Consider the following 57,671-nt stretch of genomic DNA (forward strand, 5'->3'; position numbering starts at 1 on the left):
CCGCAGCACCCCCTCCACCGCGGTCCCGAGCCGCCGGCGAGCCTCATGCCGCGGCACCCCGCTCATCAGCAGCTCGTCGTACGGCGTGTCCCAGTGCCGTACCGACGCCGCCACCGCCGAGGTGACGGCGCCCTCGGACAGCGCGCGCCCCGCCGCACTGCGCCCCACCCGGCCGCTGCCCCGCACCGAGGCGTGTCCGGCGATGTCCCGCGCCCGCTCCGGAGGGCACCCCGGGAACAGCCGCCGTATCTCCGCCGCGAACGCCTCCGCGAACCGCGCGTCCTCCCGCTCCCGGCGCCGTGCGTCCCGTGCCCGGCGCCGCCGCCGGGCCTGCGCGTCGGCCAGGCAGCGCCGCTCCGCCCGGGCGAGCCCCGCCTCCTCCACCAGCACGCCCTGCCGCTCGTACCGGCCCTTGCGCCGGTTGAAGCGCACGACCACCGCGGACAGTCCGCTCTCCTCCCGCGACCGGCGGGTCAACGCGGTGTCGCCGCGCGGCAGGAACACCAGGTGCCCTAGGTCGGCACAGTCGAGGCACCGCGGCGTCCCGTCCTCCAGTACGAGCATCCGCAGCGGCCCCGTCCGGCACTCCGCGCAGTGCCGCCGCTTGAGGGGCTGCACGACGAGGGGACCGGTGCGTGACGAGGGCGTGGCCGAGCGTGGCATGCTCAGGTGATCCCCCCTCCTCCCCGGCGAGGAACGCCCCCGCCCACCTCCGACGTCGCCTTTCCGTGCCCGTGTGCGCGCCCGTGCCCGGGTCCAGGCCGGCGCCAGGGCCGCCGGGCCCCGCGCCCGCCCCCTGCCGCATCATGGGCCGTGTGCGACTCGAAGCGATCACCTGGGAGCGGCTCGCCGACCGTCTGGCCGAGCGGCTCCTCGACCTGAAGCCGGCCGACGGCGGCGCCTGGCCGCGGGTGGCCCTCGACGGTGCCCCGGCGGCCCGCCCGGACGAGCTGGCCGAACGGGTGGCCGAGGCGCTGCGTGTACGCGGCCGCCCCGCCCTCACCGTGGGCGCGGAAGGCTTCCTGCGGCCCGCCTCGGTCCGCCTGGAGTATGGGCACCAGGACGTGGACGCCTACTACGACGGCTGGCTCGACACCGGCGCCCTGTGGCGCGAGGTCTTCGGCCCCCTCGAACCCGGCGGCGACGGCCGCGTCCTGCCCGACCTGTGGGACCCGGTCACGGACCGGGCGACCCGCAGCGACTACACCCCACTCCCGCCCGGCGGTGTGCTGTTGCTCCACGGACCCCTCCTGCTGCGGCACTGGTTCCCCTTCGACCTGACCGTCCACGTCCTCCTCTCTCCCGGCGCGCTGCGCCGCCGCACCTCCGAGGCCGACCAGTGGACCCTGCCGGCCTTCGAGCGCTACGACCGCGAGACCGACCCGGCCGCCACGGCCGACGTCCTGATCCGCGCCGACGACCCCCGCCACCCCGCCTGGACCGGCTGACCCACACGCCGGCCCGGCCGACCCGCGCACCCGGCTGCCCCCGCGCCCCGGTATCCCGGCCCCCGGCGCCGCTCAGCCCTCGGGCGCCACCCCAGCCCAGCCCCCGACCCCCAACGCTCTCCAGGTGCGTGGGCTCCACCCCCCGGCGACAATTGACTGCGCCGGGACTAGCGGTGCGTCCCGCGCCGCGCCGGCCGTCCGGCAACGGGAGGTAATCCATGACCACTGCCGGAGACATCATGCACCGCGGCGCCCAGTGGATCCCGGCCCACGAGACGCTGGACCGGGCCGCCCAGCTGATGCGCGACCTGGGCGTCGGAGCCCTGCCCATCAGCGATCAGAACGAACGGCTCTGCGGCATCCTCACCGACCGCGACATCGTCGTCGGCTGTGTGGCCATGGGCCACGACCCGAGCAAGGTCACCGCAGGCGAGATGGCCCAGGGGACCCCACGCTGGATCGAGGCGGACGCCGACATCAGCGATGTCCTCCGCGAGATGACGGACCACCAGATCCGCCGCCTCCCGGTCATCGAGGACAAGCGGCTCGTCGGCATGATCAGCGAGGCCGACCTCGCCCGGAACCTGCCGGAGAGCGACGTCGGTCACTGGGCCGAGAGCGTCTACTCCCGCAGCGGCGAGACGATGACGCACTGACCACCGGCCGACGGGGTCACCTCCCGGACGCCCCTGCCCGGCAGGCCGAGCCGGACGGGGGCGTGTCGGTGCCCGTCCGCCCTCGCCTCGTCCGCGCTCTCCCCGTCCTCCCTCACAACCAGCCGTTGCGACGGAACCCGCGGTACAGCACCACACACGCCACGGATATGACGCTCAGGACGAGCGGGTAGCCGAACGTCCACCGCAGCTCCGGCATGTGCTCGAAGTTCATCCCGTACACCCCGCACACCATGGTCGGCACGGCGACGATCGCGGCCCACGCCGTGATCTTCCGCATGTCCTCGTTCTGGGCGACGGTGACCTGGGCCAGGTGCGCCTGGAGGATCGAGTTCAGCAGTTCGTCGAAGGAGAACAGCTGCTCCTTGGCCCGCAGCAGATGGTCGGAGACGTCCCGGAAGTACGCCTGTATCTCCGGGGCCACCACCCGGATCGGCACGGTGGCCAGTTCCTCCAGGGGGCGGCTGAGCGGCACCACGGCCCGCTTCAGTTCCAGGAGTTCACGCTTGAGCTGGTATATCCGGCCCGGGTCGGCCCGTGCGCCGTCCTCCGCGAAGACGTCCGTCTCGACCTTGTCGATGTCCTCCTGCACGGAGTCGATGACGCTCAGATAGTCGTCCACGACATGGTCCGCGATCGCGTGCAGCACCGCGGCCGGTCCCTGGGTGAGCTGCTCGGCGTTCGCCTCCAGCTCCTCGCGCAACGGGCCGAGCGAGCCGTGCCGTCCGTGCCGCACGGTGATCACGAAGTCATGCCCGACGAACAGCATGATCTCGCCCGTGTCCACGACCTCGCTGGTCGCCGTGAGCTCCTCGTGCTCGACGTAGCAGACCGTCTTGAACACGGCGAACAGCGTGTCGTCGTACCGCTCCAGCTTGGGCCGCTGATGCGCCTCGACCGCGTCCTCGACGGCCAGCGGATGCAGGGCGAACAGCTCCGCGATCCCCGTGAACTCCTCGGCCGTCGGCTCGTGCAGCCCGAGCCAGACGAATCCGCCGCCGCGCTTGCGCACCCGCTTCAGGGCGTCGGCCACGTCGCCGCTGTCCGGGACCCGCCTGCCGTCCTGGTACGTCACGCAGTTCACGACGGAGGAGCCCAGCGGGGATCTGGCCGGGTGACTCAGATCGACGCGCGGACGCCGACGAGTCAGCCGTGCCACCTTGCGCAGACCGCCAACCTTCGAAAGGCCGGTGACCTTGCGCAGATTCCCTGCCATGGACATCTGCAACTCCCTGCGTCGGCTTGCCTGCGCGGGTCCTCTGAACGGCCGGCAGCGGCACAAGCTGCGCCGCACACCGCGTCATGGCCCGTCAGTCTGCCAGGTGGGGGTGAGACGCGGGAAAGCCTGTGGGAGCAGCACATTCCGCTTGGTTCCCGCCTGTGGACGAAGCGCCCGCACCCCCGTCGCCGGAGGCCCGCACCCCCGTCCCTCGTGAGTGGGGAAGCCGAAATTCGGGGCGGCAGCGCCGAGCGTCGCCCTCCTCGGACAAGGGCGGCAACTGGGATGATCGGGGCATGACGCGAACCGACGGATACCTCCTCGACAACCGGCAGGCCGAGGCAGCCGAGCGCTTCGACGCCTTCGCCGCACTCTTCGACCCCACGACGTTCCGGCACCTCGAACGACTCGGCGTCGGCGCCGGCTGGCGCTGCTGGGAGGTGGGCGCCGGAGGCACCTCGGTGGTGTCCTGGCTGGCCAAGAAGGTCGGCCCCACCGGGCGCGTCGTCGCCACCGACATCGACACCTCCCGGCTCACCCCCGCGGCCCGCCCGCCGGTCGAGGTGCTCGTGCACGACGTCGCCGCCGACGAACCCCCGGAGGAGGGCTTCGACCTGGTGCACGCCCGGCTCGTCCTGGTTCATGTGCCGGACCGGGAACGGGCGTTGCGGTCCATGATCGACTCGCTGCGCCCCGGTGGCCGCCTCCTGATCGAGGACGCCGACCCGGCGATGCAGCCCCTGCTCTGCCCCGAGGACCACGGCCCGGAGCAGCAGCTCGCGAACCGGCTGCGCAACGGCTTCCGCACCCTGCTCGCCGAGCGCGGCGCCGACCTCTCCTACGGCCGCCGGCTGCCGCGTCTGCTGCGCGAGGCCGGACTGCTGCGGGTGGAGGCCGACGCGTACTTCCCCCTGGCCTCGCCCGCCTGCGCGGCCCTGGAGTCCGCCACCGTCCGGCAGATCCGGGACCGGCTGGTCACCGAGGGCATCGCCACCGACGAGGACATCGACCGTCACCTCGCCAACGTGGCCGCCGGCGGCATGGATCTGGCCACCGCCCCGATGATCTCGGCATGGGGACGCAAGGCGCCGGAGGAGACCGGCGGCTGACCGGCGCCCGCGGACCTCAACCCGCCGACGGCGGTCTGCCGCCCACCTGTTGTACGGCCATGGCACCGGCCCGGCATCCCGCCCGTGCCGCCTCCTCGGGGCCGGCGCCCGCGAGCAGTGCGACGAGGAAGGCGCCCGTGAAGGCGTCCCCCGCACCGGTCGTGTCCCGCGCCTCCGCCGGTTCCGCCGGAACACGGGCGCACACGGCGCCGTCCCGCGCCACCAGCGCACCGTCCGCGCCCTGCTTGGCGACCACCAACGGCACCCTGCGGCTCAGTTCGGCCGCCGCCCGCGCCGCGTCGGCCGTCCCCGTGAGCAGCCGGGCCTCGTCCCGGCTGGGCAGCAGGAGGTCCACCCCCGCCACCGCCTCCAGGAACCGGTCGGCGCCCAGCCGCACCAGAAATCCGGCCGACGCCGGATCCAGGCTCACCGGTACGCCCCGCGCGCGTGCCGACCGCAGAGCCGCCGCCACCAGCGCCCGGCTCGTATCCGAGAACAGCAGATACCCCGACAGATGCAGGTGACCCACCCCGTCGAGCAGGCCCTCCGACCAGTCCTCGGGTCCCAGTCTCAGGGACGCGCCGCTGTCCGTGAGGAACGTCCGCTCGGCGGCCGCACCGCCGTCGACCAGGCAGATCACCGTTCCGGTCGGCGCCTGCGGGTCCACGACGAGCAGTGGCCGTACGCCGCCGGCCGTCAGCTCCCGCTCGTGCCAGTCCGCCGCGTCCGCTCCGACCCGGCCCAGCAGCCGTACGTCCGCGCAGCCCCGGTACGCCGCCCAGCAGGCCACGTTGGCGCCCGCGCCGCCCGGCACCGTCCGGATGGCCGCCGCCGTGTCCGTGCCGGAGGCGAGCGGCCCGTGATGGCGGGCGATGACGTCCGTCACCACATCCCCGACGACCAGCAGGGCGCCGGGGGAGGACCCCGGGACGCTCACACCCCGGTCCAGGCCGCCGCGATCCGCCCCGCCAGTCGTACGTTGCCGCGCACCGCCGCCAGGTTGGCGCTCAGGGAGGCGCCGTCGGTGTGCCGTACCAGGTAGTCCAGGAGGAACGGGGTGACGGCCTGGCCGGTCACGCCGCGCTCCTCGCACGCGTGCAGCGCGTCGGCGAGCACACGCGCGTGCAGCTCCGGATCGAGCTGCTCCTCCTCCGGTACCGGGTTGGCGACGATCAGCGCCGACGCGGGCCCGTCGAGGCTGTCCTGCGCGCGCATCACCTCGGCCACCTCCCGGGGCGAGCGCAGGGTCCAGTCCACGGGGTGCCCCGAGTCGGACAGATAGAAGCCGGGAAAGCGATCGGTGCCGTAGCCGGCCACCGCGATCCCCAGGGTCTCCAGCCGCTGCAGCGTGGCCGGGACGTCCAGGATCGACTTCACGCCCGCGCACACCACCGTGACGCGGGTCCGCGCCAGCAGCCCCAGGTCGGCCGACTCGTCCTGCGTGACCGTCCACTCCCGGTGCACCCCGCCCAGGCCGCCCGTCGCGAACACCCGGACCCCGGCGAGGGCCGCCAGCTGGGCGGTCGCCGACACCGTCGTCGCCCCGCTCGCCCCGGCCGCCACCGCGAGCGGCAGGTCCCGGTGCCCCAGCTTCCGGATCCCGTCCTCGTTGGCGATCCGCTCCAACTGCTGCTTGTCCAGGCCGACGTGCGGCCGTCCGTCCAGCACGGCGATCGTCGCGGGGACCGCACCCTCCCGCCGTACGACGTCCTCCAGTTCCAGCGCCACCTGGAGGTTGCGCGGACGGGGCAGCCCGTGCGCGATGATCGTGGATTCCAGGGCCACCACCGGACGACGCGCGTCGACCGCGTCCCGTACTTCCTCCGACACCACCAGCACCACGCGACTGCCTCCTGTCCGTCGGTACACCCTCATCCCTGGCGGGCCACACGCCCCGTCAAACCCTTGCGGCCTGTGGAAGAGGACACCAGCCTGGAGCGCATGAAGGACAACACCGCACGTCTCGACCACGTAGTCCTCTGGGTCAGCGACCCGGAGGCGGCGGCCGGCTTCTACGAGAAGGCCGTCGGCATGGAGCCCGTACGGCTCGCCGAGTTCACCGCGGGATCGGTCCCGTTCCCCTCCGTCCGCCTCAACGAGGAGACGATCATCGACCTCATGCCGCTCGCCATGGCCGAGCGGATGAAGATGCTGCCCGGCGCCACCGAGAGCGCCGGCCACCCCGTCAACCACGTCTGCCTCGCCCTGCCCGGCGAGGACTTCGACGCCTTGCGCGCCCGCCTCGATGAGGGCGGCACACCGGTGTCGGACGTCTCGGAGAACTCCTTCGGCGCCCGCGGGAACGCCACCCGGAGCTTCTACTTCCGTGACCCCGACGGCAATGTCTTCGAGGCCCGCCACTACGACTGACCCCGGCTGACCACGACTGACCGGCGGGACCGGCGGACCGCGAAAGGGGGCCACGCGCGCGTGGCCCCCTTCCCACGGGTCAGACGTCAGACCGGCTGTACGCCGTCCAGCGCTCCGTGCGGATTGAGCACGTACTTCCGGCTGGCGCCCTGGTCGAACTCGGCGTAGCCGGTCGGCGCGTCCTCCAGGCCGATCACGGTGGCGTTGACCGCCTTCGCGATGTGGACGCGCTCGTGCAGGATCGCCATCATCAGGCCCCGGTGGTACTTCATGACGGGGCACTGCCCCGTCGTGAGGGTGTGGCTCTTGGCCCAGCCGAGGCCGAGGCGCACCTTCAGCGTGCCGGTCTGCGCGTCCTGGTCGACACCGCCCGGGTCGTCCGTGACGTACAGGCCGGGAATGCCGAGCGCACCACCCGCGCGCGTGATGCCCATCAGGGAGTTGAGGACCGTGGCGGGCGCCTCCCCGGCGTCCTTGCCGTGGCCCCGGGCCTCGAAGCCGACCGCGTCGACCGCGGCGTCCACCTCGGGCTCCCCGAGGATCTGCGCGAGCTGGTCCTCGACGGTGCCCTGCGAGACGTCGACCGTCTCGCACCCGAAGCTGCGCGCCTGCGCGAGGCGTTCGGCGTTCAGGTCACCGACGACGACGACGGCGGCGCCCAGCAGCTGCGCCGCGGCGGCGGCCGCGAGCCCCACCGGGCCCGCCCCGGCGATGTACACCGTCGACCCGACACCGGCACCCGAACTGACCACACCGTGGAAGCCGGTCGGGAAGATATCCGACAGCATGGTCAGGTCGAGCAGCTTCTCGAGCGCCTGCTCCCGGTCGGGGAACTTCAACGCGTTGAAGTCCGCGTAGGGGACCATCACGTACTCGGCCTGCCCGCCGACCCAGCCGCCCATGTCGACATAGCCGTACGCGGCGCCCGGCCGGGCCGGGTTGACGTTCAGACAGATGCCCGTCTTGCGCTCCTTGCAGTTGCGGCAGCGCCCACAGGCGATGTTGAACGGTACGGAGACGATGTCGCCCACGTCGAGGAACTCGACGTCGGGGCCCCGTTCGACGATCTCTCCGGTGATCTCGTGTCCGAGGACCAGCCCCTCCGGCGCGGTCGTCCGCCCGCGCACCATGTGCTGGTCGCTTCCGCAGATGTTGGTCGCGAGGACCTTGAGGATCACCCCGTGCCGGCACACACGGCCGACGTTGGCAGGATGGACTCCTGGACCGTCCTTGAGCTCGAGCGTCGGATAGTCGATGGTCCTGACCTCGACCGCGCCCGGCTTCAGATACGCCACTGCCCTGTTTCCGCTCATGCGTGATCTCCGTCCCTTCGGCTCCCGTCTCTTCCGGGAGCCAGTCGGATACCAGCGGCTGCGCGCACATCCGAGTCTGCTACCGCTCGAGCCGTCCGGCCAGCCGTCACGCGGTCACGGGCCGCCGAACGTCCATGACGGCCTGGAACAGCCCCTGTTCGGCGGCGGGGCGCCGGATCAGTCGCCCGCGGCGGCCTTGCTCCGCCCACCCCGCGTGAACAGGGCCAGCGCCGCCAGCGGCAGCAGCAGGCAGGCGGCGAAGAAGTTCAGCCACACGTAGCTCGCCGTGGCGACGACCAGGCCGGCGGCCGCGCCGCCTATGCCCGCCGAGGCGTTCATGACGAGGTCCGACAGGCCCTGCGCGGCCGCCCGCGCGGCTTGCGGCACGGAGTCCGTGAGGAGCGCCGAACCCGAGACCAGACCGGCCGACCAGCCGAGACCCAGCACGAACAGGCCGGCGGCCGTCTGCCCGTGCCGGCCGCCCGCCGTACCGGCGAGGAGCACCGCGCACGCCAGCAGCCCCACGGCCAGCCCTATCCCGGACAGCCGGCCCAGCCGGTCCGACAGCCGTCCCATCAGCGGGGCGAAGGCGTACATGCCCGCGATGTGCCCGCTGATGACGAGGCCGATCAGCTCGATCCCGGCGCCGTGATGCTCAAGGTCGACCGGGGTCATCGACATGACCGACACCATCGCGGTGTGCGCCACGGCGACCGCCACGATCGCCAGCCGGGCCCGCGGCGAGGCGGCCACGGCCGCCATGCCGGCGCGCAGCGAGCGCCCGGCGGGCGTCTGCTCCTCGGCCGGTGCGAGGGCACGCGCCGTCAGCAGCGGGTCCGGTCGCAGCAGTACGGCCACCACGACCGCGGACAGCAGGAAGATCCCCGCCGCCCACAGGAACGGACCCGCCGCCTCTGGTATCCCCAGGCCGGTGACGCTGCGCCCGGCGGGTGCCGCGATGTTCGGGCCGATCACCGCGCCGATGGTGGTCGCCCACACGACCAGGGAGATGGCGCGGGCCCGCTGCTCGGGCTCGGCCAGGTCGGCGGCCGCGAAGCGGGCCTGGAGGTTCGCCGAGGAGGCGGCGCCGAACAGTGCCAGCCCGAACAGCAGCAGCGGGAAACTCGCGGCCCGGGCCGCGAGCACGCTGACCCCGGCGCCCACGGCACCGATCAGATAGGCCAGGACGAGCCCGGGACGGCGCCCGCGCGCGGTCATCAGCGCGGCCAGCGGCATCGACAGCACCGCCGTCCCCGCGACGGTCGCGGTGGGCGCGAGCCCCGACAGCGACTCGGTGCCGCTGACCTCCTTGGCGAGGACCGCGGCGAGCGCGATGCCGGTGGCCACGCCGAGGCCGCCGAGGATCTGCGTCGCCATCAGCACGGCCGACGTCCGCCGTCGCAGGGCCGCGAGGTCCTGGGGCGTCACCGGCACGGCCGCCCGCTCCACGCTCGTCATGACAGCCGCCCGGAGCCGGCGCGCGTCCAGCCGGACGGCGCAAGGCGACACACCGGACCGGCCGCGTACGGGCGGGTGAAAAATGTCGTCGTCACTGGCGTAGTCTCCCCCCTCCGATGCGCCGGCCCAACCGATTACCTCCGGCCGGACCGCCTCAACGATTTACCTCCGGCCGGACCGTGGCGCACGGCTTACCTCCGGCCGGGCCGCCTCACGCGACTACCTCCGACAGGACCGCGGCACCCACCTCACCTCCGCCCGGACCGTCGCTCACGACGTCGGTCGGACGCCGTGAGCCGGTCAGAACAGCGGCTCCGGCAGGACCCCTTCCAGCGCCAGCAGCTTCCGCTTGGTCTCCAGGCCGCCCCCGAAGCCCCCGATGCCGCCGTCGCTCTCCACGACCCGGTGGCACGGCACGACGACCGGCAGCGGATTGGCGCCCATCGCCATGCCCACCGCCTGGGCCGCGCCCGGCTGCCCGACCCGTCCCGCCAGATCGCCGTACCCGACGACCGCCCCGAACCGCACCGAGGACGCCAGCTCCCGCAGCACCTGCCGGTTGAAGCCCGAGATCAGGGACCAGTCCAGCGGCAGCTCGAAGTCCCGGCGCCTCCCCGCGAAGTACTCCTCCAGCTGACGTATCGGCTCGGCGAGCAGGACGGACCCCGGGTCCTCGACCGGCTCGGCGCCCAGCCGCGACGCGAGCCGCTCCAGCGTCTTCCCGCACACCTGCGGCGTGGCGTGGAACACGACGCTGACCAGGCCGTCCGGTGTGGCGGCCAGCATCAGCGGACCGATGGCGGTGCCGACGACGGCCCACACCACCCGCTGCTCGTCCTGCCCATGGCTGTCCATGTGCTTCACCGTACGGGCCGCCACTGACAACGCCCCCGGAGCACCGCTCAGGCAGCCGGGAAGGCGTCCCGCACCACGTCCGGACTGTTGGTGATGATCCCGTCGACCCCGTACCCGGCGACCTGCCGGGCCGTGTCCGCGTCGTTCACCGTCCAGGTGAACACCTCCAGCGGCCCCCCGTGCGGGCCGTCGAACGCGTGGACGGAGGAGACATAGCCGGGGGAGACCGTGGTGTACGACGGGTTGATCTGGTCGGCGAAGGCCGCGTACCGGGAGAGGTCCGCCACGGACGGCGTCCCCAGGAAGCCGGTCTTCACCGTGGGCAGCAGGTCGTGGACGGCCCGGACGCTGTCGGCGCTGAAGCTCTGCACGATCAGCCGGCCCGCCAGGTGCGAGGCGTCGAGCCAGCCCTCGTCGCCGAGCACCTTCAGGATCTGCTGCTCGATGCCCGGGTACAGGCCGGGGTTCTTGATCTCCAGCAGCAGCTTCTGGCGGTGCGACTCCGTCCGGTCCAGGAACTGCTGGAGCGTCGGTACGCGCGCGCCGGCGAACTCCGGCCCGAACCAGCTGCCCGCGTCCAGCCGGGCGATCTCCGCCGCCGTGAAGTCCTTCACCTTCCACGGGGAGCGGCCGGGGAAGACCTCCTCGGCGTCCGTCGTGCGCTTCAGGTTGTCGTCGTGGATCACGACCAGCTCGCCGTCCTTGGTGCGCTGGACGTCGTTCTCGACCCACTCGACGCCCAGCTCGGCGGCCTTGTCGACGGCGGCCAGGGTGTTCTCGGGCGCATAGGAGGAGGCCCCGCGGTGGGCGATGACCGTCGGCCGCTCGGCCCGGACGCCGGCTCCGGCGGCGGGAGCGGGAAGCAGCAGGGCGGCGGTTCCCAGCAGTGCGGCCGTCGTGGCGGCAACAGCGCGCGCGTGCATACGTACTCCTCGTGTCGAAGATCACGGTCAGCTCAACTCTGACAGCACAGGGTCAACGACGAAGGAGTACGGGACGGCCACAGAACAGCCGGAGTTGCCCCGCCCGCTCACTCGTGCCGCACAACTGGGGCAAGGCCGTGTTTCTTTGCAGGAGAATCGTTCGACCCTTGCGGTGGGGGTTACTCTCTGCCTCAACCCTGGCCCGCTCGGGCGGTCCCGGGAGGGGGCGCACGTTCGAACATTCCGGGATGTAAACAGGCGGAAGGGCAGCCGCGTATGCAGGGGACGGTCGACGGTTTCAGCTACGGGATCGTCACACCGCTGGTGGCCTACCTCATGGCCTGCCTCGGTGGTGCGCTCGGACTGCGGTGCACCACCAGATCGATGCTCGTCGCGCGATCCCGGCGTCCCGCCTGGCTGGCCCTCGGCTCGGTAGCCATCGGGTCCGGCATCTGGACCATGCACTTCATCGCCATGATGGGGTTCACGGTCGACGGGACCCCGATCCACTACGACAAGCCGATGACGTTCGCCAGCCTCGCCCTGGCCATCGTCATGGTCGGTGTCGGCATCTTCATCGTCGGCAGCCGCGGCGCGCGCGGGACGGCCCTGTTCACCGGCGGCACCATCACCGGCCTGGGCATCGCCTCCATGCACTACCTCGGCATGGCGGGCCTGCGCCTCGACGGCAGGCTGGAGTACAACACGCTGACCGTCGCCGCCTCCGTCGTCATAGCGATGCTCGCGGCCACCGCGGCGCTCTGGGCCGCCGGGCAGGTCAGGGGCGTGCTCTGGAGCGTCGGCGCCAGCCTCGTCATGGGCCTCGCCGCCAGCGGGATGCACTACACCGGGATGGCCGCGCTCCGCGTCCACGTGCACGGCACCGGCGCCGGCGGGCCCGGCGACTCACCGGCCTCCCTGCTCGCGCCGATGCTGGTCGGCCCGCTCGCCTTCCTGCTCCTCGCCGGAGCCGTCATGATCTTCGGCCCGAAGACGGTCCTGGGACAGCCCGAGGAGGCCCCCGCCGAGGAGAAGCCCGGCGTACCCGCCCGCGCCGCCGTCCCGCGCCAGATCCGGCGCCCCGCGCAGACGGCCCGCCGCACCGTCCGGCGAGCCCCCCGGACCCCGCAGAACCACTGATCAGACCACGTTGTCAGTGGGGGGTCGTACGGTTGATGCCATGCGGCCCGTTTCCAGCATCGAACGCACGGTGGCGCCTTTCGAGGTCGTCAGTCCCTACCAGCCCAACGGCGACCAGCCCGCGGCCATCGCCGAGCTCGCCCGGCGCATCGAGGCCGGGGAGAAGGACGTCGTCCTGCTCGGCGCGACCGGCACCGGCAAGTCCGCGACCACCGCGTGGATGATCGAGAAGCTCCAGCGTCCCACCCTGGTGATGGCGCCGAACAAGACGCTGGCCGCCCAGCTGGCGAACGAGTTCCGCGAACTCCTGCCGAACAACGCCGTCGAGTACTTCGTCTCGTACTACGACTACTACCAGCCCGAGGCGTACGTCCCGCAGTCGGACACCTACATCGAGAAGGACTCCTCGATCAACGAGGAGGTCGAGCGCCTTCGCCACTCCGCGACCAACTCGCTGCTCACCCGCCGCGACGTCGTCGTGGTCGCCTCGGTGTCCTGCATCTACGGCCTCGGTACACCCCAGGAGTACGTGGACCGCATGGTCCCGCTCCGGGTCGGCGAGGAGATCGACCGGGACGAGCTGCTGCGCCGCTTCGTCGATATCCAGTACACGCGCAACGACCTCGCGTTCACCCGGGGCACCTTCCGGGTCCGCGGCGACACCATCGAGATCTTCCCGGTCTACGAGGAGCTCGCCGTGCGCATCCAGATGTTCGGCGACGAGATCGAGGCCCTGTCCACGCTGCACCCGCTCACCGGCGAGATCATCAGCGACGACGAGCAGCTGTACGTCTTCCCGGCCTCCCACTACGTCGCCGGCCCCGAGCGCATGGAGCGGGCCGTCAACGACATCGAGAAGGAGCTCGGCGAGCGCCTCGCCGAGCTGGAGAAGCAGGGCAAGCTGCTGGAGGCCCAGCGCCTGCGCATGCGCACCACGTACGACCTGGAGATGCTCCGCCAGATCGGCACCTGCTCCGGCGTGGAGAACTACTCGATGCACTTCGACGGCCGTGAGCCCGGCTCCCCGCCGAACACGCTGCTGGACTACTTCCCGGACGACTTCCTGCTCGTCATCGACGAGTCGCATGTCACCGTCCCGCAGATCGGAGCCATGTACGAGGGCGACGCCTCCCGCAAGCGCACCCTCGTCGACCACGGCTTCCGTCTGCCCTCGGCCCTGGACAACCGCCCGCTGAAGTGGGAGGAGTTCCAGGAGCGCATCGGGCAGACCGTCTACCTGTCGGCGACTCCCGGCACCTACGAGCTCTCCCGCTCCGACGGGCATGTCGAGCAGATCATCCGCCCCACCGGCCTCGTCGACCCGCAGGTCGTCGTCAAGCCCACCGAGGGCCAGATCGACGACCTGGTCCACGAGATCCGCGGCCGCGTCGAGAAGGACGAGCGCGTCCTGGTCACGACCCTCACCAAGAAGATGGCCGAGGACCTCACGGACTACTTCCTGGAGCTCGGCATCCAGGTGCGCTATCTGCACAGCGACGTCGACACCCTGCGCCGCGTCGAGCTGCTGCGCGAGCTGCGCGCGGGCGAGTTCGACGTCCTCGTCGGCATCAACCTCCTGCGGGAGGGCCTCGACCTGCCCGAGGTGTCCCTGGTGGCCATCCTCGACGCGGACAAGGAGGGCTTCCTGCGCTCCGGCACGTCCCTCATCCAGACCATCGGCCGCGCGGCGCGCAACGTCTCCGGCGAGGTCCATATGTACGCGGACAAGATCACGCCGGCGATGGAGAAGGCCATCGACGAGACCAACCGCCGCCGCGAGAAGCAGATCGCGTACAACGAGGAGCGCGGCATCGACCCCCAGCCGCTGCGCAAGAAGATCAACGACATCGTCGCGCAGATCGCCCGCGAGGACGTCGACACCGAGCAGCTGCTCGGCACCGGCTACCGGGCCAAGAAGGACGGCCGGGGCACCAAGGCGCCGGTGCCGTCGCTGGGCGGCAAGGCCGCCCAGGCGGCGAAGCCGGCCAAGGGCAAGGCGAAGGCCAAGGAGACGGTGCCGACCGACCAGCCGGCGGCCGAGCTCGCCCAGCAGATCGAGGAACTGACGGAGCGTATGCGCGCCGCCGCCGCGGACCTGCAGTTCGAGATCGCCGCCCGACTGCGCGACGAGGTCTCCGAGATGAAGAAGGAACTGCGTCAGATGAAGGAGGCCGGACTCGCCTGACCGGCCCACGCCCTCGGCCTGTGACCAGGCCCGCGCGTACGCGCAGTGTTGCAAGACCGACACAAAGTGGGGACCGGGGTACGTCACTGTCAGTGCCCCTGCGTAGGGTTCTCGTCATCCGCGGAGCCCGCGGGCAACAGGGGACTGTTCGAGAGGGGAATCAGCACGTGACCGTCAACATGACCAAGGGTCAGGCCATCAGTCTGCAGAAGAACGACGGGGGCAGCCTGACCGCGGTGCGCATGGGTCTCGGCTGGCAGGCGGCTCCCCGGCGCGGCCTGTTCGGTTCGCGTACGCGGGAGATCGACCTCGACGCCTCCGCGGTCCTCTTCGCGGACAAGCAGCCGGTCGACGTCGTCTTCTTCCGTCACCTGGTGAGCGACGACGGCTCGGTCCGTCACACCGGTGACAACCTCGTCGGCGGTGTCGGCCAGGGCGGGGACGACGAGGCCATCCTCGTCGACCTCGCGCGTATCCCGGTCCACATCGACCAGATCGTCTTCACCGTGAACTCCTTCACGGGACAGACCTTCCAGGAGGTGCAGAACGCCTTCTGCCGCCTCGTCGACGAGACCAACGGCCAGGAGCTGGCCCGCTACACGCTCGCGGGCGGCGGCGCCTACACGGCCCAGATCATGGCGAAGGTGCACCGCACGGGCCCGGGCTGGACGATGACCGCGCTCGGCACCCCGTCCAACGGCCGCACCTTCCAGGACCTGATGCCGGCGATCCTGCCGCACCTGTAGGTCCGCGCGGCGAGCGGCACACGACACGACAGACGACACAGGGGGACGAGGGCATGACGGCCGAACTGGTGCGGGGGCAGAACCACCCGCTCTCCCAGTCCCGTCTGGAGATCAGGGTCTCGGCCGGCACGCCGATGGTGGCGGCCGCCACGCTCGGCGACGAGCAGGGCAGGATCCACGGCGTGGAGTGGGTGGCGCATCCCGGCACCCCCACCCTGCCCGGCCTGGAGGTCTCCCGGCAGGCGGCCGCCGACCACCGTCTCGCGGTCGACCTGGACGCCATGCCGGAGGCCGTCCACCGGATCAGTGTGCTGCTCGCCCTGCCGACCGGCGTCGGCGGCCCGACCCGCTTCGGCGCCGTCCCCGCCCCGTTCGTCGCCGTCACGGGCCTCGACGGCACCGAGCTCGTCAGCTACACCGTGGCCGGTCTCGACTCCGAGTCGGCCGTCGTCGCCCTGGAGCTCTACCGCCGCCAGGACGCCTGGAAGGTCCGGGCCATCGGCCAGGGCTACGCGGGCGGCCTCGCCGACCTCTTCACCGACCAGGGCCTCGCCCAGGCCGGTCAACTCGCCGGTGGCATCCACGAGGCGGTCGCCCAGGGAGTCGCCCGCTCGGTTCCGGCGCCCCCGTCCCGCCCGGACGGCGACCGCTCCCGGCAGCCCGCCGCCCCCGCCCTCGGCCCGGACCAGAGCGGCCCCGCGAGCGCGCCCAACTCCGTGCCGCAGCAGCCGACGTCGCCGTACGGCACCCAGTCGCCGGGCGCGTCCGGCCAGCCCGCGCCGCAGTCCCCGTACCAGGGCGGAAGCGGCGCCGGTGACGGCGCCCAGCAGCCCGCGCCCACGTCCGGCGGCGGCATCGACTACAGCCACCCGCACCGGCAGACCTCCGCCCCGCCGCCCCCGCCGCCCACCGCGCCCCCGGCCGAGCCCGGCAGGCCGCCGCAGCCCGTCGCCGGTGACGCCACCGGCTGGTCCATGGAGGAGCGGCTCTACAACCAGGTCTGGGGCATGTTCGAGGACCTGGCCCGCACCACCGCGGCCTACCGCAGCGCGGTCGACTTCGCCGAGTCGCGCATGGAGAAGGAGCTCGACCAGGTCCTGTCGGACCCGCGCAGCAGGATAGGCGGGCAGGGCGACGCGGCCCGCGAGGCCGCGCAGGCCCGGCACACCGAGCTGGTCAACCAGGCCCGTGCCGCCCTCGACCGCGACATAGCCCAGCTCACCGCCGAGTCCGAGGTCGTCGAGCCCGCGCTGCCGCCCGCGTTCGCCCGCTGGGACAACCCGGCCTGGCACGCCTACCGCGTCCCGATGGAGATCCCCATGGCCGTCCGCCTGGGCGACCTCCATCTGCCCGAGAGCGCCGACCTGCGGATCCCCATGCTGATCCGGCTCCCGCTGGAGCGCGGCCTGTGGATCGACAGCGGCCGCGCCGCCTCGCTCGACGGCTCCTTCACCGACGCCCACGACCTGCGCCGCCTCGCGATGGACACGGCCGTGGCACACGCGGCACGCCTCCTCGCCGTCTATCCGGCCGGCGAGTTCACCGTGCATGTCATCGACCCCGCGGGTTCGGGCGCGCAGGCCCTCGCTCCGCTCGTGCAGACGGGCGTGCTCGCGGGTCCGCCCGCGGCGGGCGCGGCCGGTGTCGCGGACGTCCTGGCCCGCCTGACCCAGCGCGTCGACCTGATCCAGATGGCACTGCGCGGCGGAGCGCCCGACGCCCTCCCGCCCGGCTTCGACACCTCCCAGCAACTGCTGATCGTCAACGACTTCCCGCACGGCTTCGACGACCGGGCCGTGACCCAGCTGCGCTACCTCGCCGACGAGGGCCCGGCGGTCGGCGTCCACCTGATGATGGTCGCCGACCGTGAGGACGCCGCGGGCTACGGCCCGCTGCTCGACCCCCTGTGGCGGGCGCTGCTGCGGCTGACCCCGGTGCCGGACGACCACCTGGCCGACCCGTGGGTCGGGCACGCCTGGACCTATGTGCCCCCGCTGGTACCGCCCGGCAGCCAGGTGCTCCAGCAGGTGCTCACCCAGGTCGCCGCCGCCCGCGCCAAGCATTGGTAAAAGGCTCCTGACCTGCTCACTTGGCATCTCTTTTGCCAAGCGCTTTACCTTTCCTTGGTGATTGGGTTACTGTTGATCCCACGGAGGGGAGTACTCCCTGTCTGCTGCGGCGTACCCGTCAATACGGATCAGGCCAGATCCCGGGGCGTCGGCCCATCGTGGGTGGAAGAGACCTCCGGCGCGCGACGACGCTGACATCTGCCGTTACGACTGCCGGAGGCGCAGTGGAAGTTTCAACGACCCTGTGGGTCCTGACCATCGTGGGCCTCGCCGCCCTCATCGCCGTCGACTTCTTCATCGGCCGCAAGCCGCATGACGTGTCGATCAAGGAAGCCGGAATCTGGACCGTCGTCTGGATCGCCCTGGCCGGCCTGTTCGGCCTCGGCCTGCTGATCTTCGGCGGGGGACAGGCGGGCGGCGAGTTCTTCGCCGGCTTCATCACCGAGAAATCGCTGAGCGTCGACAACCTCTTCGTCTTCGTCCTGATCATGGCGAAGTTCGCGGTGCCCTCGCAGTACCAGCAGCGTGTGCTGCTGGTCGGTGTCCTCATAGCCCTGGTGCTGCGGGCCATCTTCATCGCCGCGGGCGCCGCCATCCTCGCCAGCTTCTCGTGGGTGTTCTACCTCTTCGGCGCCTTCCTCATCTGGACGGCCTGGAAGCTCATCCAGGAGGCCCGGGCCGGCCAGGAGGACGAGGAGTTCGAGGAGAACAAGCTGCTCAAGGCCGCCGAGCGCAGGTTCGGTGTCGCCGACCGCTACCACGGCACCAAGCTGTGGATCCGGGAGAACGGCAAGCGGGTCATGACCCCGATGCTGGTCGTGATGCTCGCGATCGGCACGACGGACGTGCTCTTCGCCCTGGACTCCATCCCGGCGATCTTCGGCCTGACGCAGGACCCGTACATCGTCTTCACCGCGAACGCCTTCGCGCTGATGGGTCTGCGGCAGCTGTACTTCCTCATCGGCGGCCTGCTGCGCAAGCTGGTCCACCTGAGCTACGGCCTGTCGATCATCCTCGGCTTCATCGGCGTGAAGCTGGTGCTGCACGCCCTGCACGAGTCGGGGGTCCACGTCCCCGAGATCAGCATCCCGGTCTCGCTCGGCGTGATCTGCTCCGTCCTGATCGTCACCACCCTCACCAGCCTCAGGGCCTCGAAGAAGCAGGCGGAGGCCGAGGCGGTGCGCCAGGACGGCGAGGGCACCCCCAAGGACAGCATCGACGTCTGACCGCCCACCGCGGCAGCACGTCGAGGACCGACAGCGGGAGTGGTGTCCGGCTCAGCGCCGGGCACCACTCCCCGTGCATGGCCGACCGCCCACCGGGCGATCGGCTCCGACCTGGACCGCGACGTACAGGAGATGACCGATTTCGCACCACGACACCCGACACACGCGCCCCCCGGCCGACGAGGGTGCCGCGGCACCGCCCGAGCACTCCTCAGACAATGCGAACCCGAAGAGCCTTTGCGACGATCGCTCCATGATCGATCGGCTGAGACCGCTCGCTGCCCGGTGGACGACCGTCGTGCCGGTGCTCGCGGCCGTGCTGCTGGTCCTCACCTGGGGCCGGGACCTGCCCGGCCCGGTCGTCGCGGTGGTCACTCTGGTCCTCGCCGGAGCCGTCCTCGCCGCCGTCCATCACGCCGAGGTGGTCGCCCACCGGGTGGGTGAACCCTTCGGCTCCCTCGTTCTCGCCGTCGCCGTCACGATCATCGAGGTAGCCCTCATCGTGACCCTCATGCTCGACGGCGGCGACAAGAGCGCCACCCTGGCCCGGGACACCGTCTTCGCGGCCGTGATGATCACCTGCAACGGCATCGTCGGCCTGTGCCTCCTGGTCGCCTCCCTGCGGCACCGTACGGCGGTCTTCAACCCCGAGGGCACCGGCGCCGCCCTGGCGACCGTCGCCACACTCGCCACCCTCAGCCTGGTGCTGCCCACCTTCACCACCAGCAAGCCCGGAGCCGAGTTCTCCACGGTGCAACTGTCGTTCGCCGCGGTCTCCTCGCTGATCCTCTACGGCCTGTTCGTGACGACCCAGACCGTGCGGCACCGCGACTACTTCCTGCCGGTCAGCCGCAAGGGCGAGGTCATCACCTCCGACGCGCACGCCGACGCGCCCTCGAAGCGCGCCGCGCTCACCAGCCTCGGCCTGCTCGGCCTCGCCCTGGTCGGCGTGGTCGGCCTGGCCAAGGGAGTGTCACCCACCATCGAGTCCGGCGTGCAGGCGGCCGGACTGCACCACGCCGTCGTCGGTGTGATCATCGCCCTGCTGGTGCTGCTGCCCGAGACGATCGCCGCCCTGCGCGCCGCCCGCCGAGACCGCGTGCAGACCAGCCTGAACCTGGCCCTCGGCTCGGCGATGGCCAGCATCGGCCTCACCATCCCCGCGGTGGCGCTGGCCTCCCTCTGGCTGTCCGGCCCGCTCGTCCTGGGACTCGGCCCCACCCATATGGTGCTGCTGGCCCTGACGGTGGTGGTGAGCTCGCTGACGGTCGTCCCCGGGCGGGCGACACCGCTCCAGGGCGGCGTCCACCTCGTGCTGTTCGCGGCGTATCTGGAGCTCGCGATCAACCCGTGAGCCCGCGTCGGCGGCACGGCACGTCACCGGGTCCGGTCATCCGGTGGCGGGCTCGGCCGCCGGCGTCACCGCCGCCACCGGGCGGGTCTCGGGCAGCAGCGCGAAACAGCCCAGGCTGAGCAGCGCGATCCCCGTCAGATACACGCCCACACTCCAGGGCACCCTTCCGCCCTGCCCGGCGAGCGCCGTCGCCACGATCGGCGTGAGCGCGCCGCCGAGGACCCCGCCGAGGTTGTAGCCGACGGCGGCACCCGTGCAACGCACGCGGGGCTCGTACAGCTCCGGCAGATACGCGGCGATCACCGCGAACATGGTGATGAACGCGATCAGCGCGCCGGTCAGGCCCAGGAACATCGGCAGGGGCCGGCCCGTCGCGAGCAGCGCGACCATCGGCAGCATCCACAGCGCGGCCGCGGCGCATCCCGCCAGGCACAGCGGCCGCCGCCCGTACCGGTCGCCGAGCAGCGCCATCACCGGGGTGAGCGCGCCCTTCACCACCACCGCGCCCATCACACACGTCAGCATGACGGTACGGCTCACCCCGAGCCGTTCCGTGCCGTAGGCGAGCGACCAGGTCGAGACCGCGTAGAAGATCGCGTACCCGACCGAGAGCGCACCGGCCGTCAGCAGCAGAAGCCGCCAGTGGTCGCGCACCACCTCGACGAGCGGCACGCGCGCGTGGTCGTCGATCTCCAGGAACCGCGGACTCTCCGCGAGCGACGACCGCAGCCACAGGCCCGCCACCGCGAGCACCCCGGCGGCCCAGAACGGCACCCGCCAGCCCCACGCCGCGAACTGCTCCTCGGACAGCCCAGCCGACAGCCCCAGCACCACCCCGTTGGCCAGCAGGAAGCCCAGCGCCGGACCGACCTGCGGGAAACTCGACCACAGCGCCCGCCGATGGGCAGGCGCGTGCTCCACGGTCAGCAGGACGGCCCCGCCCCACTCGCCGCCGAGCCCCAGCCCCTGCAGAAAGCGCAGCACGAGCAGAAGCAGGGGCGCGGCCACGCCGATCGACCCGTACGTCGGCACACAGCCGACCGCGACCGTGGAGGCGCCGGTCAGCAGGAGCGAGGCGACGAGGACCGGCCGCCGCCCGCGCCGGTCCCCGATGTGCCCGAACAGCACCGAGCCCAGCGGCCGCGCCACGAAGCCCACGCCGAACGTGGCGAAGGCGGCCAGCGTCCCCGCCACCGGCGAGAACGTGGGGAAGAACAACGGCCCCAGCACCAGGGCCGCCGCGGTGCCGTAGACGAAGAAGTCGTAGAACTCGATGGCCGTCCCGGCGAGCGACGCGCCCGCGAGCCGCAGCATGGAAGGCGCCCTTACGGTGCGTACATCGCGCATGCCCGGTCAACTACCCAGCGTGACAACTGGTTACGGGGGCGTGCGGGCGCGCGGGGGTCGGTCAGTATGTGACCGTGATGCGCCGGGCGGGACCGTCGACGCGCACCGTGCCGCCGTAAGGGATCACCAGTTGTGGATCGGTGTGACCGAAGTCGACGTCGAAGACGATCATCGTGTCGGGGGCGTACGCCTTCATCGCGCGCTCGACGGCCGCGCGCTGCTCGGCGGCGTACTCGGCGGCCTCCTCCGGGGAGGTGGGGCGCTCGAAGGACCACGTCTTCGCCCGGCCCATGAGCAGCGCGGAGAAGCGCTGGAGCAGCCCGCGCTCGCCCATGTTCCGCAGGGTGCGGAAGACCTCCTCGCCGCTGGGCATCTCCTCGCTCGTCTCCAGCAGCAGGACGCCCCCGTCGTACTCGGTGAGGTCGTGGGCGATCTCGCGGTCCGCCATCAGCAGCCAGCCGAGGATCTCCAGACAGCCGCCCCAGGTGCGGCCCTCCACGACGCGGTCGGCGTTGACCCAGCTCCAGGGGTCGGCGGGCCGCAGCTCCGCCTCCGAGTCGAACGTCGCGGGATCGGCCCAGTCGCGGTTGATGTCGTTCCAGCGTTCGGCGGGGCTCAGGATGTACGCGCCGGAGGTGAAGAGCGCGGCCCGCAGGGAGTCGGCGGTCTGCGGGTTCATGGCGCCGGGGCGGCCGAGCTCGACCATCACGCTGCCCCCGTGGTAGGCGACGATCCCGGTGTTGCGCAGGAACATCAGCAGGTTCGTGTTGTCGCTCATCCCGAAGAACGGCTTCGGGTTGGCCCGGATCAACTCCCGGTCCAGATACGGCAGCACGGTGATCTGGTCGTCGCCGCCGATGGACGCGATGACCGCCTTGACGTCCGGATCGGCGAAGGCGGCGTGGATGTCGTCCGCCCGCTGCTGAGGCGTCGACCCCATCGTTCGGGTCGCCGGATACTCGACCGGTTCGAGCCCGAAGTCCTCACGCAGCCGCTTCAAGCCCAGCTCGAACGGTTGAGGGAAGAGCCCGGGCAGCCCGGCGCCGGGCGAGATGACGGCGACACGGTCACCGGGGGAGGGCTTGGGCGGATAGGAGATCATGGTCATGCCCAGAGAGTAGGCGGCCGGGAAAGCCGACCGCACCGTGATAAACCGGGGTCCGAGCAGCGGTGGTTCCCGCACCGCGCGACCCCGAAACGGACCGGAGGAACCGTGCCCCGCACCCTCGCCGACGCACCCGTCATGATCTTGAACGGCCCCAACCTGAACCTGCTCGGCCAGCGGCAGCCGGAGATCTACGGCTCCGAGACCCTCGCGGACGTGGAGGCACTGTGCGCCAGGACGGCGGCCGCCCACGGCGGCACCGTCGACTTCCGCCAGTCCAACCACGAGGGCGAACTGGTCGACTGGATCCACGAGGCCCGGCTCGGCCACTGCGGCATCGTGATCAACCCGGGCGCCTACTCGCACACCTCCGTGGCGATCCTGGACGCCCTCAACACCTGCGACGGGCTGCCCGTGCTGGAGGTCCACATCTCCAACATCCACCGGCGCGAGTCGTTCCGGCACCACTCCTACGTCTCCCTGCGGGCCGACGGGGTCATCGCGGGGTGCGGTGTGCAGGGCTACGCGTTCGGGGTGGAGCGGGTCGCGGCGCTGGCCGGGTCGGGCCGCGCGGACACCTGACCGGGCGGCTCGCCGGGGCCGCCGGCCGAGGGCGGGGATGGGAAGACCGGCGGCCCGTACCGCTCAGGAGCCGTCATCCTGCGCGGGGCACCACCAGTGGACCGCGCGCCGTCGCACGCCGGGAGCGCACGCGTGGCCCCACCGCGTGCGCGGCGTTCACACGGGGCGCGTACGCCGGGGATCCAAGCCGCTGCCGTACCCCGGCTCGGCCTCACCAGCCGCGGGCGCGCCACTCCGGCAGATGCGGGCGCTCGGCGCCCAGCGTGGTGTCGTCGCCGTGCCCGGGGTAGACCCAGGTCTCGTCGGGCAGCACGTCGAAGATCTTGGTCTCGACGTCGTGGATCAGGCGGGCGAACGCCTCGGGATCCTTACGGGTGTTGCCCACACCGCCCGGGAAGAGGCAGTCGCCGGTGAACACATGCGGATGCCCGTGCGGGTCGTCGTAGACCAGGGCGATCGAACCCGGCGTGTGCCCGACCAGATGGCGCGCGGTGAGCTCCACGCGCCCCACCCGGATGACGTCGCCGTCGTCCAGGAGGACGTCGGTGGGGACCGGGATGCCGTCCGCGTCCTCGCGTCCGGCGTAGGTGCGCGCGCCGGTGGCCTCCACGACGGCGGCGAGGGCCTGCCAGTGGTCGCCGTGCTGGTGGGTGGTGACGACGGACGCGATGCCGTCGTCACCGATCGTGCCCAGCAGGGTGTCCGCGTCGTTGGCGGCGTCGATCAGCAGTTGCTCGTCCGTGGCCCTGCAGCGCAGCAGATAGGCGTTGTTGTCCATCGGGCCGACCGCGATCTTGGTGATCATCAGGTCCTTGAGCTCGTGCACGTCGGCGGGGCCACCGACCGTCACCTGTCCGCTGTACGTCATGGCGGCAGCCTATAGCGGGACGCTGACAAGCGGCCGTCCCGGACGCCGGGAAAGCCCACGGCTTGCTAGAGCGGCGGCAGCGTCGGCAGGGTGCCGCCCTCGACGGTCAGCGCGGAGCCCGTGCGGCGGCCGGCGAGCCAGCCGAGCAGGTTGGGTCCGGTGCCCCGGACGGTGATCGCCGGCTCGTCCGCGTGCCGGCCCGTGCGCCACACGCGCGTGCCGTCCGTCAGCCGGACCGGCTCGACGTCCGCGTTGCCCGCGAAGCGCTCCGTGAGGAAGTCCGTCTCGCGCTCCAGGAACTCGGCGGGCAGGTCCTCCAGCTCGTACCCGACGCCCAGGTCGACGTGGTGCAGCTCCACCTCGATCCAGCGCCGGAAAGGGATGCGGGCGGCGGCGTCCGTCACACCGTTGCGCAGCTCCACCGTGCGCGACCAGTCGGCGGGCGCGGCCGCGGCCTGCTGGAAGCGGTCGGCGCTCTGCCGGACGTCGGTGAGCTGGACGTCCAGCGGGCGGGAGGCGTCCCGCTCGATGTCGGCGTCGCGGGCCGCGGCGGAGGCGTACATGGGACGGCCCTCGAGAACGTTCACCAAAGCGTCCGCGTTACGGGCGAGGTGGGCGAGGACATGACCGCGGCTCCAGCCGGGAAGCCGTGACGGCTCGGTCACAGAGGCGTTGTCCAGCTTGCCGACTGCGGTGAGCAGCCGTTCGGTCGCCTCGCGTACGGACTCCAGGTCACGAGCGTGATCAATCATGGGCCTGACATTAGCTCCACCACACCTTTGGGTGAAGGTGGTGAACAACGCCCTTAAATCGAATGCGCGTGCTATAGGCTCGATCGCGGCGTCGGGCATGCTGGATGGCCCGGGATTGTTGTCCCTCACGGAATCCGACCGGCGTTGTCAGTGGCTCCCCCTAGTCTGGAAATGACGGGGGCCTCGCCCCTGTCACTTCTCTCAAGAAAGGTGCGGACCGGCGTGGCCGACCGTCTCATCGTCCGTGGCGCGCGCGAGCACAACCTGAAGAATGTCTCGCTCGACCTGCCGCGCGACTCGCTCATCGTCTTCACGGGCCTGTCGGGGTCGGGCAAGTCCTCGCTGGCCTTCGACACCATCTTCGCCGAGGGGCAGCGACGCTACGTCGAGTCGCTGTCGTCCTACGCCCGGCAGTTCCTCGGGCAGATGGACAAGCCGGACGTCGACTTCATCGAGGGTCTGTCCCCGGCGGTCTCCATCGACCAGAAGTCGACCTCGCGCAACCCGCGCTCCACGGTCGGCACCATCACCGAGGTCTACGACTACCTGCGTCTGCTCTTCGCGCGCATCGGCAAGCCGCACTGTCCCGAGTGCGGCCGCCCCATCACGCGCCAGTCGCCGCAGGCCATCGTCGACCGGGTCCTGGAGCTGCCGGAGGGCAGCCGCTTCCAGGTCCTGTCGCCGCTCGTCCGCGAGCGCAAGGGCGAGTTCGTCGACCTCTTCTCCGACCTGCAGACCAAGGGCTATTCACGCGCACGCGTGGACGGCGAGACGATCCAGCTGTCCAGCCCGCCCACGCTGAAGAAGCAGGAGAAGCACACCATCGAGGTGGTCGTCGACCGCCTCACGGTGAAGGACTCCGCCAAGCGCCGTCTCACCGACTCCGTCGAGACCGCCCTCGGCCTGTCCGGCGGCATGGTCGTGCTCGACTTCGTCGACCTCCCCGAGGACGACCCCGAGCGCGAGCGCATGTTCTCGGAGCACCTGTACTGCCCGTACGACGACCTCTCCTTCGAGGAGCTGGAGCCCCGCTCCTTCTCCTTCAACTCGCCGTTCGGCGCCTGCCCCGAGTGCACCGGCATCGGCACGCGCATGGAGGTCGACCCCGAGCTGATCGTCCCCGACGAGGACAAGTCCCTCGACGAGGGCGCCATCCACCCCTGGTCGCACGGGCACACCAAGGACTACTTCGGCCGGCTGATCGGCGCCCTCGCGGACGCCCTCGGCTTCCGGACGGACATCCCCTTCGCCGGACTGCCGCAGCGCGCCAAGAAGGCCCTGCTGTACGGCCACAAGACGCAGATCGAGGTGCGGTACCGCAACCGGTACGGCCGCGAGCGGGTCTACACGACGCCGTTCGAAGGCGCCGTCCCCTTCGTCAAGCGCCGGCACAGCGAGGCCGAGAGCGACGCGAGCCGTGAGCGCTTCGAGGGCTATATGCGCGAGGTGCCGTGCCCCTCGTGCCAGGGCACCCGGCTGAAGCCGATCGTCCTCGCCGTCACGGTCATGGGGAAGTCCATCGCCGAGGTCTCCGCCATGTCCATCAGCGACTGCGCGGACTTCCTGGGCGAGCTGAAGCTGAGCGCCCGCGACAAGAAGATCGCCGAGCGCGTGCTGAAGGAGGTCAACGAGCGGCTGCGGTTCCTGGTCGACGTCGGCCTGGACTACCTCTCGCTCAACCGCGCGGCTGGCACCCTGTCCGGCGGCGAGGCCCAGCGCATCCGGCTCGCCACCCAGATCGGCTCCGGACTCGTCGGCGTCCTCTACGTCCTCGACGAGCCGTCCATCGGTCTGCACCAGCGGGACAACCACCGGCTGATCGAGACCCTGGTCCGCCTGCGCGACATGGGCAACACCCTCATCGTCGTCGAGCACGACGAGGACACCATCAAGGTCGCCGACTGGATCGTCGACATCGGCCCCGGCGCCGGTGAGCACGGCGGCAAGGTCGTCCACAGCGGCTCCCTGAAGGAGCTGCTCGCCAACGACGAGTCGCAGACCGGCCAGTACCTGGCGGGCAAGAAGGCCATCCCGCTGCCCGACATCCGGCGCCCGATCGACCCGTCCCGGCAGCTCACGGTCCACGGCGCCCGGGAGAACAACCTCCAGGACATCGACGTCTCCTTCCCGCTCGGCGTCTTCACGGCGGTGACCGGCGTCTCCGGCTCGGGCAAGTCGACCCTGGTCAACGACATCCTGTACACGCACCTGGCCCGCGAGCTGAACGGCGCCCGCAGCGTCCCCGGGCGGCACACGCGCGTGGACGGCGACGACCTGGTCGACAAGGTCGTGCACGTCGACCAGTCGCCCATCGGCCGTACGCCGCGGTCCAACCCGGCGACGTACACCGGTGTCTTCGACCACATCCGCAAGCTGTTCGCCGAGACCACCGAGGCGAAGGTCCGCGGCTACCTGCCCGGCCGCTTCTCCTTCAACGTCAAGGGCGGCCGCTGCGAGAACTGCGCGGGCGACGGCACGATCAAGATCGAGATGAACTTCCTCCCGGACGTCTACGTCCCGTGCGAGGTCTGCCACGGCGCCCGGTACAACCGGGAGACCCTGGAGGTCCACTACAAGGGCAAGTCCATCGCCGAGGTCCTGAACATGCCGATCGAGGAGGCCATGGACTTCTTCGAGGCCGTCCCGGCGATCAACCGGCACCTCAAGACGCTGAACGACGTCGGCCTCGGCTACGTCCGGCTCGGCCAAGCGGCGACCACGCTGTCCGGCGGTGAGGCGCAGCGCGTGAAGCTCGCCAGCGAGCTCCAGAAGCGCTCCACCGGCCGCACGGTCTACGTCCTCGACGAGCCGACCACCGGTCTGCACTTCGAGGACATCAGCAAGCTGCTGAAGGTCCTGTCGGGCCTGGTCGACAAGGGCAACACGGTCATCGTCATCGAGCACAACCTCGACGTGATCAAGACGGCCGACTGGCTCGTCGACATGGGCCCCGAGGGTGGCGCCGGAGGCGGTCTCGTCGTCGCCGAGGGCACGCCCGAGGAGGTCGCCGCGGTCCCCGCCAGCCACACTGGCAAGTTCCTGCGCGAGATCCTCGACGCCGACCGGATCAGCGACGCTGCCTCGGTGAAGGCTCCGCGCAAGACGGCCCGGAAGACCGTCGCGGCCGGCTCGGCGACGCGCAGGACGGCGACGGCCCGGACGGCCGACAAGGCCACCGGCACCGCGAAGAAGACGGCGGCGAAGAAGGCGACGTCCGCGAGCACCGCGAAGAAGACGACGCGGGCACGCAAGTCGTCCTGAGCGGTGGGTCCGCCCCATCGCGGACGGACCAAATCATTCCGGAACGGGCGGCGCCCCGCGGGAACTCCCCGCGGGGCGCCGCCCGTTCCCCCATCAGCGGCCCCACCCGGCGGCCCGCACCGCACTTTGACTCCTCAACAGCGCACCGGACACCGAGGGCGGACGAACCCCCGGTCGTCTAACCGGGAAAGTCCACCACTTCGGAGGCGTACGGCGGTTCCGCCCCCGCCCGGGAACAGGTGATCGCGGCAGCCCGCGCCGCGAACCCCAGCAGCCGCGTCCAGCCCTCCGCGCCCAGTCCCACGAGCGCGTCGGCGGCCAACGCGTCCTGCGCGGCCAGCCCATGCAGCAGGGCCGCGTTCACGGTGTCGCCCGCACCGATCGTGTCCACCACCTCGACGGCCTCACCCGGCACCGAGTGCACCGCCCCGTCCCGCGTATAGGCGGTCAGCCCGTCCCCGCCCCGGGTGACCACGACGGCCGCCGGTCCCGCGGCCAGCCACTCACGCGGCGTCCCACCCAGCCACGCCGCGTCCTCCTCGGACAGCTTGAGCAGCGACACCGAGGGCAGCCAGCTCTCGAACCGGGCCCGGTAGCCGTCCGCGTCCGGTATCAGCCCCGCCCGGATGTTCGGGTCCAACGCGGTGAACACGCCTTGCGCGGCCGCCCGCCGCATCAGCTGCTCATAGGCGCTCGCCCCCGGCTCCAGGACGAGTGAACAGGTCCCGAAGGACACCGCGCGGGTCCGCTCCGGCAGCTCCGCGGGCGCCGAGAAGAGCCGGTCTGCGGTGCCGTCGACATAGAAGGAGTAGGCGGCCGACCCCTTGTCGTCGACGATGGCGACGGCCAGCGTGGTCGGCTCCGGGCCGCGCTGCACGGCCGACACATCCACCCCGGCCTCACGGAGCCCGTCCAGCAAGGCCTCCCCGAAGGCGTCGAGGGATGTCCGGGAACAGAAGGCGGTGGGGGAGCCGAGCCGGCCGAGGGCGACGGCGGTGTTGTACGGGCCCCCGCCGAGCGCCGGCCGCAGCGGGGCGAGGGCGCCCGTGCCCTGCGGCACCAGATCGATCAGGGCCTCACCGGCGACGACGATCACGAGGGGGTTCCTTTCACGGACGTCAGGGGCTGTTCGGCACATCCGCACGAGGTGCGGTGCACGAAGGTGCAGGGCAGACGCAGGACCCGGGCGGGCCCGTCCGGCGCCGCGAGGCGGTCCAGCAGGACCCGGACGGCCTCGGCGCCCATGGCCCTGCTGGGCTGGGCGATCGCGGTGAGCCGGGGAGAGAACAGATCGGCCCAGGCGAAGTCGTCGAAGCAGCACAGCGCGATGTCCTCGGGCACCGACAGGCCGTGCGCGCGCAGGGCGCGCAGGGCTCCGATGGTCATGGCGTTGTTGGCGGTGACCAGCGCCGTGGGCGGCGAGGGGAATGACAGCAGGGCAGCGGTGGCCTGTGCGGCTCCCGCGGACTCGGAGTCGCCGTGTGCGACCAGGCCCTCGTCGTACGCGAGCCCGGCGGCGGCCAGACCGTCCCGGTACCCGGCGAGCCGCTCGTCGGTGGTGCTCAGCCCGGGGAGGCCGGCGATCATGCCGATCCGGCGGTGGCCGAGCCCGGCGAGATGGGTGACGAGCCGGGCCACGGGGCCGGCGCTCTCGGCACAGACCTGGTCGCAGACGAGCGTGCCGTCCGCCGGAAGGTCGACCACCCGGTCCAGCAGGACGGTCGGCACCTTGTGACGGCCCAGGTAGGCGAGGAGCTCGCCCGGGTCGGGCGACGGCGCCACGATCATGCCGTCGACCCGGCGCTCGTGCAGCAGCTGCACCACCTTGCGCTCATGGCGCGGATCGTCGTGCGGGTCGGCGATGAGCAGGCTGTACCCGTGCTCCAGGGCCGCGGCCTCGACGCCCTGGAGGATCTCAGTGAAGTAGGGGTTGCTGATCGCCGACACCGCGAGCCCGATGGAACGGGTGCGCGAGGTCACCAGAGAGCGCGCGAGGGTGTTGGGCGTGTAGCCGAGCTCGTCCACCGCGTCCAGCACCGCCTGGCGGGTGTGGGGCAGCACGGGCCGGGTGCCGTTCAGGACGTGGGAGACGGTCGCCACGGACACACCCGCGCTGCGCGCGACGTCGGCCATGGTCGCCATGGCGGCTCCTCCCGCTCGTGACCGCTGCGATCCCCAGCACGGGCAGGGCACATCGAGGCCGCCCCGGCTGCTTCCGTCCGGGAAGGTACCGCACGGAACCGGACGACGTAAACGCTTGCGCAAGCGTTTACGTCACTCGGCGGCCGGACCCTCCCGTAGCTCCTTCCGATCCTGACGACCGAGCTGGCGGCTCAGGGTGCTTACTCCCAGGCCCACCCGATGCCCACGATGCCCGTCCGCACCCGCTGCTCGACGAGGTGGACGGACCGGTGCTGGGCGCTCAGGGCCAACCGCTGCCGGCCGCCCCGGGGCGCCGCGGCCGAGTGCTGGGAGAAGCGGTGGCAGTGCAGGGGGACGGCGTTCTCGGCGAAGCGGACCTGAAGGGCGTACTGCCCGCCCGCGAGCGGGAAGCCCCGCGCGTACTCGTGGGAGACGTCGGCCGTGCCGTCCTCGACGCCGTACCGGAAGAGGTGCGTCTCGCCCGCCCGCAGCCGGGTACCGAAGAGCAGTTCGGCGACGAGGACGCCGGTCTCCTGGTGCCGGCGGACGCGCCCGGTGCGGCAGTTCTCCAGGGCGTGCACCCTCATGCGCTCCGGCAGACAGCCCGGGTCGCCGTGGTGGACGGCCACGAAGCGGTCCACGCCGTCCGTGTGGGCCCGCACGATGTGGTGGGACTCGCACTCCGCCAGCTCGCGGCGCTCCCCGATCCGGACCCGCTCGTGGTGGGCCAGCGTGTGCAGACCGCCGTCGCGGGGGCTGTCCAGCTCGGACAGCAGGTGCTCCAGGACGCCCGACGCCTCCACCAGGGCCCGGTAGGAGCGGGCCGCCGGGCGCTGGTGGGCGGCCTGCCCGTCGGCCTCGGCGAGCAGCCGGATCAGGGACTCCTCGGGCAGCTGGAGTATCTCCTCCAGGGCGCGCACCGCGCGCAGGGACTCAGGGCGCTGCGGCCGGCGGGCTCCCTGCTGCCAGTAGCTCAGGCTGGTCACGCCCACCTTCACCCCGCGCCGCGAGAGGTGGTGCTGGACACGCTGCAGGGGCAGACCCCGTGCCGCGATCGCGGCACGCAGGGCGACGTGGAAGGGGCCGCCTCGCAGGGCCGTGTCCAGCTCCGCGGTGCTGACGGCGGCGATGTCCGCGTGCTGAGGGGCGTGCGGCATGCAGGGGCCTTTCTGCTGTGGTGTCACAACGGCTGGTCGGACCGTTCACGCGACTCGGGGCCACCCGCGCGGCGAGGGTGGGGCGGGGGTCTTCACATCCGTAAGCCGTCGTTCAGGGCCCCGAGTTCCCCCGCATTGAAGCGTGTCGGCCAGGCCCCGACAACACTTGCGCCGCAACGGCCGCGGCGTCCTGGCCGAGTCCCTGCGCATCGGCTTCCGGACACCCCGTGCCACGGCGCGCCGCCTATGACGGCGACCGGCGCCCCCTCGCGCCCCGATGGCGCAGGCCTCCGGTCCCCGGCTCCGTCGGCCGGTCAGCCACTCCTCACGGAGGGTGACCGAAGGAGGGCCGCCGGGGCGGACCGCCCCGGCGGGAGCGGGCCGCCCGGACGTTTGTCCACAGGCCGCTGACCACGGCGACCGGCGCTGTCAGGTTGTCCACAGGCTCGCCGGACTGTCACTGCGCGCCAGTAGGGTGTGAGACATGGCCGACCCCTCCAGCTACCGCCCCAAGCCGGGACAGATCCCGGACTCGCCCGGGGTGTACAGGTTCCGTGACGAGCACCGCCGGGTGATCTACGTCGGAAAGGCGAAAAGCCTGCGCCAGCGCCTGGCGAACTACTTCCAGGACCTGGCGGGCCTGCACCCGCGCACCCGGTCGATGGTCACCACGGCCGCCTCCGTGGAGTGGACCGTCGTCTCCACCGAGGTCGAGGCGCTGCAGCTGGAGTACTCCTGGATCAAGGAGTACGACCCCCGGTTCAACGTCAAGTACCGCGACGACAAGAGCTACCCGTACCTCGCGGTGACGATGAACGAGGAGTATCCGCGCGTGCAGGTGATGCGCGGTCACAAGAAGAAGGGCGTCAGGTACTTCGGGCCGTACGCGCACGCGTGGGCGATCCGGGACACCGTCGACCTCCTCCTGCGGGTGTTCCCCGTCCGCACCTGCTCGGCCGGCGTGTTCAAGAACGCCCGCCGTACCGGCCGGCCCTGCCTCCTCGGCTACATCGGCAAGTGCTCCGCCCCCTGCGTGGACCGCGTCTCCGCCGAGGAGCACAGGGAACTGGCCGAGGAGTTCTGCGACTTCATGGCCGGCCGCACCGGCACCTATCTGCGCCGCCTGGAGCGGCAGATGGGGGAGGCCGCCGAGGCGATGGAGTACGAGCGTGCCGCGCGGCTGCGGGACGACATCGGGGCCCTGAAGAAGGCCATGGAGAAGAACGCCGTCGTGCTCGCCGACGCGACGGACGCCGACCTGATCGCCGTCGCCGAGGACGAGCTGGAGGCGGCCGTACAGATCTTCCACGTGCGCGGCGGGCGCGTGCGCGGTCAGCGCGGCTGGGTCACCGACAAGGTGGAGGAGATCACCACCGGCGCCCTCGTGGAGCACGCCCTGCAGCAGCTCTACGGCGAGGAGACCGGGGACGCCGTGCCCAAGGAGGTGCTCGTCCCGGCCCTCCCCGACCCGCTGGAGCCGGTGCAGGAGTGGCTGTCGGGGCGGCGCGGCGCCCAGGTCTCGCTGCGTGTGCCGCAGCGCGGCGACAAGCGCGCCCTGATGGAGACCGTCGAGCGCAACGCCCAGCAGGCCCTCATCCTGCACAAGACCAAGCGCGCCTCCGATCTGACCACCCGCTCCCGCGCGCTGGAGGAGATCGCCGACGCGCTGGAGCTGGACAGCGCCCCGCTCCGGATCGAGTGCTACGACATCTCGCATCTCCAGGGCGACGACGTGGTGGCCTCCATGGTCGTCTTCGAGGACGGACTGGCCCGCAAGAGCGAGTACCGCAGGTTCCAGATCAAGGGCTTCGAGGGGCAGGACGACGTCCGCTCCATGCACGAGGTGATCACCCGCCGGTTCAAGCGCTACCTCGCCGAGAAGGAGCGCACGGGGGAGTGGGCCGACGGCGAGAGCCCGGACGGTGCCGCGTGCGCGAGCGACGATTCGGGTCCCCTCACGGACGTCTCCTCCGCCCCGCTGTCCGACGGTCTCAAGGACGAGGACGGCCGTCCCAAGCGCTTCGCCTACCCGCCGCAGCTCGTCGTGGTGGACGGCGGGCAGCCGCAGGTCGCGGCGGCCCAGCGGGCCCTGGACGAGCTGGGCATCGACGACATCGCCGTCTGCGGCCTCGCCAAGCGTCTGGAGGAGGTCTGGGTCCCCGGCGAGGACGACCCGGTCGTCCTGCCGCGCACCAGCGAGGGCCTGTATCTGCTCCAGCGCATCCGTGACGAGGCCCACCGGTTCGCGATCACCTACCAGCGCACCAAGCGGTCCAAGCGCTTCCGGTCGAGCCCGCTGGACGACGTCCCCGGTCTGGGCGACACCCGCAAGCAGGCCCTGATCAAGCACTTCGGGTCGGTGAAGCGGCTGCGGGCCGCGACCATCGACCAGATCTGCGAGGTGCCGGGCATAGGCCGTAAGACGGCCGAGACCATCGCCGTGGCCCTCGCGCAGGCGGCCCCGGCCGCGCCCGCCGTGAACACCGCGACAGGAGAGATCATGGAGGACGAGGCACCCGACCCCACGGCGGGGGCCTCGGGGGAGCCCGTGTCCGCGGGCGCCCCGGACGAACGACGGGGGCAGGAGACATGAACGAGCACGACGCAGGGGCCACGGCCGACCGAGATCCGCGGTCCCGGGACACGCACGGAGATCCCGGAGAAGTTCAGCAGGACGCACGCCAGACAGACGGAGCACCGGTGAGTACGGGCAACGAGAAGGCCGGGGTCCCCGAGGCGGCCATCCCCGAGCTGGTGATCATCTCCGGTATGTCCGGGGCCGGTCGCTCCACGGCCGCGAAGTGCCTGGAGGACCTCGGCTGGTTCGTCGTGGACAACCTGCCTCCCGCCCTGATCCCCACCATGGTGGAGCTCGGCGCGCGCTCGCAGGGCAACGTGGCGCGGATCGCGGTCGTCGTCGACGTCCGCGGCCGGCGCTTCTTCGACAACCTCCGCGAGTCCCTCTCCGACCTCGACGCGCGGGGTGTGACCCGGCGGATCGTCTTCCTGGAGTCCTCGGACGACGCCCTGGTGCGCCGCTTCGAGTCGGTGCGCCGCCCGCACCCCCTGCAGGGCGACGGCCGGATCGTCGACGGGATCGCCGCCGAGCGGGAGCTGCTGCGCGAGCTGCGCGGCGACGCCGACCTGGTGATCGACACCTCCAGCCTGAACGTGCACGAGCTGCGGGCGAAGATGGACGCCCAGTTCGCCGGCGAGGAGGAGCCCGAGCTGCGGGCAACCGTCATGTCCTTCGGCTTCAAGTACGGCCTGCCCGTGGACGCCGACCTGGTCGTGGACATGCGGTTCCTGCCGAACCCGCACTGGGTCCCGGAGCTGCGCCCCTTCACCGGCCTCAACGAGGAGGTGGCGGCCTACGTCTTCAACCAGCCCGGCGCCAAGGAGTTCCTCGACCGGTACGCCGAGATGCTGCAGCTGGTTGCCGCGGGCTACCGTCGTGAGGGCAAGCGTTATGTGACGATCGCCGTCGGCTGTACGGGCGGTAAGCACCGCTCGGTGGCCATGTCGGAGAAGCTCGCCGCGCGCCTCGCGGCCGAGGGTGTGGAGACGGTGGTCGTGCACCGGGACATGGGACGGGAATGACCGGACGTACTCCGCGGCTGAGCAGGCTGCGCCGGGCGGTGCCGGAGGGGCGCGCCAGCCGCGCCGGCCGTACCCCCGAGACCCGGGGCGGCAAGCCGCGCCGCCGCGGCACCCAGCCCAAGGTCGTCGCCCTCGGCGGCGGCATGGGCCTGTCGGCGTCGCTCGCCGCGCTGCGCCGGATCACCGGCGACCTCACCGCCGTCGTCACCGTCGCCGACGACGGCGGCTCCAGCGGGCGTCTGCGCGACGAGCTGGGTGTGCTGCCGCCCGGTGACCTGCGCAAGGCGCTGGCCGCGCTGTGCGGCGACGACGACTGGGGCCAGACCTGGTCCCGGGTCATCCAGCACCGCTTCCACTCCCAGGGCGACCTGCACGACCACGCGGTCGGCAATCTGCTGATCGTCGCCCTGTGGGAGCAGCTCGGCGACCACGTCCAGGCCCTGGACCTGGTCGGCAAGCTGCTGGGCGCGCACGGCCGGGTGCTGCCCATGTCGGCCGTGCCGCTGGAGCTCCAGGCCCTGGTCAAGGGGCACGACCCGGAGCGGCCCGACGAGGTCGACACGGTCCGGGGTCAGGCCACCGTCGCGCTGACCCGGGGCGAGGTGCAGTCCGTGCACCTGGTGCCGCACGACCCGCCGGCCGTCCCCGAGGCCGTCGCCGCGGTGCGGGACGCGGACTGGGTGGTGCTCGGCCCCGGCTCCTGGTTCTCCTCCGTCATCCCGCACCTGCTGGTGCCGGAACTGCTGGACGCCCTCACCGAGACGAAGGCACGCCGGGTACTCTCCCTGAACCTCGCCCCGCAGCCGGGAGAAACCGAAGGCTTCTCCCCGCAGCGTCATTTGGAGGTTTTGGGACGACACGCCCCTAAACTCGCCCTGGACGTGGTGCTGGCCGACGAGGCCGCCGTGCCCGACCGCGAAGTGCTCACGGAGGCCGCGAAGCGGCTCGGTGCCGCGGTCGAGCTGGCCCCGGTGGCCCGGACGGACGGGACGCCCCGGCACGACCCGGAGCTCCTCGCCGCCGCGTACGACCGTATTTTTCGGATGCATGGAAGGATCGGCCCATGGCGATGACGGCAGCGGTGAAGGATGAGATCTCCCGGCTCCCCGTCACCCGGACCTGCTGCAGGAAGGCGGAGGTCTCCGCCATTCTGCGGTTCGCCGGCGGCCTCCACCTGGTCAGCGGACGCATCGTGATCGAGGCGGAGCTCGACACGGCGATGGCGGCCCGCAGACTCAAGCGGGACATCCTGGAGATCTTCGGGCACAGCTCCGAGCTGATCGTCATGGCGCCCGGCGGGCTGCGGCGCGGTTCGCGTTACGTCGTTCGGGTGGTCGCGGGCGGTGACCAGCTGGCCCGGCAGACCGGCCTGGTCGACGGGCGCGGGCGACCGATCCGCGGGCTGCCGCCGCAGGTGGTCTCGGGGGCCACGTGCGACGCCGAGGCCGCGTGGCGCGGAGCGTTCCTGGCGCACGGCTCGCTGACCGAGCCCGGCCGTTCCTCCTCCCTGGAGGTGACCTGCCCCGGTCCCGAGGCCGCCCTTGCCCTGGTCGGCGCCGCCCGCCGGCTGTCCATCGCGGCCAAGGCCCGCGAGGTGCGCGGTGTGGACCGCGTGGTGGTCCGGGACGGCGACGCGATCGGCGCCCTGCTGACCCGGCTCGGCGCCCATGAGTCGGTGCTGGCCTGGGAGGAGCGCCGGATGCGCCGCGAGGTGCGGGCCACGGCCAACCGCCTCGCCAACTTCGACGACGCCAACCTGCGCCGCTCCGCCCGTGCGGCCGTCGCCGCCGGGGCCCGGGTGCAGCGCGCGTTGGAGATCCTCGGCGAGGAGGTCCCCGAGCACCTCGCCGCGGCCGGGCGGCTGCGCATGGAGCACAAGCAGGCCTCCCTGGAGGAGCTGGGCGCGCTCGCCGACCCGCCGCTGACCAAGGACGCGGTCGCCGGCCGTATCCGCCGGCTGCTGGCCATGGCCGACAAGCGGGCGCAGGACCTCGGCATCCCGGGCACCGAGGCCAATCTCAGTGACGAACTCGCCGACAACCTCGTGGGATGACGGTCTGAGCTGACCCGATGTCAGAAGATAGGTGCCGATGCCCACTTGGGACATCGGCACCGTCATTTGTCGCTCTTTGCGGCACTCTTGACTAGGACATGATGTGGCATGAGCCTGGCAGTCATTCGTCGCTGTGGCGAAACACTGCTAGGGGGGTACATGAGACCCAGAGCGAGATCGATCCTCGCTGTCGGCGCTCTCCTCTTCGGGGGAGCGAGCATCGCACCCGTCGCCCAGGCACAACCGGGGAATTCGCCCGACCCGAGCGAAGTCAAGGTCTTCCGGGCCGAGGTCACCAAACAGCAGGTACCCCTGCTGCTGGCGGCCGGTCAGGACGGCCACGAACTCAGTGAGCAGGCGCCCGAGAAGGGCAAGGCCACCGTCGAGGTCTATCTGACCGACGAACAGGCCGGGAAGCTGCGCAAGCAGGGCGTCGACCTCACCGAGCACCAGGTCACCGCCCGCTCCGAGGCCCGTACCGAGCAGGCCGCCGACGGCGTGTTCCGCCCGTACGGCGGGAGCGGCGGGCTCAAGGAGGAGATCGTCCGGACCGGGCAGGAGAACCCCGGTCTCACGAAGGTCGTCTCCATCGGCAAGACCGTCCGCGGCCAGGACATTCTGGCCCTGAAGCTGACCAAGCACGCCGCGAAGTCCAAGGACGGCTCCAAGCCCGCCGTCCTCTATATGTCCAACCAGCACGCCCGCGAGTGGATCACGCCGGAGATGACCCGGCGGCTGATGCACTACTACCTGGACAACTACAAGAAGGACAAGCGGGTCCGGAAGATCGTCGACTCGACCGAGCTGTGGTTCGTCCTCTCGGCCAACCCCGACGGCTACGACCACACCTTCAAGGACTCCTCCACCCGGCTGTGGCGCAAGAACCTGCGGGACGTCAACGGCGACGGCGCCATCAGCACCGGCGACGGCGTCGACCTGAACCGCAACTTCGCCTACAAGTGGGGCTACGACGACGAGGGTTCGTCCCCCAACCCCACCAGTGAGACCTACCGCGGCGCGTCCCCCGGCTCCGAGCCCGAGACCAAGGCGCTCGACGCCCTGCAGAAGCGCGTCGGTTTCACCTACGGCATCAACTATCACTCCGCCGCCGAGCTCCTCCTGTACGGGGTCGGCTGGCAGGTGGCCACCGACACGCCCGACGACGTGATGTACAAGGCGCTCGCCGGTACGCCCGACAACTCCGCGATCCCGGGCTACCACCCGCAGGTCTCCTCGGAGCTGTACACGACCAACGGCGAGGCGGACGGGCACGCCGCGAACGTCAACGGGCTGGCGATGTTCACCCCCGAGATGTCGACCTGCCAGACCGCGTCGAACATCGACCCGAACGACCAGTGGAACGCTTCGGACTGCCGGTCGGTGTTCAACTTCCCCGACGACGAGAAGCTGATCCAGGACGAGTTCGCGAAGAACGTGCCGTTCGCGCTCAGCGTCGCCGAGAGCGCCGACCGTCCCGACCAGCCCGCCTCCTCGCTCGGACTGAAGGCCGCCGACTTCACCCCGGCGCCCTTCACCACGTCGTACGCGCGCGGCGCCGACCAGGAGGTCTCCGTCGTCGTCCGCAAGGCGCTGCGCGACAAGGAACTCAAGTACCGCGTCAACGGCGGCCGTACGTGGGACGTGGCACTGCGGCCCTGGAAGGGCGGCGAGACCTTCGGCGGCGAGGACAACCTCTACTTCGACGAGTACCGCGCCAAGGTCCTCGACGGCGACCAGGGCGACAAGGTCGAGGTGTGGTTCACCGGAGAGACCCGCGACGGCAAGAAGGTCTCCAGCTCCCGCTTCACCTACACGATCGCGGAACGCCCGCGCGCGGACGTGCTCGTGGTCGCCGAGGAGGGCGCCGGCGCCCCACAGGCACAGAAGTACGTGGACGCGCTGAAGGCCGCCGGGCACAAGGCGGTCGTCTGGGACGTCGCCGCCCAGGACGCGCCCGACGCGCTCGGCGTGCTCGGCCACTTCGACACGGTCGTCCACTACACGGGCGCCGGCGTCCCCGGCAACGCCACCCAGCTCCAGCTGCGCGCCTACCTCAACGAGGGCGGCAAGCTGCTGGAGGCCGGTGAGCAGGCCGGCGGCAACGTCGACCTCGGCGACGGCACCCTGTCGAACGACTTCAGCCAGTACTACCTGGGCGCCTACACCCGGACGTCCGTGCCCGGGGCCACCGGCTTCACCGGCTCCGGCGGGCTCGGCGGCTTCTCCGGCGCGCTGGCCGGCGCGCCCGGCAACCCGCTCGACCGCGCCGGGAACTACAGCGTCACCTCGGACCAGCTGCCCGTCGCCTCCTACCCGCAGTTCAGGAGCGCCGGAGCGGGCCAGTTCGCCGGCACGGTCAACCCGTACGGGCCGTTCGCGGGCGACTGGATGGCGGCCGCCGTGCACTCCGACGACGCCTGGAAGCGGCTGACCAGGACCGTCGACCTCACCGGGGTCACCGCGGCCCAGCAGCCCACCCTGCGCACCCAGCTGCTGTGGGACGTCGAGCCGGGCTACGACAACGTCCTGATCGAGGCCCACACCACCGGGGCCGACGACTGGACGACGCTCCCGGAGAAGAACGGCGCGTCCAGCTCCACCGTGCCCGAGGAGTGCGAGGCCGGCTTCTACATGAACGAGCACCCGTGGCTCGCGCACTACCTCACGCAGTCCCCGCAGGGCTGCTCGGCGACCGGCAGCAGCGGCAGCTGGAACGCCCTGACCGGCGCCTCCGCGGGCTGGAGGCAGGTCGAGTTCGACCTGAGCGCGTACGCGGGCAGGTCCGTCGAGATCTCGCTCAGCTATGTCTCCGACCCGGGCTTCGGCGGCCGCGGCGTCCTCGCCGACCAGGCCTCGCTCGTCGTCGGCGGCACGGCGGTGGAGACGGAGGGCTTCGAGACGTCGCTCGGCGCCTGGAGCGTGACCGGACCGCCCCCGGGCAGCCCGGCCGTCCTCAAGGACTGGGCGCGCACCGGAACGCTGTTCCAGACCTTCGGAGCGGTCACCACGCGCGACACGGTCCTCCTCGGCTTCGGCCTGGAGCACCTGCCGTCGGCGGCCGATCGAACGGCGCTCATCAGAAAGGCATTTTCCTCACTTGAGAGGTGACTCGCCGAGGTGGCGCACGCCCGGCGGAGCATGACCGGATCGGCCGATCCGGGCTTCTGGCCGGGGCGGTCCGTACCCTACTGACGGGTACGGGCCGCCGTGCCGTGTATGAGGCATCTGGATGTCACCACGGCGGCTTCTGGGAGGTAGGGTCGGAGGCGGTCGGGGACATCCCAAACAGAGCTCGCCGGCACCGCATGGCCGGCGTACCAACGAGGAGATCGGTTCGTGACGATCCGCGTAGGCATCAACGGCTTCGGTCGTATCGGTCGCAACTACTTCCGCGCGCTGCTGGAGCAGGGTGCAGACATCGAGATCGTGGCTGTCAACGACCTGGGTGACACCGCGACCACCGCTCACCTGCTGAAGTACGACACCATTCTGGGTCGTCTGAAGCAGGAGGTCAGCCACACCGCCGACACCATCACGGTCGACGGCCACACCATCAAGGTCCTTTCCGAGCGCAACCCCGCGGACATCCCGTGGGGCGAACTGGGCGTCGACATCGTCATCGAGTCGACCGGCATCTTCACGAAGAAGGACGACGCCGCCAAGCACATCGCGGGCGGCGCCAAGAAGGTCCTCATCTCGGCTCCGGCCAAGGACGAGGACATCACCATCGTGATGGGCGTCAACCAGGACAAGTACGACCCGGCGAACCACCACGTCATCTCCAACGCCTCCTGCACCACCAACTGTGTGGCCCCGATGGCGAAGGTCCTCGACGAGAACTTCGGCATCGTCCGCGGTCTGATGACCACGGTCCACGCGTACACCAACGACCAGCGCATCCTGGACTTCCCGCACAAGGACCTGCGCCGCGCCCGCGCCGCCGCGGAGAACATCATCCCGACCACCACGGGTGCCGCCAAGGCCACCGCGCTGGTCCTGCCGCAGCTCAAGGGCAAGCTCGACGGCATCGCGATGCGCGTCCCGGTCCCGACCGGCTCGGTCACCGACCTGGTCCTGGAGCTCGGCCGCGAGGTCACCAAGGAAGAGGTCAACGCCGTCTTCCAGAAGGCCGCCGAGGGTGAGCTGAAGGGCATCCTCGAGTACACCGAGGACCCGATCGTCTCCTCGGACATCGTCAACGCCCCGGCGTCCTGCACCTTCGACTCCTCCCTGACCATGGTCCAGGAGGGCAAGAACGTGAAGGTCATCGGCTGGTACGACAACGAGTGGGGCTACTCCAACCGCCTCGTCGACCTGACGGTCTTCGTCGGCGACCAGCTCTGATATCCAGAGCAGGCACCTCGATGTGAGGTCAGGGCTCGGGCGGCGCAGGGACGCGCCGCCCGAGCCCTGACTCACGTACAGAACAGACCTGTTGGATCACGAGCGCTTCCGAGCGATCACGAGCTCTTCCCAGGAGTCCCCTACATGAAGACGATCGACGAACTTCTCTCCGAAGGCGTCGCCGGCAAGCGGGTGTTCGTCCGCGCCGACCTCAACGTGCCGCTGGACGGCACCACCATCACCGACGACGGCCGTATCCGCGCCGTGCTGCCCACCGTCAAGGCCCTCGCCGAGGCGGGCGCCCGCGTGGTCGTCGCCTCCCACCTGGGCCGCCCCAAGGGCGCTCCGGACCCGGCCTTCTCGCTCGCCCCGGCGGCCGCGCGCCTCGGTGAACTCCTCGGCGCCGACGTGGCCTTCGCGACCGACACGGTCGGCGACTCCGCCCAGGCCGTCGTCGCGGGCCTCGCCGACGGACAGGTCGCCGTCGTGGAGAACCTGCGCTTCAACGCCGGTGAGACCAGCAAGGACGACGCCGAGCGCGCCGCCTTCGCCGACCAGCTCGCCGCGCTCGCCGACGTCTACGTCGGCGACGGCTTCGGCGCCGTGCACCGCAAGCACGCCTCGGTGTACGACCTGCCGGCCCGGCTGCCGCACTACGCCGGCCACCTCATCGCCACCGAGGTCGGCGTCCTCAAGAAGCTCACCGACGACGTCCAGCGGCCGTACGTCGTCGCGCTCGGCGGCGCCAAGGTCTCCGACAAGCTCGCCGTCATCGACCAGCTGCTCGGCAAGGCCGACCGGCTGCTCATCGGCGGCGGCATGGCGTACACCTTCCTCAAGGCCAAGGGGTACGAGGTCGGCATCTCCCTCCTCCAGGAGGACCAGATCCCGGTCGTCACCGAGTACCTGGAGCGCGCCGAGAAGAGCGGCGTGGAGATCGTGCTGCCGGTCGACGTCCTGGTCGCGCCCGAGTTCCCGGACCTGAAGACCAAGGCCCCGGCCCACCCCACGACCGTCGCCGCGGACGCCATCCCCGCCGACCAGGAGGGCCTGGACATCGGTCCGGAGACCCGCAAGCTGTACGCCTCGAAGCTCGCCGACGCCGCCACCGTCTTCTGGAACGGCCCGATGGGCGTCTTCGAGCACCCCGACTACGCCGAGGGCACCAAGGCGGTCGCCCAGGCCCTCGTCGACTCCAAGGGCTTCACCGTGGTGGGCGGCGGCGACTCCGCCGCGGCCGTCCGTACCCTGGGCTTCGACGAGACGGCATTCGGCCACATCTCGACCGGAGGCGGCGCCTCCCTCGAATACCTCGAGGGCAAGACGCTCCCCGGCCTCGCCGCACTGGAGGACTGACTCTTTATGAGCACGCGCACGCCGCTGATGGCGGGCAACTGGAAGATGAACCTCAACCACCTCGAGGCCATCGCGCACGTCCAGAAGCTCGCCTTCGCCCTGGCCGACAAGGACTACGAGGCCGTCGAGGTCGCGGTCCTGCCGCCCTTCACGGACCTGCGCTCGGTGCAGACCCTGGTCGACGGCGACAAGCTGAAGATCAAGTACGGCGCCCAGGACCTCTCCGCGCACGACTCCGGCGCCTACACCGGCGAGATCTCCGGGTCCATGCTGGCCAAGCTGAAGTGCACGTACGTGGCGGTCGGCCACTCCGAGCGCCGCCAGTACCACGCCGAGACCGACGAGCTCGTCAACGCCAAGGTCAAGGCCGCCTACAGGCACGGTCTGACCCCGATCCTGTGCGTCGGCGAGGAACTGGACGTCCGCGAGGCGGGCAACCACGTCTCCCACACGCTCGCCCAGGTCGAGGGCGGTCTGAAGGACCTCCCCGCCGAGCAGGCCGAGACCGTCGTGATCGCGTACGAGCCCGTCTGGGCCATCGGCACCGGCAAGGTCTGCGGCGCCGAGGACGCGCAGGAGGTCTGCGCCGCCATCCGCGGCAAGATCGCCGAGCTGTACTCGCAGGACGTGGCCGCCAAGGTCCGCATCCAGTACGGCGGCTCCGTGAAGTCGGGCAATGTCGCCGAGATCATGGCGCAGGCCGACATCGACGGCGCCCTGGTCGGCGGTGCCTCGCTGGACGCGGACGAGTTCGTCAAGATCGTGCGTTTCCGTGACCAGTGAGTAGGCCATAGCGGCGATCCGTCGTACCCTTGCGGGGGCATGGTAGGCCTCGATGCGTGGCTCGCTCCGCGCGGCTGCCGTGCCCCCGTCGTTCATCCGAGTCCGAGAGAGTTGGTCCAGCCGTGGTTTTGGGGTTCTCGATCGCCCTGATCGTCTTCAGCGGGTTGCTGATGCTGCTGGTGCTGATGCACAAGGGGAAGGGCGGCGGCCTCTCCGACATGTTCGGTGGCGGCATGCAGTCGTCCGTCGGCGGCTCCTCCGTCGCCGAGCGCAACCTGGACCGGATCACCGTGGTGGTCGGTTTGCTGTGGTTCGCGTGCATTGTCGTGCTCGGCATGCTGATCAAGGTGAACAACTGACCGGCACGCACCCGTTTTCACGTAAGGCCCCATGTTCGGTACGCGCAGCTCAGCGCGGCCTATCATGGGGCTTGCGTCTAGGTGTGGGGGGCTTGTAACTCCAATCACTGGACGCGCGTTGGGCCTTACGTAGACTGAGGCGCTCGCAGCGAAGCGAAACGCCGACTCGCTTTGCGGCACCATCACGCAGGGAGTTACGACCGTGGCAAGTGGCAACGCGATCCGAGGAAGCCGGGTCGGGGCGGGGCCGATGGGCGAGGCCGAGCGCGGCGAGTCCGCACCGCGTCTGCGCATCTCCTTCTGGTGCTCCAACGGGCACGAGACGCAGCCCAGCTTCGCCAGCGACGCGCAGGTTCCCGAGACCTGGGACTGCCCCCGCTGTGGCTTCCCCGCCGGACAGGACCGGGACAACCCGCCGGACCCGCCCCGCACCGAACCGTACAAGACGCACCTCGCGTACGTACGGGAGCGGCGCAGCGACGCGGACGGCGAGGCGATCCTCGCCGAGGCGCTCGCCAAACTGCGCGGCGAGATCTAGACATCGACGACCGGCCGGGTGCCCCAGGCACTCGGCCGGAGCCGTGTCGCCCCCCGCCCCGTCCGCGCTCCGGGGCCGTTGTCAGTGGTGCCCTCTACGGTGGTTCTCGTCGGCGCCCACGCGTCGACGCACCGGGAGGGGGACCTGTGACGACGACGGGGGAGACGGGCGTGCGCGCGCCCGCCTGGCGTGGCGGATTCGGCCGGCTGTGGGGCGCCGCCGTGCTCTCCAGCTTCGGCGACTCCCTGCGTACGGCCGCCCTGCCGCTCCTCGCCGTCACCCTGACCGACCGGCCCCTGCTGATCGCAGCGGTCACCGCCTGCGGCTATCTGCCGTGGATCGTCTTCGGCCTGCTCGGCGGCGCCGTCGCCGACCGGGTCGACCAGCGGCGCGCGATGTGGACCGTGGACGCCTTACGGGGTGCTCTCGTCGCCGCCTTCGCGGTCGCCGTGGCGCTCGGGCACGCGTCGATCGGCCTGCTCATCGCCCTCGCCTTCACCCTGACCACGCTCCAGACCCTGTTCGACAACGCCGCCACCGCCCTGCTCCCCGCCCTCGTGGACCGGGGCGCGCTGGGCGCGGCGAACGCCCGGCTGATGACCGGGCAGCGCATCGCCGGCGGACTGCTCGGGGCTCCCGCCGTGCCGCTGCTGCTCATGGCCGGTGCCGCCGCCCCCTTCCTCGCCGACGCGGCGACCTTCCTGGTGGCCGCCGCCCTCGTCGCCTCCCTGCGCACCCCGCCGCCCCGCAAGGCGCCCCGGCCCGCCGGCAGCACCCTGCGCCGGGAGATCGCCGACGGACTGCGCACCATGTGGCACGACCGGGTCCTGCGCGGACTGTGCGCCGCGACCGCCCTGTGCAACATCGGCATGGGCGCCCTCATCGCCACCCTGGTCGTCCTGGTCACCGGCTGGCTCGACGCGGGCACCACCGGCTACGCCGTCGCCTCCACCGCGTACGCCGCCGGCAGCCTGGCGGGCGGGCTCGGACACGGGCCGGTCACCGCCCGGCTCGGGCTGACCCGGGCCGTGCTGCTCGCCGGGCTCGTACAGATCGGCGCCCTGGTCGTCATGGGTGCCGTGCCCAGCCTGACGGCGCTGGCCTCGGCCCTCGCCGTCTTCGGCTTCATGGGCATGGTGTGGAACGTCAACACCACGACCCTGATGCAGCGCCGGACCCCCGCCGACCGGCTGGGCCGGGTCGCCTCCGCCTTCCGCACCCTGGCCGTCGCCGGCGCCCCGGTCGGCGCCCTGCTCGGCGGGGCCGTCGCCACCGCCTGGGGCCCCAACACCCCCGCGCTGCTCACCGCCGCCTTCTTCGTCCTGGCCGTCCTCGCACTGATACCCGGGCGCGGGCGGGACGTATCTGTTGATGCGCCGGACGGCGACGTCACGACGGCTCACGTCCCGCGCTGATCAATTAGGTTGGAACAGCTGGGACAGGCACGAAAGAAGGCTGAAGTCGGACATGAACGCAGACGGCCGTACCAGGCTCAACCAGACCCCCGAGTGGACCGCGCTCGCCGAGCACCGTGAGGAGCTCGACGGTGTGGGACTGCGGGAGCTGTTCGCCGCCGACCCGGACCGTGGCACGGGGTACACCCTGCAGGTCGGCGACCTGCACATCGACTACTCCAAGCACCTCGTCACCGACGAGACGCTGCGGCTGCTGCGCGAGCTGGCCGCCGCGACCGACGTGTTCGGGCTGCGGGACGCCATGTTCCGCGGCGAGAAGATCAACACCACCGAGGGTCGCGCCGTGCTGCACACCGCCCTGCGCGCGCCGCGCGACGCGGTGATCGAGGTCGACGGGGAGAACGTCGTCCCCGCGGTGCACGCCGTCCTCGACAAGATGGCCGACTTCTCCGAACGGGTCCGCTCCGGGGCCTGGACCGGCCACACCGGCAAGCGCATCCGCAACGTCGTCAACATCGGTATCGGCGGCTCCGACCTCGGCCCCGCGATGGCGTACGAGGCGCTGCGCGCCTTCACCGACCGGGACCTCACCGTGCGATTCGTCTCCAACGTCGACGGCGCCGATCTGCACGAGGCCACGCGCGACCTGGACGCGGCCGAGACGCTGTTCATCATCGCGTCCAAGACCTTCACCACCATCGAGACCATCACCAACGCCACGTCCGCGCGGGAGTGGCTGCTCGCCGAGCTGAAGGCCGGCCCGGAGGCGGTCGCCCGGCACTTCGTCGCCCTGTCGACGAACGCCGGGAAGGTCGCCGACTTCGGTATCGACACCGCCAACATGTTCGAGTTCTGGGACTGGGTCGGCGGACGTTACTCGTACGACTCGGCGATCGGGCTCTCGCTGATGATCGCCATCGGCCCGGACCGCTTCCGGGAGATGCTCGACGGCTTCCGGCTCGTCGACGAGCACTTCCGCACCGCGCCCGCCGAGTCCAACGCCCCGCTCCTGCTCGGCCTGATGGGCATCTGGTACGGCAACTTCCACGACGCCCAGTCCCACGCGGTCCTGCCGTACAGCCACTATCTGTCGAAGTTCACCGCCTATCTCCAGCAGTTGGACATGGAGTCCAACGGCAAGTCCGTCGACCGGGACGGACGCGAGGTCGACTGGCAGACGGGGCCGGTGGTGTGGGGCACGCCCGGCACCAACGGGCAGCACGCCTACTACCAGTTGATCCACCAGGGCACCAAGCTGATCCCGGCGGACTTCATCGGCTTCGCCGAGCCCGTCGCCGAGTTGAGCGACCGTCTCAAGGCGCAGCACGACCTGCTGATGGCGAACTTCTTCGCCCAGACGCAGGCGCTGGCGTTCGGCAAGACACCGGACGAGGTGCGGGCCGAGGGCGTGCCCGAGGAACTGGTGCCGCACAAGACGTTCAAGGGCGACCACCCCACCACGACGATCCTCGCCCGTGAGCTGACGCCGTCCGTGCTGGGCCAGTTGGTCGCGCTGTACGAGCACAAGGTGTTCGTGCAGGGCGCCGTGTGGAACATCGACTCCTTCGACCAGTGGGGCGTCGAGCTCGGCAAGGTCCTCGCCAAGCGCGTCGAGCCCGCGCTGACCGAGGGCGCCGAGGTGCCGGGTCTGGACGCGTCGACGAAGGCGCTCGTCGCCCGCTATCGGGAGCTGCGCGGCCGGGCGTGACGGTGGTGGTGGGGGCGGACGGCGCCTGGTCGTCCGCCTCCCCTGACGTCGGGGGAGACAGTCACAGGTCGACGGGCCCTGAGGGCCCGTCAGGCCACCGCGCTGAGCGTGTCCGCGAGGCGGCGGCGGGCCGCCCGGGACGCCGGGAGCGCGGCCAGCGCCGTCGCCCCCGCCACCGCCGCCGCGCCGAGCAGCAGCAGAAGCCAGGCCGACGGCCCCGCGGCGATGCCGGAGCCGATCCCGCTGGACGCCCCCTGTGCGTCGATGAGCCAGTGCGCGAGCGGCACGCCGAGCCCCGTGGCGAGGATCGCGGCGACGAGCGCGGTGCAGCCGGTCGACACGACGGTGATCGCCGTGATCTGCCGTGGCGACAGACCGATGGCCTTCAGGGCCAGCAGATCGCGCTCGCCCTCGCGGACCGTCCCGCCGATCGCCGTCAGCAGTTCGATCAGCCCGATGAGGGCCAGGACGACGATCAGCCCGACGATCACCCCGCGCAGCGGCGAGAGCCCGTCGGCCGGGTTCGGCACGGCGTGCACGTCGAGGTGTCCCTCCCCGGCGGCCGTCAGCCGGTCGGCGACCGCGTCCGGGTCGGCGCCGGGACGCAGCCGCAGTTCGTAGAGCGTGGGGCCGAGCCCGGGGTCGTTCTCGCGGAGGGTGTCGAGGGAGGTGGAGATGACGCGGCCCGCGTTCTCCGGTTCGATGCTGCGGCCCACGATGTGCAGGACCTGCGGCTGGTCGCCCACGGTGATCCGGACCCAGTCGCCGACCCGTGCGTCCAGCAGGGCCAGCAGACCCTGGCCGGCCACCGCCTCGTCGCGGCCCGTCGCGGCACGGCCCTCGGCCAGGGAGTACGGGTAGGGGTCCTGCCGGGTGCCGAGCCCGCGCAGCGCGATCGTCGCCGTCTGCCCCGGGACCAGTGCCGCCACCTCGACCCCCGGATAGGCGGCCGCGACCTGCGGGTCGTCCTCCAGGACGGTCCGGGCGGCCCGGTCGGTCAGCCCGGAGTCGGCGTGCACGGTGAGCGAGGTGGGCAGGCCGACCTGCTCCGGCCGGCCGTCGAAGCGGTCGATCGTCGTCCAGGCGCTCATCGCGACCACGATCAGCAGCAGCGGCAGCGCCAGCCGCGCGACCGTGGCCGGCGACCGCAGCCGTCCGCTGAACGCGCGGTGCCAGCCCAGCACCAGCGCCGGCGGCAGCCGTAGACCCAGCGCGCTCCGGGCCGCACCGGACAGACGCCCGCCGGGGGAGGCCGCCCGCCGCGGCACCGGCACCGGAGGCACCCGCCCCGCCCGCCACGCGGCCAGCCCCGTGGTCGCGCCGATGAACAGCACCACCGCCACCGGCACCACGAGCAGTGCCACCGTGTGCCCTGGCAGCCCGTGCCACACGCCGACCGCGTCCCCGAGCCGGCCCGGTATCCGGCTGCCCAGGCCCTGGACCACGGTCGCGGCGGCCAGCGTGCCCAGGAGCGCGTACGCGAGGTGCTGGATCAGGAAGACCCGGACGACCTGGCCCGGGGTGAACCCGATCGCCTTCAGCACCGAGATGTCCCGCAGATGCCCGCGGATCCGGGTGCCGATCGCCCCGTGCACGGCCAGCCCCGCCGCCACCAGGGCGCCCAGCCCGAACAGCCCGAGCACCTGCCCGAGCAGCCGGTTGTCGCCCTGGGCCTCGGCGCGGGCCTGCTTCCAGGTGGAGACCTCGCTGACCGCGCCGGAGCCGAGCACCGTCACGGCGCGCTGGACGGCGTAGTCGGTGTCCTCGGGGTCGGTCAGGCGCAGCGCGACCACCCGCCCCCTCGGCTCGCCCACCGCGGACGGCTGCGCCCACACCAGTCCGGGCTGCTCACCGGGCCGGTAGCGCTTCTCCGCGCTGTCCGCCACGCCGAGCACGGTGACCGTGCGGTCCGTGCCGGGCAGGGTGAGGGTGTCGCCGGGAGCGGCGAGCAGGGCCCGGGCCAGGCGGCTCTCCAGGACCACCCCGTCGGGGTTCGCCGGGTCCAGCCAGTGCCCGGAGGTCAGCAGGGGGCGGCCGACGGACGGCTCCTCGGGGGTGCCGCGCAGTTCGACGGCGGCGCGGGCGCCGCGCGAGGCCAGGGTGGCGGAGGCGGTGGGGTAGGGGCCGGTGACGGACTCGACGCCGTCGAGGCCGGTCAGCTTCCCGGTGTCGGCGGAGGGCGCCGTGTGCAGCCACACATGTGCGCCGCGCGCCTGGGTGAAGACGCGCTGCCAGGGATTGGTGGCGTATCCGAAGAGGGCCGTGGCCAGCAGCAGCGAGACCACGATCCCGGCCGTGGCGAGCACCAGGAACAGCGCCTCGCCGCGGTGCGTGCGCAGATCGGAGTGCGCCCAGCGCAGGGTGGCTCGCATGGCCTCAGCCCCTCGGCCCGGACGCGGGGCGGCGGTCGTACTCCGGCATGTCAGTCCCTGAGCTCCAGCACACCGGACGCGCCGGTCCGGCGGGGCGGGGCGCCGCCGTCGAGCGTCGCGTCGTCGGCTATCCGGCCGTCGAAGAAGCTGATCACGCGGTCCGCGGCACTCGCCAGCCGGGCGTCGTGGGTGACCAGGACGATGGTCTGCCCGCGCTGGTGGAAGCGGGTCAGCAGCCGCATCACCTCACGGGTGCCCTTGCTGTCCAGGCTGCCCGCGGGCTCGTCGGCCAGCAGCAGCGGCGGACGGTTGACCAGGGCCCGGGCGAGCGCCACCCGCTGCTGCTCGCCGCCGGACAGCTCGCCCGGCATGCTGCGCTCCTTGCCCACGAGCCCCAGCTCCGCCAGCAACTCCACGCGCTCGGCGCGGGCCCGCTTCGGCGGGACGCCGGCCAGCAGGGCGGGCAGCTCGACGTTGTCGGCGACGGACAGGTCGGAGACCAGATTGAAGAACTGGAACACGATGCCGATGCGCTTCCTGCGCTCGACCGCCCAGCGGGCCTCGCGCCAGCCGTCCGCGCACTCGCCGTCCAGCCAGATGCTGCCGCTGTCCGGGCGCTGCAGACCGCCGAGCAGATGCAGCAGGGTCGACTTGCCGGCACCGGACGGGCCGGTGACGGCGACGAACTCGCCGCGCCGGACGGAGAGGTCGACACCCCGCACGGCATGGGCCGGGGCGCCCTCGCCGTGATGCGTCTTGACCAGGCTCTCGGCGCGCAGCACAGGAGTGGGGTCGTCGCTCACTCCAGCTCCTCCAGCTCCTCCTGGCACCGTTCCAGCCAGTCGAGGTCGGCCTGCAGGTGCAGCATCGCGCCCTCGATGAGCAGATGCGCGATGCGGTTGTCCCGGTTCTCGGCGGCGGCCAGCTTCGACAGATGACGCATGGTGTTCAGGTACTGGCGCCGCTGTCGGTTGATGAGGGCGATCTGGTCGGTGAGGCCGGTCTGCGGGGCCAGGGCCAGTTTCATGAAGAACTCGTCCCGCACCCGAGGCTCGTCCTCGGTCTCCTCGAACCAGGCGCGCAGCGCCTCACGCCCGGCGTCGGTGAGGTGGTAGACCTTCTTGTTGGGCCGGCCCGACTGCTCGACGTCCTCGCCCTCTATGAGTCCCGACTTCTCGAGACGGCCGAGGGTGACGTAGATCTGGCCGACGTTCGGCTGAGGGTACGCGGAGCCCAGCATCAGCTCAAGGTCCTGCTTCAGCTCGTATCCGTGCGCCGGGCCGCGCGCCAGCAGGGCCAGGAGGGGCAGCCGCACTCGTGCTCTCCTCCCGATCCCGAGCCAATGTGCCGCGAACCCTAGTATCGCGCATACCTAACGGGTATACATGGCCTCTGTCCCCGGGCGACGACGCCCGGTGCCAGGTGTACAGGGAGGAACCTATGCGGTGGATCCACGCCGCCGGTAGGGGCCTTCTCGTCCTCGTCGTGATCCTGACCGGCTACGTCGCCTCCGGGGCCCACGCCGACGACGGTCCCGGGGCCGGCCGCGGGCCGATGACCCTGGCCACCGCGGGCGACCTCACCGGGTACCTCGGCTCCGTCCTGGAGGGCTGGAACCGTACGCATCCCGACGAGCGGGTCACCCTCGTCGAGCTGCCCGACTCGGCCGACGAGACCCACGCGCAGATGACCACCGACCTGCGCGACGGCGACCGCAGCCGCTTCGACATCCTCAACATCGACGTCAGCTGGACCTCGGAGTTCGCCGCCCAGGGCTGGATCCGCCCCCTGGAGCGCGACCGCTTCCCGCTGGACACCTTCCTGAAGCCGGTCGTCGGCACGGCCACCTACGACGGACGGCTGTACGCGGTCCCGTACGTCACCAACGCCGGCCTGCTGCTGTACCGCAAGGACATCCTCGCCGAGGAGGGCGTCGCCCCGCCGCGCACCTGGGCCGAGCTGGAACGGGCGGCGCGGACCATCGCGCCCAAGCACGGACTCGACGGGTACGCGGGTCAGTTCCTGCCCTACGAGGGGCTCACCGTCAACGCCGCCGAGGCGGTGTACTCGGCGGGCGGCTCCATCCTCGGCGACGAGGGCGAACGCGTCACCGTCAACTCCGAGGCGGCCCGCGACGGCATCGACTTCCTCGCCCGCGGGGTGCGCGAGGGCTGGATCCCGAGACAGGCGCTCACCTACAAGGAGGAGGAGTCCAAGCAGGCCTTCCAGGACGGGCGCCTGCTGTTCCTCCGCAACTGGCCGTACGCCTACGCCGTCGCGTCGGCCGAGGGCTCACCGGTCGCCGGGAAGATCGGCGCCGTACCGCTTCCCGGGCCCGACGGACCCGGCACGAGCGTGCTGGGCGGTTCCAACCTCGCCGTCAGCACCCATGCCCGGCACCCGGACTCGGCGGCCCGGCTGCTCGCCTATCTGACCAGCGAGCACGTCCAGCGCCAGGTGCTCACACGCGGCGCCCTGCCGCCCGTACGGGCCGATCTCTACGAGGACCCGGAGCTGGTCCGGAGGTTCCCGTATCTGCCGACGCTGCGCGAGAGCGTGCGGACGGCCGCCCCACGCCCCAAGAGCCCGCGCTACGGCCAGGTGAGCCTCGTGGTGCAGGCGGTCGTGCGGGACGCCATGGCCGGGCACGACACGCCCGAGGCCGCGGTGCGCCGGCTGGCGCGCGAGCTCGACGCCATCGCGCGCTGAGCCGTCCCGGCACCGCTCACCTACTTGCATGTTAGGTAACGGCGACATCTCATCCTCCTGAATCCCGTACGGGTATGCCCGGATTTGCCGTGCCAACTGTTCGGTAGCTTGCGCCATTTCATTGACACCCCTCTGAAACAGATACCTAACATGCATGCATGCTGAGTAAGTACCACTGGTGGCGCGACGCGGTGATCTACCAGGTCTACGTCCGCAGCTTCCTCGACAGCACCGGCGACGGTGTGGGCGACCTCGCCGGGGTCCGCGCGGGGCTGCCGTATCTCAAGAAGCTCGGGGTCGACGGGATCTGGCTGAGCCCCTTCTACCCCTCGCCGCAGCACGACCACGGCTATGACGTCGCCGACTACTGCGACGTCGACCCGCTCTTCGGGGACCTCGCCGAGTTCGACCTGCTGGTCACGGCGGCCCGCCGGCTCGGCGTCAAGGTGCTGCTCGACATCGTCCCGAACCACTGCTCCAGCGAGCACCGGTGGTTCCAGGAGGCGCTGGAGGCCGGCCCCGGCAGCGCGGCCCGCGCCCGCTTCCACTTCGCCGACGGACGTGGTGCCGACGGCAGCGAGCCGCCCAACAACTGGCACGCCATGTTCGGTGGCCCCGCGTGGAGCCGGGTCACCGAGGCGGACGGGCGGCCCGGCCAGTGGTACCTGCACATGTTCACCCCCGAGCAGCCCGACTGGAACTGGCGCAACCCCCAGGTCGGCGCCGAGTTCGACCGGGTCCTGCGGTTCTGGCTCGACCGGGGCGTCGACGGCTTCCGCATCGACGTCGCCGCCGGCCTATTCAAGCACCCGGAGCTGCCCGACTCCGACGACCCGGAGGCGGACGCCCGCACCCGCGACTCGGTCAACCCGCTGGCCTGGAACCAGCCCGAGGTGCACGCGGTGTGGCGCTCCTGGCGCTCCATATGCGAGGAGTACACGGAGCGGGACGGCCGCGAACGGCTCCTCGTCGGCGAGGTGTCCGTGCCCACCGCCCGCGAACACGCCCTGTACGTCCGCTCCGACGAGCTCCACCAGGCGTTCTTCTTCGACCTGCTCAGCGCCCCCTGGGACGCCGACGCCTTCCGCAAGGTCATCTCCGAGGCCATGCAGGACATCGCCGGCACCGGCTCCACTGTCACCTGGGTGCTCAACAACCACGACCAGGTCCGCACCGTCACCCGGTACGGCGAGCCCGCGCCCGAGGGCAGCGGCGTCGGCGCCGCCCGTGCCCGCGCCGCCGCGCTGCTGATGCTGGCGCTGCCCGGTGCCGCGTACATCTACCAGGGCGAGGAGCTGGGCCTGCCCGAGGTCGTCGACCTGCCGGACGACGTGCTCACCGACCCGATCTTCCGCCGCACCGGCAGCCGTGCCCGGATCCGTGACGGCTGCCGGGTGCCGCTGCCCTGGTCCGGGCAGGCGTCACCGTTCGGCTTCACCTCCGGTGTGGAGAGCGCCAAGCCCTGGCTCCCGCAGCCCGAGTACTTCGCCGAGTACGCCACCGACCGGGCGCTGGCCGACACCCGCTCCTTCTGGCACCTGTACCGCGACGGTCTGCAACTGCGTTCCGCGCTGCCCCAGTTGGGCGAGGGGACGCTGCGCTGGCTGGACAGCCCGCCCGGTGTCCTGGCCTTCGCCCGCGGCGACGGCCTGGTCTGCGCCGTCAACTTCGGCACGGCCGCCACCTCCGCGCCGGTCTCCGGCACCCCGCTGCTGTCGAGCGGGCCCTGCCCGGCCGGGGTGCTGCCCGGCTCCACCGCCGCCTGGTGGATCAGCGACGGGACCGAGTCACCCGCCGCCCCCTGACCCCCCGCACCTCCCGAAACTCCGGAACCTCCGGCCGTTCTTCCCATTCCCCGAAGGGACATCGATGATGATGCGACGCCGTACCACCCTGCTCACCGGCTGTACCGCCCTCGTCCTGGCGCTCGGCGCGACCGCCTGCGGCGGCGGCCCCGTCTCGGCCGGCGGCGGCGACAAGGCACTCGACGGACAGACGGTCACCGTGGCCGGAGTCTGGACCGGCACCGAGCAGAAGAACTTCCAGAAGGTGCTGGACGCCTTCAGCGAGAAGACCGGCGCCAAGACGACGTTCGTCTCCACCGGCGACAACGTCTCCACCGTCGTCGGCAGCAAGATCGAGGGCGGCAACGCCCCCGACGTCGTGATGGTCCCGCAGGTCGGCGTTCTGAAGCAGTTCGCGCAGAAGGGCTGGCTGAAGCCGCTGTCGGCCACCGCCCAGAAGTCCGTGGACGCCAACTTCGCGCCGGTCTGGAAGAACTACGGCAGCGTCGACGACACCCTGTACGGCCTCTACTTCAAGGCCGCCCACAAGTCGACGGTCTGGTACAGCCCCGACGCCCTCGCCCAGGCCGGCGTCGAGCCGCCGACGTCCTACGACGACCTGCTGAAGGCCGGGCGGACCGTCTCCGACTCCGGGCTCGCCGCCTTCTCGGTCGCCGGTCAGGACGGCTGGACGCTGACCGACTGGTTCGAGAACGTCTACCTCTCCCAGGCCGGCCCCGAGAAGTACGACGCCCTCGCCACGCACCAGCTGAAGTGGACCGACGCCTCGGTGGTGAAGGCGCTGACCACGCTCGGCGAGCTGTTCAAGGACAAGCAGCTGATCGCGGGCGGCCAGAAGGGCGCCCTGAACACCGACTTCCCGGGCTCCGTGGAGAAGGTGTTCGGCCCGAAGCCCGAGGCCGGCATGGTCTACGAGGGCGACTTCGTCGCGGGCGTCGCCAAGGACCAGTTCGGCCGGAAGATCGGCGAGGACGCGAACTTCTTCCCGTTCCCGGCGGTCGGCGGCGGCAAGCCGCCCGTCGTCAGCGGCGGTGACGCGGCCGTCGTCCTGAAGGACGGCAAGAGCCAGAAGGCCGGCATGGCCCTGCTGGAGTACCTGGCCACCCCCGAGGCCGCCGCCGTGTGGGCCGAGGCCGGCGGCTTCCTGTCCCCGAACAAGAACGTCGACCTCGCCTCCTACGGCGACGACGTCACCCGCGAGACCGCCAAGTCGCTGGTCGCCGCCGGTGACTCGGTCCGCTTCGACATGTCCGACCAGGCCCCGGCGGCCTTCGGCGGCACCAAGGGCGCCGGCGAGTGGAAGCTCCTCCAGGACTTCCTGCGCGACCCGTCCGACCCGAAGGGCACCGCCGCGAAGCTGGAGGCCGCGGCGGCCAAGGCCTACGAGGGCCAGGGCTGATCCGTCATGACCGCGACCCTCGTCAACGAGGCGGGGCCCCGGCCGCCCGCCGCGAGCCCCGGCGCGACCCGCGCCCGGCGCTCGCGGCGGCGCGCCCGCGTCATCGCCGTGCTCTTCGTCCTGCCCGCGCTGCTCCTGCTGGGCGCCCTGGTCGTCTACCCGGTGCTGTTCTCCGTCGGCCGCAGCTTCTTCGACGCCTCCGGCACCCGCTTCGTCGGCGGCGACAACTACAGCGAGATGTTCCGGGACCCGGCCACCCTCAAGGCCATCCGCAACACCACCATCTGGGTCGTGGTGGCCCCGGCCCTGCTCACCGGCCTCGGCCTCATCCTGGCCGTGCTGGTGGAGAAGGTCCGCTGGGCGACCGCGTTCAAGCTGCTGCTGTTCATGCCGATGGCCGTGTCCTTCCTCGCCGCCGGCATCATCTTCCGGCTCGCCTACGACGAGGACCCGGACAAGGGCGTCCTCAACGCCGCCGCGGTCTCCGTGCACGACATGTTCCAGGACACCTCGGCCTACCCGACGGCCCGCGCCCGCGACGGGCAGGGCCTGACCAAGGCGGCCGACGGCTCCTACCGCACGACCGACACCGTCGCGCCCGGGAAGAGCGTTCCGCTGGGCCTGGTCGGCGTCCTGCCCGCCGACCTTCCGGACGGCGCCGGACCGGCGTACGAGGCCGCGCGGCGCACGGCCGGCGCCGGTGAGCTGACCGGGGTCGTCTACCTGGACTTCACCCCCGGCGGGGGCGGGGAACAGGGCGTCGTCGACCGGCGCGAGAGCGGACTGCCCGGGATGAAGGTCGAGGCGGTGCGCGCGGGGGAGACCGTCGCCACCACGACCACGGCGTCCGACGGCTCCTTCCGCTTCGAGGACCTCGACGACGGCTCGTACACGGTGCGGCTGCCGTCGTCGAACTTCGCCGCCCCCTACGAGGGCATCTCCTGGCTCGGTCCCACGCTCGTCACCCCGGCGATCATCGGGGCGTACCTGTGGATCTGGACCGGGTTCGCGATGGTCCTGATCGGCGCGGGCCTGTCCGCGCTGCCCCGGGACTCGCTGGAGGCGGCCCGGATGGACGGCGCCAACGAGTGGCAGATCTTCCGCCGGATCACCGTGCCGCTGCTCGCCCCGGTCCTCACCGTCGTCTTCATCACCCTCGTCATCAACGTGATGAAGGTCTTCGACCTCGTCTACATCATCGCGCCCGGCCCGGTGCAGGAGGACGCGACCGTGCTCGCGACGCAGATGTGGCTGGTGTCGTTCGGCGGCGGCAACAACCAGGGCCTCGGCAGCGCCCTCGGCGTGCTGCTCCTGCTGCTGGTCATCCCCGCCATGGTCTTCAACGTCCGCCGCTTCAAGAGGAGTCAGCGATGAACGCGGTCAGGCGCGGCCTGGGCAACTCGCTCGTGCAGGCCTTCCTCGTGGTGATCGGCCTGGTCTGGCTGACCCCGCTCGCCGGGCTGTTCCTGTCGTCGATGCGGTCCGCCGAGGACACCGCGACCGGCGGCTGGTGGACGGTCTTCACCAGCCCCGGACAGCTGTCCTTCGACAACTACTCGGCCCTGCTCGCCAACTCCGGGATCACCCAGGCGTTCTGGAACACGGTCCTGATCTCGGTGCCGACGACCGTGCTGGTGGTGGTGCTCGCCGCCCTCGCCGGGTACGCCTTCGCCTGGCTGGACTTCCCGGGCCGCGAGGCGATCTTCCTGCTCGTCGTGGCGCTGCTCGTGGTCCCGGTGCAGATCGGCCTGCTCCCGGTCGCCAAACTCTTCGGCCAGCTCGGCCTGTTCGGCACGATCCCGGGCGTCGTCCTCTTCCACGTCGCCTACGGTCTGCCGTTCGCGGTGTTCCTGCTGCGGAACTACTTCGCCGAGATGCCCAAGGAGATGCTGGAGGCCGCCCGTATGGACGGCGGCAGCGAGTGGCG

47 protein-coding genes (1 of these 47 running past the window's edge) are annotated in these 57,671 nt (G+C 71.5%); 29 read left to right on the plus strand and 18 right to left on the minus strand.

Features of this window, described 5'->3' with window-relative positions; genetic code table 11:
* Nucleotides 1-663 (minus strand): DUF2293 domain-containing protein (locus KBY32_RS32100; RefSeq protein ID WP_210982557.1); only part of this gene is annotated, 663 nt, incomplete at its 3' end.
* Nucleotides 664-815: 152 nt separating this feature from the next.
* Between KBY32_RS32100 and KBY32_RS32105 the strand changes: the two genes are divergently transcribed.
* A complete protein-coding gene (locus KBY32_RS32105; protein WP_210982558.1) occupies nt 816-1,448 on the plus strand; it encodes a uridine kinase in 633 nt (210 codons plus the stop codon).
* 218 nt (nt 1,449-1,666) lie between these two features.
* The gene (locus KBY32_RS32110; protein ID WP_108706373.1) at nt 1,667-2,104 is read left to right on the plus strand and encodes a CBS domain-containing protein; all 438 of its coding nucleotides are present in this window, start codon (nt 1,667-1,669) and stop codon (nt 2,102-2,104) included.
* Nucleotides 2,105-2,216: 112 nt separating this feature from the next.
* On the opposite strand, the gene KBY32_RS32115 is transcribed toward KBY32_RS32110, so the two are convergent.
* Nucleotides 2,217-3,344, minus strand: a complete 1,128-nt coding sequence (locus KBY32_RS32115) for a magnesium and cobalt transport protein CorA (protein ID WP_210982559.1) — start codon at nt 3,342-3,344, stop codon at nt 2,217-2,219.
* Nucleotides 3,345-3,637: 293 nt separating this feature from the next.
* Here KBY32_RS32115 and KBY32_RS32120 point away from each other — a divergent pair, with 293 nt between their 5' ends.
* Entirely contained in the window at nt 3,638-4,450 is an 813-nt protein-coding gene (locus KBY32_RS32120; protein ID WP_055621501.1) for a methyltransferase domain-containing protein, read from the plus strand.
* A 16-nt stretch (nt 4,451-4,466) separates the two neighbouring features.
* Here KBY32_RS32120 and KBY32_RS32125 read toward each other — a convergent pair whose 3' ends face one another.
* Nucleotides 4,467-5,387 carry a carbohydrate kinase family protein gene (locus tag KBY32_RS32125; protein ID WP_210982560.1) on the minus strand — a complete coding sequence of 307 codons (921 nt, stop codon included), beginning with the start codon at nt 5,385-5,387 and terminating at the stop codon, nt 4,467-4,469.
* Complete coding sequence (locus KBY32_RS32130; RefSeq protein ID WP_181890296.1) at nt 5,384-6,292, minus strand: pseudouridine-5'-phosphate glycosidase; 909 nt, start codon at nt 6,290-6,292, stop codon at nt 5,384-5,386. The genes KBY32_RS32125 and KBY32_RS32130 overlap by 4 nt, the downstream gene beginning before the upstream one ends.
* A 99-nt stretch (nt 6,293-6,391) precedes the next feature.
* Between KBY32_RS32130 and KBY32_RS32135 the strand changes: the two genes are divergently transcribed.
* A complete protein-coding gene (locus KBY32_RS32135; protein WP_210982603.1) occupies nt 6,392-6,820 on the plus strand; it encodes a VOC family protein in 429 nt (142 codons plus the stop codon).
* An 86-nt stretch (nt 6,821-6,906) separates the two neighbouring features.
* Here KBY32_RS32135 and fdhA read toward each other — a convergent pair whose 3' ends face one another.
* The 4 genes from fdhA to KBY32_RS32155 form a co-directional block, all read right to left on the minus strand.
* A complete protein-coding gene (fdhA, locus tag KBY32_RS32140) occupies nt 6,907-8,133 on the minus strand; it encodes a formaldehyde dehydrogenase, glutathione-independent (protein ID WP_055621498.1) in 1,227 nt (408 codons plus the stop codon).
* A gap of 177 nt (nt 8,134-8,310) precedes the next feature.
* Nucleotides 8,311-9,591, minus strand: a complete 1,281-nt coding sequence (locus KBY32_RS32145; RefSeq protein WP_210982561.1) for an MFS transporter — start codon at nt 9,589-9,591, stop codon at nt 8,311-8,313.
* Between the two features lie 300 nt (nt 9,592-9,891).
* Complete coding sequence (locus KBY32_RS32150) at nt 9,892-10,446, minus strand: methylated-DNA--[protein]-cysteine S-methyltransferase (protein WP_055621496.1); 555 nt, start codon at nt 10,444-10,446, stop codon at nt 9,892-9,894.
* Nucleotides 10,447-10,493: 47 nt separating this feature from the next.
* The gene (locus tag KBY32_RS32155; RefSeq protein ID WP_055621495.1) at nt 10,494-11,369 is read right to left on the minus strand and encodes a glycerophosphodiester phosphodiesterase family protein; all 876 of its coding nucleotides are present in this window, start codon (nt 11,367-11,369) and stop codon (nt 10,494-10,496) included.
* 276 nt (nt 11,370-11,645) lie between these two features.
* On the opposite strand from KBY32_RS32155, the gene KBY32_RS32160 reads away from it, so the two are divergent.
* The 6 genes from KBY32_RS32160 (at nt 11,646) to KBY32_RS32185 (ending at nt 20,089) form a co-directional block, all read left to right on the plus strand.
* Nucleotides 11,646-12,509: an MHYT domain-containing protein gene (locus tag KBY32_RS32160; protein ID WP_210982562.1), complete on the plus strand. Its 864-nt coding sequence runs from the start codon at nt 11,646-11,648 to the stop codon at nt 12,507-12,509.
* A gap of 40 nt (nt 12,510-12,549) precedes the next feature.
* Complete coding sequence (gene uvrB, locus KBY32_RS32165; RefSeq protein ID WP_055621493.1) at nt 12,550-14,694, plus strand: excinuclease ABC subunit UvrB; 2,145 nt, start codon at nt 12,550-12,552, stop codon at nt 14,692-14,694.
* A gap of 167 nt (nt 14,695-14,861) precedes the next feature.
* A complete protein-coding gene (locus KBY32_RS32170) occupies nt 14,862-15,440 on the plus strand; it encodes a TerD family protein (protein ID WP_055621492.1) in 579 nt (192 codons plus the stop codon).
* A 53-nt stretch (nt 15,441-15,493) separates the two neighbouring features.
* Complete coding sequence (locus tag KBY32_RS32175) at nt 15,494-17,509, plus strand: TerD family protein (protein ID WP_210982563.1); 2,016 nt, start codon at nt 15,494-15,496, stop codon at nt 17,507-17,509.
* A 224-nt stretch (nt 17,510-17,733) separates the two neighbouring features.
* Nucleotides 17,734-18,735 (plus strand): TerC family protein, encoded by a 1,002-nt coding sequence (locus KBY32_RS32180; RefSeq protein WP_055621490.1) that lies wholly within the window; start codon nt 17,734-17,736, stop codon nt 18,733-18,735.
* 253 nt (nt 18,736-18,988) lie between these two features.
* A complete protein-coding gene (locus tag KBY32_RS32185) occupies nt 18,989-20,089 on the plus strand; it encodes a calcium:proton antiporter (protein ID WP_210982564.1) in 1,101 nt (366 codons plus the stop codon).
* A gap of 36 nt (nt 20,090-20,125) precedes the next feature.
* On the opposite strand, the gene KBY32_RS32190 is transcribed toward KBY32_RS32185, so the two are convergent.
* Together KBY32_RS32190 and KBY32_RS32195 are read right to left on the minus strand one after the other, a co-directional pair.
* Entirely contained in the window at nt 20,126-21,403 is a 1,278-nt protein-coding gene (locus KBY32_RS32190; RefSeq protein ID WP_210982565.1) for an MFS transporter, read from the minus strand.
* A gap of 94 nt (nt 21,404-21,497) precedes the next feature.
* The gene (locus tag KBY32_RS32195; protein WP_210982566.1) at nt 21,498-22,544 is read right to left on the minus strand and encodes a S66 peptidase family protein; all 1,047 of its coding nucleotides are present in this window, start codon (nt 22,542-22,544) and stop codon (nt 21,498-21,500) included.
* A 105-nt stretch (nt 22,545-22,649) separates the two neighbouring features.
* On the opposite strand from KBY32_RS32195, the gene aroQ reads away from it, so the two are divergent.
* Entirely contained in the window at nt 22,650-23,123 is a 474-nt protein-coding gene (aroQ, locus tag KBY32_RS32200) for a type II 3-dehydroquinate dehydratase (protein ID WP_108706356.1), read from the plus strand.
* A gap of 211 nt (nt 23,124-23,334) precedes the next feature.
* Here the strand turns inward: aroQ and KBY32_RS32205 are convergent, their stop codons facing one another.
* Together KBY32_RS32205 and KBY32_RS32210 are read right to left on the minus strand one after the other, a co-directional pair.
* A complete protein-coding gene (locus tag KBY32_RS32205) occupies nt 23,335-23,991 on the minus strand; it encodes an MBL fold metallo-hydrolase (protein WP_055621485.1) in 657 nt (218 codons plus the stop codon).
* 65 nt (nt 23,992-24,056) lie between these two features.
* Nucleotides 24,057-24,743 (minus strand): maleylpyruvate isomerase family mycothiol-dependent enzyme, encoded by a 687-nt coding sequence (locus tag KBY32_RS32210; RefSeq protein ID WP_210982567.1) that lies wholly within the window; start codon nt 24,741-24,743, stop codon nt 24,057-24,059.
* Between the two features lie 222 nt (nt 24,744-24,965).
* On the opposite strand from KBY32_RS32210, the gene uvrA reads away from it, so the two are divergent.
* Nucleotides 24,966-28,004, plus strand: a complete 3,039-nt coding sequence (gene uvrA, locus KBY32_RS32215; protein ID WP_210982568.1) for an excinuclease ABC subunit UvrA — start codon at nt 24,966-24,968, stop codon at nt 28,002-28,004.
* 178 nt (nt 28,005-28,182) lie between these two features.
* Here uvrA and KBY32_RS32220 read toward each other — a convergent pair whose 3' ends face one another.
* The 3 genes from KBY32_RS32220 to KBY32_RS32230 all read right to left on the minus strand — a co-directional run bounded on the left by KBY32_RS32220 (nt 28,183) and on the right by KBY32_RS32230 (nt 31,303).
* A complete protein-coding gene (locus KBY32_RS32220; RefSeq protein ID WP_210982569.1) occupies nt 28,183-29,100 on the minus strand; it encodes a carbohydrate kinase in 918 nt (305 codons plus the stop codon).
* Complete coding sequence (locus tag KBY32_RS32225) at nt 29,097-30,146, minus strand: LacI family DNA-binding transcriptional regulator (protein WP_210982570.1); 1,050 nt, start codon at nt 30,144-30,146, stop codon at nt 29,097-29,099. The genes KBY32_RS32220 and KBY32_RS32225 overlap by 4 nt, the downstream gene beginning before the upstream one ends.
* A 200-nt stretch (nt 30,147-30,346) precedes the next feature.
* A complete protein-coding gene (locus KBY32_RS32230) occupies nt 30,347-31,303 on the minus strand; it encodes a hypothetical protein (protein WP_210982571.1) in 957 nt (318 codons plus the stop codon).
* Nucleotides 31,304-31,787: 484 nt separating this feature from the next.
* Between KBY32_RS32230 and uvrC the strand changes: the two genes are divergently transcribed.
* The 12 genes from uvrC (at nt 31,788) to pgi (ending at nt 47,459) form a co-directional block, all read left to right on the plus strand.
* Nucleotides 31,788-33,896 carry an excinuclease ABC subunit UvrC gene (gene uvrC / locus KBY32_RS32235; protein WP_210982572.1) on the plus strand — a complete coding sequence of 703 codons (2,109 nt, stop codon included), beginning with the start codon at nt 31,788-31,790 and terminating at the stop codon, nt 33,894-33,896.
* Nucleotides 33,893-34,903 (plus strand): RNase adapter RapZ, encoded by a 1,011-nt coding sequence (gene rapZ, locus KBY32_RS32240; protein ID WP_210982573.1) that lies wholly within the window; start codon nt 33,893-33,895, stop codon nt 34,901-34,903. The genes uvrC and rapZ overlap by 4 nt, the downstream gene beginning before the upstream one ends.
* Complete coding sequence (gene yvcK, locus KBY32_RS32245; RefSeq protein WP_210982574.1) at nt 34,900-35,976, plus strand: uridine diphosphate-N-acetylglucosamine-binding protein YvcK; 1,077 nt, start codon at nt 34,900-34,902, stop codon at nt 35,974-35,976. Before rapZ ends, yvcK begins: the two co-directional genes overlap by 4 nt.
* Nucleotides 35,967-36,956 (plus strand): DNA-binding protein WhiA, encoded by a 990-nt coding sequence (gene whiA / locus KBY32_RS32250; protein ID WP_055621477.1) that lies wholly within the window; start codon nt 35,967-35,969, stop codon nt 36,954-36,956. The genes yvcK and whiA overlap by 10 nt, the downstream gene beginning before the upstream one ends.
* Nucleotides 36,957-37,115: 159 nt before the next feature.
* Nucleotides 37,116-40,064 carry a M14 family metallopeptidase gene (locus KBY32_RS32255; RefSeq protein ID WP_210982575.1) on the plus strand — a complete coding sequence of 983 codons (2,949 nt, stop codon included), beginning with the start codon at nt 37,116-37,118 and terminating at the stop codon, nt 40,062-40,064.
* Between the two features lie 228 nt (nt 40,065-40,292).
* Complete coding sequence (gap, locus tag KBY32_RS32260; protein ID WP_055621475.1) at nt 40,293-41,300, plus strand: type I glyceraldehyde-3-phosphate dehydrogenase; 1,008 nt, start codon at nt 40,293-40,295, stop codon at nt 41,298-41,300.
* A 144-nt stretch (nt 41,301-41,444) separates the two neighbouring features.
* Complete coding sequence (gene pgk, locus KBY32_RS32265; protein WP_210982576.1) at nt 41,445-42,656, plus strand: phosphoglycerate kinase; 1,212 nt, start codon at nt 41,445-41,447, stop codon at nt 42,654-42,656.
* 6 nt (nt 42,657-42,662) lie between these two features.
* Nucleotides 42,663-43,439, plus strand: coding sequence for a triose-phosphate isomerase (tpiA, locus tag KBY32_RS32270; protein ID WP_210982577.1), 777 nt, complete (start codon nt 42,663-42,665; stop codon nt 43,437-43,439).
* 128 nt (nt 43,440-43,567) lie between these two features.
* Nucleotides 43,568-43,798, plus strand: a complete 231-nt coding sequence (gene secG / locus KBY32_RS32275) for a preprotein translocase subunit SecG (RefSeq protein WP_055621472.1) — start codon at nt 43,568-43,570, stop codon at nt 43,796-43,798.
* Nucleotides 43,799-44,000: 202 nt separating this feature from the next.
* Entirely contained in the window at nt 44,001-44,336 is a 336-nt protein-coding gene (locus tag KBY32_RS32280) for an RNA polymerase-binding protein RbpA (protein ID WP_003976875.1), read from the plus strand.
* A gap of 146 nt (nt 44,337-44,482) precedes the next feature.
* Nucleotides 44,483-45,751, plus strand: a complete 1,269-nt coding sequence (locus KBY32_RS32285) for an MFS transporter (RefSeq protein ID WP_210982578.1) — start codon at nt 44,483-44,485, stop codon at nt 45,749-45,751.
* 52 nt (nt 45,752-45,803) lie between these two features.
* Nucleotides 45,804-47,459 carry a glucose-6-phosphate isomerase gene (gene pgi, locus KBY32_RS32290; protein ID WP_210982579.1) on the plus strand — a complete coding sequence of 552 codons (1,656 nt, stop codon included), beginning with the start codon at nt 45,804-45,806 and terminating at the stop codon, nt 47,457-47,459.
* 89 nt (nt 47,460-47,548) lie between these two features.
* On the opposite strand, the gene KBY32_RS32295 is transcribed toward pgi, so the two are convergent.
* From KBY32_RS32295 to KBY32_RS32305, 3 genes are read right to left on the minus strand one after another with little or no spacing between them, the layout of a single operon-like run.
* Entirely contained in the window at nt 47,549-49,831 is a 2,283-nt protein-coding gene (locus KBY32_RS32295; RefSeq protein ID WP_210982580.1) for an FtsX-like permease family protein, read from the minus strand.
* A 50-nt stretch (nt 49,832-49,881) separates the two neighbouring features.
* On the minus strand, nt 49,882-50,634 hold the full coding sequence (locus KBY32_RS32300) for an ABC transporter ATP-binding protein (protein WP_055621468.1): 753 nt from the start codon (nt 50,632-50,634) through the stop codon (nt 49,882-49,884).
* Nucleotides 50,631-51,146: a PadR family transcriptional regulator gene (locus KBY32_RS32305; protein WP_055621467.1), complete on the minus strand. Its 516-nt coding sequence runs from the start codon at nt 51,144-51,146 to the stop codon at nt 50,631-50,633. The genes KBY32_RS32300 and KBY32_RS32305 overlap by 4 nt, the downstream gene beginning before the upstream one ends.
* A gap of 125 nt (nt 51,147-51,271) precedes the next feature.
* Between KBY32_RS32305 and KBY32_RS32310 the strand changes: the two genes are divergently transcribed.
* From KBY32_RS32310 to KBY32_RS32330, 5 genes are all read left to right on the plus strand, one after another.
* Nucleotides 51,272-52,540: an ABC transporter substrate-binding protein gene (locus KBY32_RS32310; RefSeq protein ID WP_210982581.1), complete on the plus strand. Its 1,269-nt coding sequence runs from the start codon at nt 51,272-51,274 to the stop codon at nt 52,538-52,540.
* Nucleotides 52,541-52,698: 158 nt separating this feature from the next.
* The gene (locus KBY32_RS32315) at nt 52,699-54,345 is read left to right on the plus strand and encodes a glycoside hydrolase family 13 protein (protein WP_210982582.1); all 1,647 of its coding nucleotides are present in this window, start codon (nt 52,699-52,701) and stop codon (nt 54,343-54,345) included.
* 67 nt (nt 54,346-54,412) lie between these two features.
* Nucleotides 54,413-55,744 (plus strand): ABC transporter substrate-binding protein, encoded by a 1,332-nt coding sequence (locus tag KBY32_RS32320; RefSeq protein ID WP_210982604.1) that lies wholly within the window; start codon nt 54,413-54,415, stop codon nt 55,742-55,744.
* 6 nt (nt 55,745-55,750) lie between these two features.
* On the plus strand, nt 55,751-57,118 hold the full coding sequence (locus KBY32_RS32325; protein ID WP_210982583.1) for an ABC transporter permease subunit: 1,368 nt from the start codon (nt 55,751-55,753) through the stop codon (nt 57,116-57,118).
* Nucleotides 57,115-57,671, plus strand: partial view of a carbohydrate ABC transporter permease gene (locus KBY32_RS32330; RefSeq protein ID WP_055621464.1) — the 5' portion only. 283 nt of this gene lie beyond the right edge of the window; 557 of the gene's 840 nt are visible here — the first part of the coding sequence; its start codon is at nt 57,115-57,117; its stop codon lies beyond the right edge, outside the window. The genes KBY32_RS32325 and KBY32_RS32330 overlap by 4 nt, the downstream gene beginning before the upstream one ends.

It is taken from the genome of Streptomyces sp. RK62, from assembly GCF_018070255.1.
GTDB lineage: Bacteria > Actinomycetota > Actinomycetes > Streptomycetales > Streptomycetaceae > Streptomyces > Streptomyces nigra.

Bases quoted from the DNA above. Each gene is read 5' to 3' on its own strand.
- KBY32_RS32110 (WP_108706373.1), top strand. From the start codon at position 1,667: ATGACCACTGCCGGAGACATCATGCACCGCGGCGCCCAGTGGATCCCG.
- KBY32_RS32115 (WP_210982559.1), bottom strand. From the start codon at position 3,344: ATGTCCATGGCAGGGAATCTGCGCAAGGTCACCGGCCTTTCGAAGGTT.
- KBY32_RS32120 (WP_055621501.1), top strand. From the start codon at position 3,638: ATGACGCGAACCGACGGATACCTCCTCGACAACCGGCAGGCCGAGGCA.
- KBY32_RS32135 (WP_210982603.1), top strand. From the start codon at position 6,392: ATGAAGGACAACACCGCACGTCTCGACCACGTAGTCCTCTGGGTCAGC.
- fdhA (WP_055621498.1), bottom strand. From the start codon at position 8,133: ATGAGCGGAAACAGGGCAGTGGCGTATCTGAAGCCGGGCGCGGTCGAG.
- KBY32_RS32145 (WP_210982561.1), bottom strand. From the start codon at position 9,591: ATGACGAGCGTGGAGCGGGCGGCCGTGCCGGTGACGCCCCAGGACCTC.
- KBY32_RS32150 (WP_055621496.1), bottom strand. From the start codon at position 10,446: ATGGACAGCCATGGGCAGGACGAGCAGCGGGTGGTGTGGGCCGTCGTC.
- KBY32_RS32155 (WP_055621495.1), bottom strand. From the start codon at position 11,369: ATGCACGCGCGCGCTGTTGCCGCCACGACGGCCGCACTGCTGGGAACC.
- KBY32_RS32160 (WP_210982562.1), top strand. From the start codon at position 11,646: ATGCAGGGGACGGTCGACGGTTTCAGCTACGGGATCGTCACACCGCTG.
- uvrB (WP_055621493.1), top strand. From the start codon at position 12,550: ATGCGGCCCGTTTCCAGCATCGAACGCACGGTGGCGCCTTTCGAGGTC.
- KBY32_RS32175 (WP_210982563.1), top strand. From the start codon at position 15,494: ATGACGGCCGAACTGGTGCGGGGGCAGAACCACCCGCTCTCCCAGTCC.
- KBY32_RS32185 (WP_210982564.1), top strand. From the start codon at position 18,989: ATGATCGATCGGCTGAGACCGCTCGCTGCCCGGTGGACGACCGTCGTG.
- KBY32_RS32190 (WP_210982565.1), bottom strand. From the start codon at position 21,403: ATGCTGCGGCTCGCGGGCGCGTCGCTCGCCGGGACGGCCATCGAGTTC.
- KBY32_RS32195 (WP_210982566.1), bottom strand. From the start codon at position 22,544: ATGACCATGATCTCCTATCCGCCCAAGCCCTCCCCCGGTGACCGTGTC.
- KBY32_RS32205 (WP_055621485.1), bottom strand. From the start codon at position 23,991: ATGACGTACAGCGGACAGGTGACGGTCGGTGGCCCCGCCGACGTGCAC.
- KBY32_RS32210 (WP_210982567.1), bottom strand. From the start codon at position 24,743: ATGATTGATCACGCTCGTGACCTGGAGTCCGTACGCGAGGCGACCGAA.
- KBY32_RS32225 (WP_210982570.1), bottom strand. From the start codon at position 30,146: ATGGCGACCATGGCCGACGTCGCGCGCAGCGCGGGTGTGTCCGTGGCG.
- KBY32_RS32230 (WP_210982571.1), bottom strand. From the start codon at position 31,303: ATGCCGCACGCCCCTCAGCACGCGGACATCGCCGCCGTCAGCACCGCG.
- uvrC (WP_210982572.1), top strand. From the start codon at position 31,788: ATGGCCGACCCCTCCAGCTACCGCCCCAAGCCGGGACAGATCCCGGAC.
- rapZ (WP_210982573.1), top strand. From the start codon at position 33,893: ATGAACGAGCACGACGCAGGGGCCACGGCCGACCGAGATCCGCGGTCC.
- yvcK (WP_210982574.1), top strand. From the start codon at position 34,900: ATGACCGGACGTACTCCGCGGCTGAGCAGGCTGCGCCGGGCGGTGCCG.
- whiA (WP_055621477.1), top strand. From the start codon at position 35,967: ATGGCGATGACGGCAGCGGTGAAGGATGAGATCTCCCGGCTCCCCGTC.
- KBY32_RS32255 (WP_210982575.1), top strand. From the start codon at position 37,116: ATGAGACCCAGAGCGAGATCGATCCTCGCTGTCGGCGCTCTCCTCTTC.
- pgk (WP_210982576.1), top strand. From the start codon at position 41,445: ATGAAGACGATCGACGAACTTCTCTCCGAAGGCGTCGCCGGCAAGCGG.
- tpiA (WP_210982577.1), top strand. From the start codon at position 42,663: ATGAGCACGCGCACGCCGCTGATGGCGGGCAACTGGAAGATGAACCTC.
- pgi (WP_210982579.1), top strand. From the start codon at position 45,804: ATGAACGCAGACGGCCGTACCAGGCTCAACCAGACCCCCGAGTGGACC.
- KBY32_RS32295 (WP_210982580.1), bottom strand. From the start codon at position 49,831: ATGCGAGCCACCCTGCGCTGGGCGCACTCCGATCTGCGCACGCACCGC.
- KBY32_RS32310 (WP_210982581.1), top strand. From the start codon at position 51,272: ATGCGGTGGATCCACGCCGCCGGTAGGGGCCTTCTCGTCCTCGTCGTG.
- KBY32_RS32315 (WP_210982582.1), top strand. From the start codon at position 52,699: ATGCTGAGTAAGTACCACTGGTGGCGCGACGCGGTGATCTACCAGGTC.
- KBY32_RS32320 (WP_210982604.1), top strand. From the start codon at position 54,413: ATGATGCGACGCCGTACCACCCTGCTCACCGGCTGTACCGCCCTCGTC.
- KBY32_RS32325 (WP_210982583.1), top strand. From the start codon at position 55,751: ATGACCGCGACCCTCGTCAACGAGGCGGGGCCCCGGCCGCCCGCCGCG.